Annotated in this window: 57 protein-coding genes and 3 pseudogenes (1 of these 60 running past the window's edge); 36 read left to right on the top strand and 24 right to left on the bottom strand. The window is 66.5% G+C overall.

Features of this window, described 5'->3' with window-relative positions:
- Window positions 1-93: 93 nt before the first annotated feature.
- The 3 genes from NU1_RS30050 to NU1_RS30060 form a co-directional block, all read right to left on the bottom strand.
- On the bottom strand, window positions 94-657 hold the full coding sequence (locus tag NU1_RS30050; protein WP_067526950.1) for a copper chaperone PCu(A)C: 564 nt from the start codon (window positions 655-657) through the stop codon (window positions 94-96).
- 282 nt (window positions 658-939) lie between these two features.
- On the bottom strand, window positions 940-1,485 hold the full coding sequence (locus NU1_RS30055) for a hypothetical protein (protein WP_245720379.1): 546 nt from the start codon (window positions 1,483-1,485) through the stop codon (window positions 940-942).
- A gap of 563 nt (window positions 1,486-2,048) precedes the next feature.
- Complete coding sequence (locus NU1_RS30060; RefSeq protein WP_067526846.1) at window positions 2,049-2,903, bottom strand: SGNH/GDSL hydrolase family protein; 855 nt, start codon at window positions 2,901-2,903, stop codon at window positions 2,049-2,051.
- A 128-nt stretch (window positions 2,904-3,031) separates the two neighbouring features.
- On the opposite strand from NU1_RS30060, the gene NU1_RS30065 reads away from it, so the two are divergent.
- The 4 genes from NU1_RS30065 to NU1_RS42850 all read left to right on the top strand — a co-directional run bounded on the left by NU1_RS30065 (window position 3,032) and on the right by NU1_RS42850 (window position 8,305).
- The gene (locus tag NU1_RS30065) at window positions 3,032-3,718 is read left to right on the top strand and encodes a response regulator (protein WP_157553232.1); all 687 of its coding nucleotides are present in this window, start codon (window positions 3,032-3,034) and stop codon (window positions 3,716-3,718) included.
- Window positions 3,715-4,269, top strand: coding sequence for a hypothetical protein (locus NU1_RS30070; RefSeq protein ID WP_157553234.1), 555 nt, complete (start codon window positions 3,715-3,717; stop codon window positions 4,267-4,269). The genes NU1_RS30065 and NU1_RS30070 overlap by 4 nt, the downstream gene beginning before the upstream one ends.
- A complete protein-coding gene (locus tag NU1_RS30075) occupies window positions 4,269-5,324 on the top strand; it encodes a HAMP domain-containing sensor histidine kinase (RefSeq protein ID WP_067526953.1) in 1,056 nt (351 codons plus the stop codon). Before NU1_RS30070 ends, NU1_RS30075 begins: the two co-directional genes overlap by 1 nt.
- Window positions 5,325-5,920: 596 nt before the next feature.
- Window positions 5,921-8,305, top strand: coding sequence for a DUF4153 domain-containing protein (locus NU1_RS42850; protein WP_245720380.1), 2,385 nt, complete (start codon window positions 5,921-5,923; stop codon window positions 8,303-8,305).
- Window positions 8,306-8,527: 222 nt separating this feature from the next.
- Here NU1_RS42850 and NU1_RS30085 read toward each other — a convergent pair whose 3' ends face one another.
- Window positions 8,528-9,421, bottom strand: coding sequence for a TIGR03619 family F420-dependent LLM class oxidoreductase (locus NU1_RS30085; RefSeq protein ID WP_067526848.1), 894 nt, complete (start codon window positions 9,419-9,421; stop codon window positions 8,528-8,530).
- 150 nt (window positions 9,422-9,571) lie between these two features.
- Window positions 9,572-10,375 (bottom strand): SGNH/GDSL hydrolase family protein, encoded by an 804-nt coding sequence (locus NU1_RS30090; RefSeq protein ID WP_084521936.1) that lies wholly within the window; start codon window positions 10,373-10,375, stop codon window positions 9,572-9,574.
- Between the two features lie 239 nt (window positions 10,376-10,614).
- Between NU1_RS30090 and NU1_RS30095 the strand changes: the two genes are divergently transcribed.
- Entirely contained in the window at window positions 10,615-11,181 is a 567-nt protein-coding gene (locus tag NU1_RS30095) for a sugar O-acetyltransferase (protein WP_249384363.1), read from the top strand.
- 51 nt (window positions 11,182-11,232) lie between these two features.
- On the opposite strand, the gene NU1_RS30100 is transcribed toward NU1_RS30095, so the two are convergent.
- Window positions 11,233-12,069, bottom strand: a complete 837-nt coding sequence (locus NU1_RS30100; RefSeq protein WP_067526850.1) for an SDR family NAD(P)-dependent oxidoreductase — start codon at window positions 12,067-12,069, stop codon at window positions 11,233-11,235.
- 120 nt (window positions 12,070-12,189) lie between these two features.
- On the opposite strand from NU1_RS30100, the gene NU1_RS30105 reads away from it, so the two are divergent.
- The 4 genes from NU1_RS30105 (at window position 12,190) to NU1_RS30120 (ending at window position 15,469) form a co-directional block, all read left to right on the top strand.
- Entirely contained in the window at window positions 12,190-13,059 is an 870-nt protein-coding gene (locus tag NU1_RS30105) for an NAD(P)H-binding protein (RefSeq protein ID WP_067526851.1), read from the top strand.
- 175 nt (window positions 13,060-13,234) lie between these two features.
- A complete protein-coding gene (locus tag NU1_RS30110) occupies window positions 13,235-14,026 on the top strand; it encodes a helix-turn-helix domain-containing protein (protein ID WP_157553236.1) in 792 nt (263 codons plus the stop codon).
- Between the two features lie 377 nt (window positions 14,027-14,403).
- The gene (gene gloA2 / locus NU1_RS30115) at window positions 14,404-14,790 is read left to right on the top strand and encodes an SMU1112c/YaeR family gloxylase I-like metalloprotein (RefSeq protein WP_067526853.1); all 387 of its coding nucleotides are present in this window, start codon (window positions 14,404-14,406) and stop codon (window positions 14,788-14,790) included.
- A 187-nt stretch (window positions 14,791-14,977) separates the two neighbouring features.
- Window positions 14,978-15,469 carry a peptidylprolyl isomerase gene (locus NU1_RS30120; RefSeq protein WP_067526956.1) on the top strand — a complete coding sequence of 164 codons (492 nt, stop codon included), beginning with the start codon at window positions 14,978-14,980 and terminating at the stop codon, window positions 15,467-15,469.
- Window positions 15,470-15,549: 80 nt separating this feature from the next.
- On the opposite strand, the pseudogene NU1_RS30125 reads toward NU1_RS30120, so the two are convergent.
- Together NU1_RS30125 and NU1_RS30130 are read right to left on the bottom strand one after the other, a co-directional pair.
- Window positions 15,550-15,867, bottom strand: a pseudogene (locus NU1_RS30125) (phosphoribosyltransferase); the annotation flags it as partial.
- A 239-nt stretch (window positions 15,868-16,106) separates the two neighbouring features.
- Window positions 16,107-17,321, bottom strand: a complete 1,215-nt coding sequence (locus NU1_RS30130; RefSeq protein WP_067526854.1) for a site-specific integrase — start codon at window positions 17,319-17,321, stop codon at window positions 16,107-16,109.
- A 418-nt stretch (window positions 17,322-17,739) separates the two neighbouring features.
- Between NU1_RS30130 and NU1_RS30135 the strand changes: the two genes are divergently transcribed.
- From NU1_RS30135 to NU1_RS30180, 12 genes are all read left to right on the top strand, one after another.
- Entirely contained in the window at window positions 17,740-17,943 is a 204-nt protein-coding gene (locus tag NU1_RS30135) for a hypothetical protein (RefSeq protein WP_067526855.1), read from the top strand.
- Window positions 17,943-18,329 carry a hypothetical protein gene (locus tag NU1_RS41900; protein WP_157553238.1) on the top strand — a complete coding sequence of 129 codons (387 nt, stop codon included), beginning with the start codon at window positions 17,943-17,945 and terminating at the stop codon, window positions 18,327-18,329. The genes NU1_RS30135 and NU1_RS41900 overlap by 1 nt, the downstream gene beginning before the upstream one ends.
- Window positions 18,330-18,433: 104 nt before the next feature.
- Window positions 18,434-18,922: a hypothetical protein gene (locus NU1_RS41905; RefSeq protein ID WP_157553240.1), complete on the top strand. Its 489-nt coding sequence runs from the start codon at window positions 18,434-18,436 to the stop codon at window positions 18,920-18,922.
- Complete coding sequence (locus tag NU1_RS44390; protein WP_084521937.1) at window positions 18,916-19,341, top strand: HNH endonuclease; 426 nt, start codon at window positions 18,916-18,918, stop codon at window positions 19,339-19,341. Before NU1_RS41905 ends, NU1_RS44390 begins: the two co-directional genes overlap by 7 nt.
- Window positions 19,338-20,810 carry a terminase large subunit domain-containing protein gene (locus NU1_RS30145; RefSeq protein WP_067526857.1) on the top strand — a complete coding sequence of 491 codons (1,473 nt, stop codon included), beginning with the start codon at window positions 19,338-19,340 and terminating at the stop codon, window positions 20,808-20,810. The genes NU1_RS44390 and NU1_RS30145 overlap by 4 nt, the downstream gene beginning before the upstream one ends.
- Window positions 20,803-22,119, top strand: coding sequence for a phage portal protein (locus NU1_RS30150; RefSeq protein ID WP_067526858.1), 1,317 nt, complete (start codon window positions 20,803-20,805; stop codon window positions 22,117-22,119). The genes NU1_RS30145 and NU1_RS30150 overlap by 8 nt, the downstream gene beginning before the upstream one ends.
- The gene (locus NU1_RS30155; protein WP_067526859.1) at window positions 22,116-22,700 is read left to right on the top strand and encodes a hypothetical protein; all 585 of its coding nucleotides are present in this window, start codon (window positions 22,116-22,118) and stop codon (window positions 22,698-22,700) included. The genes NU1_RS30150 and NU1_RS30155 overlap by 4 nt, the downstream gene beginning before the upstream one ends.
- Window positions 22,690-23,148 carry a hypothetical protein gene (locus tag NU1_RS30160; protein ID WP_067526860.1) on the top strand — a complete coding sequence of 153 codons (459 nt, stop codon included), beginning with the start codon at window positions 22,690-22,692 and terminating at the stop codon, window positions 23,146-23,148. The genes NU1_RS30155 and NU1_RS30160 overlap by 11 nt, the downstream gene beginning before the upstream one ends.
- Complete coding sequence (locus NU1_RS30165; protein ID WP_067526861.1) at window positions 23,145-23,348, top strand: hypothetical protein; 204 nt, start codon at window positions 23,145-23,147, stop codon at window positions 23,346-23,348. The genes NU1_RS30160 and NU1_RS30165 overlap by 4 nt, the downstream gene beginning before the upstream one ends.
- A 166-nt stretch (window positions 23,349-23,514) precedes the next feature.
- Window positions 23,515-24,357, top strand: coding sequence for a phage major capsid protein (locus NU1_RS30170; RefSeq protein WP_067526862.1), 843 nt, complete (start codon window positions 23,515-23,517; stop codon window positions 24,355-24,357).
- Window positions 24,358-24,423: 66 nt separating this feature from the next.
- Entirely contained in the window at window positions 24,424-25,416 is a 993-nt protein-coding gene (locus NU1_RS43515) for a hypothetical protein (protein WP_245720381.1), read from the top strand.
- Window positions 25,413-25,769 (top strand): hypothetical protein, encoded by a 357-nt coding sequence (locus NU1_RS30180; RefSeq protein WP_067526863.1) that lies wholly within the window; start codon window positions 25,413-25,415, stop codon window positions 25,767-25,769. Before NU1_RS43515 ends, NU1_RS30180 begins: the two co-directional genes overlap by 4 nt.
- Window positions 25,770-26,070: 301 nt before the next feature.
- On the opposite strand, the pseudogene NU1_RS30185 reads toward NU1_RS30180, so the two are convergent.
- Both NU1_RS30185 and NU1_RS30190 read right to left on the bottom strand, forming a co-directional pair.
- A pseudogene (locus tag NU1_RS30185) lies at window positions 26,071-26,265 on the bottom strand (phosphoribosyltransferase); the annotation flags it as partial.
- Between the two features lie 89 nt (window positions 26,266-26,354).
- The gene (locus tag NU1_RS30190) at window positions 26,355-27,065 is read right to left on the bottom strand and encodes a metal-dependent hydrolase (RefSeq protein WP_067526864.1); all 711 of its coding nucleotides are present in this window, start codon (window positions 27,063-27,065) and stop codon (window positions 26,355-26,357) included.
- A 254-nt stretch (window positions 27,066-27,319) separates the two neighbouring features.
- Between NU1_RS30190 and NU1_RS43875 the strand changes: the two genes are divergently transcribed.
- On the top strand, window positions 27,320-28,066 hold the full coding sequence (locus NU1_RS43875; RefSeq protein WP_067526865.1) for an SCO6745 family protein: 747 nt from the start codon (window positions 27,320-27,322) through the stop codon (window positions 28,064-28,066).
- 44 nt (window positions 28,067-28,110) lie between these two features.
- Here the strand turns inward: NU1_RS43875 and NU1_RS30200 are convergent, their stop codons facing one another.
- Window positions 28,111-30,003, bottom strand: coding sequence for a serine/threonine-protein kinase (locus tag NU1_RS30200; RefSeq protein WP_084521949.1), 1,893 nt, complete (start codon window positions 30,001-30,003; stop codon window positions 28,111-28,113).
- Window positions 30,004-30,074: 71 nt separating this feature from the next.
- On the opposite strand from NU1_RS30200, the gene NU1_RS30205 reads away from it, so the two are divergent.
- Window positions 30,075-30,398 (top strand): RidA family protein, encoded by a 324-nt coding sequence (locus tag NU1_RS30205; RefSeq protein ID WP_245720382.1) that lies wholly within the window; start codon window positions 30,075-30,077, stop codon window positions 30,396-30,398.
- Between the two features lie 152 nt (window positions 30,399-30,550).
- On the opposite strand, the gene NU1_RS30210 is transcribed toward NU1_RS30205, so the two are convergent.
- Window positions 30,551-31,348: a HugZ family pyridoxamine 5'-phosphate oxidase gene (locus NU1_RS30210; RefSeq protein WP_067526867.1), complete on the bottom strand. Its 798-nt coding sequence runs from the start codon at window positions 31,346-31,348 to the stop codon at window positions 30,551-30,553.
- Window positions 31,349-31,426: 78 nt separating this feature from the next.
- On the opposite strand from NU1_RS30210, the gene NU1_RS30215 reads away from it, so the two are divergent.
- Window positions 31,427-31,969, top strand: coding sequence for a hypothetical protein (locus NU1_RS30215; protein ID WP_067526868.1), 543 nt, complete (start codon window positions 31,427-31,429; stop codon window positions 31,967-31,969).
- Between the two features lie 83 nt (window positions 31,970-32,052).
- Here the strand turns inward: NU1_RS30215 and katG are convergent, their stop codons facing one another.
- Both katG and NU1_RS30225 read right to left on the bottom strand, forming a co-directional pair.
- Complete coding sequence (gene katG, locus NU1_RS30220) at window positions 32,053-34,281, bottom strand: catalase/peroxidase HPI (RefSeq protein ID WP_067526869.1); 2,229 nt, start codon at window positions 34,279-34,281, stop codon at window positions 32,053-32,055.
- Window positions 34,282-34,318: 37 nt separating this feature from the next.
- Window positions 34,319-34,735 (bottom strand): Fur family transcriptional regulator, encoded by a 417-nt coding sequence (locus tag NU1_RS30225; protein WP_212761284.1) that lies wholly within the window; start codon window positions 34,733-34,735, stop codon window positions 34,319-34,321.
- A 242-nt stretch (window positions 34,736-34,977) separates the two neighbouring features.
- Here NU1_RS30225 and NU1_RS30230 point away from each other — a divergent pair, with 242 nt between their 5' ends.
- The 4 genes from NU1_RS30230 (at window position 34,978) to NU1_RS30245 (ending at window position 36,741) form a co-directional block, all read left to right on the top strand.
- Window positions 34,978-35,442: an SRPBCC domain-containing protein gene (locus tag NU1_RS30230; RefSeq protein ID WP_067526871.1), complete on the top strand. Its 465-nt coding sequence runs from the start codon at window positions 34,978-34,980 to the stop codon at window positions 35,440-35,442.
- Complete coding sequence (locus tag NU1_RS30235) at window positions 35,439-35,777, top strand: ArsR/SmtB family transcription factor (RefSeq protein WP_067526872.1); 339 nt, start codon at window positions 35,439-35,441, stop codon at window positions 35,775-35,777. Before NU1_RS30230 ends, NU1_RS30235 begins: the two co-directional genes overlap by 4 nt.
- Before the next feature lie 20 nt (window positions 35,778-35,797).
- A complete protein-coding gene (locus NU1_RS30240; protein ID WP_157553242.1) occupies window positions 35,798-36,241 on the top strand; it encodes an SRPBCC family protein in 444 nt (147 codons plus the stop codon).
- A 185-nt stretch (window positions 36,242-36,426) separates the two neighbouring features.
- Window positions 36,427-36,741, top strand: a complete 315-nt coding sequence (locus NU1_RS30245) for a hypothetical protein (RefSeq protein ID WP_307645217.1) — start codon at window positions 36,427-36,429, stop codon at window positions 36,739-36,741.
- A gap of 677 nt (window positions 36,742-37,418) precedes the next feature.
- On the opposite strand, the gene NU1_RS42855 is transcribed toward NU1_RS30245, so the two are convergent.
- Window positions 37,419-37,616, bottom strand: a complete 198-nt coding sequence (locus NU1_RS42855; RefSeq protein ID WP_067526873.1) for a hypothetical protein — start codon at window positions 37,614-37,616, stop codon at window positions 37,419-37,421.
- 220 nt (window positions 37,617-37,836) lie between these two features.
- Here NU1_RS42855 and NU1_RS30255 point away from each other — a divergent pair, with 220 nt between their 5' ends.
- The 4 genes and pseudogenes from NU1_RS30255 (at window position 37,837) to fadD11 (ending at window position 42,314) form a co-directional block, all read left to right on the top strand.
- The gene (locus tag NU1_RS30255; RefSeq protein ID WP_169815171.1) at window positions 37,837-38,397 is read left to right on the top strand and encodes a CGNR zinc finger domain-containing protein; all 561 of its coding nucleotides are present in this window, start codon (window positions 37,837-37,839) and stop codon (window positions 38,395-38,397) included.
- 50 nt (window positions 38,398-38,447) lie between these two features.
- Complete coding sequence (locus tag NU1_RS30260; protein ID WP_067526875.1) at window positions 38,448-38,996, top strand: GNAT family N-acetyltransferase; 549 nt, start codon at window positions 38,448-38,450, stop codon at window positions 38,994-38,996.
- Between the two features lie 783 nt (window positions 38,997-39,779).
- Window positions 39,780-40,286: pseudogene (locus NU1_RS43880) on the top strand (CPBP family glutamic-type intramembrane protease); the annotation flags it as partial.
- 210 nt (window positions 40,287-40,496) lie between these two features.
- Window positions 40,497-42,314 (top strand): fatty acid--CoA ligase FadD11, encoded by a 1,818-nt coding sequence (fadD11, locus tag NU1_RS30270; RefSeq protein WP_067526960.1) that lies wholly within the window; start codon window positions 40,497-40,499, stop codon window positions 42,312-42,314.
- A gap of 202 nt (window positions 42,315-42,516) precedes the next feature.
- On the opposite strand, the gene NU1_RS30275 is transcribed toward fadD11, so the two are convergent.
- Window positions 42,517-43,413 carry an alpha/beta fold hydrolase gene (locus NU1_RS30275; RefSeq protein WP_067526961.1) on the bottom strand — a complete coding sequence of 299 codons (897 nt, stop codon included), beginning with the start codon at window positions 43,411-43,413 and terminating at the stop codon, window positions 42,517-42,519.
- Window positions 43,414-43,486: 73 nt separating this feature from the next.
- Here NU1_RS30275 and NU1_RS41915 point away from each other — a divergent pair, with 73 nt between their 5' ends.
- Complete coding sequence (locus NU1_RS41915) at window positions 43,487-43,897, top strand: hypothetical protein (protein ID WP_157553246.1); 411 nt, start codon at window positions 43,487-43,489, stop codon at window positions 43,895-43,897.
- An 85-nt stretch (window positions 43,898-43,982) separates the two neighbouring features.
- Here the strand turns inward: NU1_RS41915 and NU1_RS30285 are convergent, their stop codons facing one another.
- From NU1_RS30285 to NU1_RS30295, 3 genes are all read right to left on the bottom strand, one after another.
- On the bottom strand, window positions 43,983-46,946 hold the full coding sequence (locus tag NU1_RS30285) for a type II toxin-antitoxin system Rv0910 family toxin (RefSeq protein WP_245720383.1): 2,964 nt from the start codon (window positions 46,944-46,946) through the stop codon (window positions 43,983-43,985).
- 703 nt (window positions 46,947-47,649) lie between these two features.
- Window positions 47,650-48,135 carry an FKBP-type peptidyl-prolyl cis-trans isomerase gene (locus NU1_RS30290; protein WP_067526878.1) on the bottom strand — a complete coding sequence of 162 codons (486 nt, stop codon included), beginning with the start codon at window positions 48,133-48,135 and terminating at the stop codon, window positions 47,650-47,652.
- A 94-nt stretch (window positions 48,136-48,229) separates the two neighbouring features.
- Window positions 48,230-48,790 carry an adenylate kinase family protein gene (locus NU1_RS30295; protein ID WP_067526879.1) on the bottom strand — a complete coding sequence of 187 codons (561 nt, stop codon included), beginning with the start codon at window positions 48,788-48,790 and terminating at the stop codon, window positions 48,230-48,232.
- A gap of 510 nt (window positions 48,791-49,300) precedes the next feature.
- Here NU1_RS30295 and NU1_RS30300 point away from each other — a divergent pair.
- A complete protein-coding gene (locus NU1_RS30300; RefSeq protein WP_067526880.1) occupies window positions 49,301-49,876 on the top strand; it encodes an NADPH-dependent F420 reductase in 576 nt (191 codons plus the stop codon).
- A gap of 18 nt (window positions 49,877-49,894) precedes the next feature.
- On the opposite strand, the gene mshC is transcribed toward NU1_RS30300, so the two are convergent.
- The 5 genes from mshC to NU1_RS30325 form a co-directional block, all read right to left on the bottom strand.
- Window positions 49,895-51,133, bottom strand: a complete 1,239-nt coding sequence (mshC, locus tag NU1_RS30305) for a cysteine--1-D-myo-inosityl 2-amino-2-deoxy-alpha-D-glucopyranoside ligase (protein WP_067526881.1) — start codon at window positions 51,131-51,133, stop codon at window positions 49,895-49,897.
- A 226-nt stretch (window positions 51,134-51,359) separates the two neighbouring features.
- On the bottom strand, window positions 51,360-52,133 hold the full coding sequence (locus NU1_RS30310; RefSeq protein WP_067526882.1) for an SCO1664 family protein: 774 nt from the start codon (window positions 52,131-52,133) through the stop codon (window positions 51,360-51,362).
- Between the two features lie 5 nt (window positions 52,134-52,138).
- Window positions 52,139-52,726: a DUF3090 domain-containing protein gene (locus tag NU1_RS30315; RefSeq protein ID WP_067526883.1), complete on the bottom strand. Its 588-nt coding sequence runs from the start codon at window positions 52,724-52,726 to the stop codon at window positions 52,139-52,141.
- A gap of 35 nt (window positions 52,727-52,761) precedes the next feature.
- Window positions 52,762-53,496, bottom strand: a complete 735-nt coding sequence (locus NU1_RS30320; protein WP_067526884.1) for a histidine phosphatase family protein — start codon at window positions 53,494-53,496, stop codon at window positions 52,762-52,764.
- Between the two features lie 76 nt (window positions 53,497-53,572).
- Window positions 53,573-54,520, bottom strand: coding sequence for an undecaprenyl-diphosphate phosphatase (locus NU1_RS30325; protein ID WP_067526885.1), 948 nt, complete (start codon window positions 54,518-54,520; stop codon window positions 53,573-53,575).
- A gap of 233 nt (window positions 54,521-54,753) precedes the next feature.
- On the opposite strand from NU1_RS30325, the gene NU1_RS30330 reads away from it, so the two are divergent.
- Both NU1_RS30330 and NU1_RS30335 read left to right on the top strand, forming a co-directional pair.
- Window positions 54,754-55,713 carry an aldo/keto reductase gene (locus NU1_RS30330; protein WP_067526886.1) on the top strand — a complete coding sequence of 320 codons (960 nt, stop codon included), beginning with the start codon at window positions 54,754-54,756 and terminating at the stop codon, window positions 55,711-55,713.
- A 20-nt stretch (window positions 55,714-55,733) separates the two neighbouring features.
- Window positions 55,734-56,126: the beginning of a heme/hemin ABC transporter substrate-binding protein gene (locus NU1_RS30335; RefSeq protein WP_067526887.1), read on the top strand. Its footprint extends 648 nt past the window's final position; the window shows 393 of its 1,041 coding nt (coding positions 1-393); it begins with the start codon at window positions 55,734-55,736; the stop codon falls past the right edge of the window.

The following is a 56,126-nucleotide window of genomic DNA, read 5'->3' on the forward strand; positions in this document are numbered from 1 at the left end:
GATCCCGACTCGGCCGCCGGGGCGGGCGACGCACCTGCCGCGGGTCTCGACGGTTCGGCCTCATCGGGTAGCGGCCGCTCGGCCGGGGGCCGCTCAGCCACCGTGCGCCGGGGCCGCGGTGTCGCCGGAGGGTTCGTAGTTCTCCTTGCCGCCGACGAAGTCACGCACCTGCGCGGTGACGGTGGTGCTGGAGCCGTCGGCGAAGGTGAGCGTGATCGGGGTTTCCGCGCCGGTGCGCAGCGGTTCCTTCAGATCGATGAACATCAGGTGCTCGCCACCGGGCTTCAAGACGGCCGACCCGTGCGCCGGAATGGTGAGCCCACCTTCCTTCTCGCGCATGGTCTTATCGCCCGCCGCGTCGGCGACGACCTCGTGGATCTCCACCGTTGTCGAGACCGGGCTGGTCGCGGCGACCAGGGTGACCGGCTGATCACCGGAATTGTTCAGCACACCGAATGCCGCGGACATCCCGGTGTCGGCGGCCTTGATCCATTGATCGCTCATGGCGACCTGAGCGGCGGACTCGACCGGGGTGTCGGAAGCATCCGACGAACAGGCGACCGGCAGTAGCGCGAGTGCCGAGATCGCCGCGACCGCGCCGAGGCGACGGGCCGCGCCGGTGACGCGGATACGGTGGGTGAGGGGGAATGGGGACATGACGGAATCTCCGAACGTCGAAGGAAGAGTGCGGGTATTCGCTCCGGCGAGAATCACGACAGCCACGCCGCCTGCGATGCCCGGCAGCGTATTCGCGGCAACCAGCAACGACCGTTGTTCGATCGACCGTGTCGCGGCGCGGCAGTCGATGCACACCCGCGGCCGACGCCGTCGGACCACCTCGACGGTGGACGCGTGCTCGGCGTGTGGCCCAGCATCATTCGGATGTGCTCACGTGTGCCGTCGCGGCGGGCCGACCCGAGGATTCGAGTCGTGGCGGTGCTACGCGGGAGCGAGAAGAGAAGGATTCTGTGGGCACGGTGGCCCGCGAAGCCCACTCCCGGAACTCACCAGCAACCGCAGTGCTACTGCCCGCTGATGTACCGGAACAGGGGTGGGCCGGTGCGGCGGCAGGGGTTCGAGCCCCAGCACGACCAGGAACCGCCGCACACTCGTGACGGCTCGGCGCACGCCGATCTCCGCCGCGCGAATCAGTACCGCGCCGACCGGGACCGCCACCAGGTGCGCCGCCAGCATGGCGGTACCCACCCCGTGCTGATGGTGCTGCGGACCCATCGACAGCGCCTCGTGCCCGATGCTCTGTCCGACGGCGAGCATCGCCATGGTCGACAGCAGTCCGCCGCGCGGCCGCACCGTCGCGACCACCACGCCGATCAGCGCACAGGTCGCGAGCAACAGCGCCAACGCCGCCCCGGTGGGAGCAACGGCTCCACCCCCGAGCCCATGCGCGGCCACCGCGACCGCCCCCGATGCCGTCCCGACAGCGACGCCTCGCAGGCGCGCAGCTGGATCGGTCGGTGATCGCACCCGACCATGGTACCTACGCCGTGTAGTAGACGGGGCCGCCCAGGTCGCCGAATCGATATCGATCGCACGATGACGTCTCGCGCCCGCCGTGCCGTCCTCGGTCGATCACGGCTGCGGCAGTTGGCCGAGTCTGTGCGATGGTGGATCGCGAACGCTCGCGCGGGGTGAACCCCAGGGCCTCGTACGGACCTCGACGGCGTGTCGCCGTCCCGTGTTCGGCCGCAGGGGGAGAGATGGGGGTTCGCGGCGGAATCAGCGGCGGTGTTCTCCTCCGCCTTGCGCAGCGGCCCGGGCTCCGTCGGCGGGAGCTCGGCTTCACCGCGGGTGGCGAGCGCATAGCGAATGTCTTTGCCCTCCGGAGACTCGCAGGGAGCGCACGGATCAGGAGTGCGGAGCTGCCGCGGCTACGGACCTTCGAGGCCTACTCCTCGGCCTCGAAAGCCGGAAGCGGAAGTTCGAGGACATAAGTGATTGGAGATGCGGGTGATCGCGTCCACGTTATCGGTGGCGGCGGTCCTGATGACAATGTCCTCGGCAGCGCTCCGGTCGGCCGTCGTGGTCTGTCAGCAGTGCGGGGAGTCGCCCGAGTGCTGGCGCTCGCCGCCGTGGCTCGGTGATGGTTGGCGACCCGTGACAACCGGCAGCAGTGTCGGACGCTTGGCCGTGATCCCCGCGCCCGAGGACATACCGCGCAGGCGGCGCACCGCCCATGGCGCGAAATGGCTTGTGGTCCAGTTCAATTCGGCGCGGAAAATGTCCTCGATGGTGCGGTTGTCGACGGGAAGGGGGTCGCGCCAGGTGGCATCGGCCCCGGGGACGGCGAGAGTGTCCGCGACGGCGCGCGCCACCAGGTCGTGGCCGAGCGGACTGAGATGCAGGCGATCGTCGGCCCAGACACGGCGATGGGTGGTGGCGGCGACGGGTTCGAAATCGACCAGGGTGACGCCCAGGCGCGCGGCGAGGGCGCGCATCCGGGCATTCATGGCGCGGATACGGCCCGACAGCGGACGGGCGATGGGGGTGATCGCCCCGATATCGGGATAGGTGAACGTGACCACGTGCGCGCCGGTGGCAGACAGCGAGGTCAGCATGGCCTCGATATCGTCGACGGTGGCCGCCATATCGAAGGTGGGGTGCACCAGGTCGTTCATCCCCGCCATCACGGTCACCAGATCGGGGCGCAACGCGACGGCGGGCGCGAGTTGTTCGGCGCGGATGCGGGCGGTGCGGCGACCGCGAATGGCGAGGTTGGCGTAGCGCACCCGCTCCGGGGCCGCGGCGGCGAGAAGTTCGGCGAGGCGGTCCGCCCATCCGCGATGGCCGCCGCTGCCGTCCGGATCGCCGATACCTTCGGTTTGGCTGTCACCGAGCGCGACATAGCGGGTGAAGGGTTGTGCCACGCGGAGATTCGAATCCATCGTTTGTCCTTCGGCCGGGGATGCGCCGACAGGATACGGCCGCCGGGCGAACAGCGGGTGGCGCGTCTCCACAAGATCTTCACAATCGCCGCGAACCATCTCCACGGCGACTGCATAGGGTCACCTGCATGGAACAGCAGCAGCGGGGCGGACGGCGCATCCTCGTCGTGGAGGACGAGCCGACGATCGCCGAATCCATCGCCGTGCGGTTACGCGCCGAAGGATTCACTGTCGACCTCGCCCACGACGGCCCCGCCGCGGTGACGGCCGCCGAAACCACCGAACCGGATCTGATCGTCCTCGACGTCATGCTCCCCGGCTTCGACGGCCTCGAGGTGTGCCGCCGCGTCCAAGCCCGGCGTCCGGTCCCGGTGCTCATGCTCACCGCCCGCACCGATGAGACCGATATGTTGATCGGCCTCGGTGTGGGCGCGGACGACTATCTGACGAAACCGTTCTCCATGCGGGTCCTCTGCGCCCGCGTCCACGTCCTGCTGCGGCGCGTGGAGCGCACCGCCGACCACGGCGCGACCATCCTCGTCGGGGATCTGCGCATCGATATCGATCAGCGGCGAGTCTGGCGCGCCGACGCCGAAACCCAGCTCACCCCCCTCGAATTCGAACTCCTCGTACACCTGGCCCGCCGCCCCCGCGCCGTCCTGCCCCGCGAACGCCTGCTCAGCGAGGTCTGGGGGTGGGCCGACGCCTCGGGTACCCGCGCCGTCGACAGTCACATCAAGGCGTTGCGCCGCAAACTCGGCGCAGACCTCATTCGCACCGTGCACGGCGTCGGCTACGCATTGGAGGCGCGATGAGTTACCTGGGCGGAAGCTGTGCCGCGGGATGGGGCGTCGACCCGACGCGCCTTCGGATGACGCGCCGCGTGGTCGTGCGGTACCGGGGGGAACTGCCCGATCAGGTCCAAGCGCCGGCCGAGCGGGTCGACGACACCTCCGCCTCGCCACCGGACGATCATTTGGTCGATGTGCCGGACGGCAGGTGCGGGTCGCATCCGGACCGTGATGCGGTCGAGGTGCCGGACGGCATCTCCGAATCGCATCCGGACCGTCATGTGGTCGAGGTGCCGGACAGTCCGTCCGGGTCGGGACTGGACGGTCATGTGGTCGAGGTGCCGGACAGTCCGTCCGGGTCGGGACTGGACGGTCATGTGGTCGAGGTGCCGGACAGTGCGTGCGGGGCGGAACCGGACTGTCATGCGGTCGAGTCGCCCGACGGTATCTGCGGCTCGGAGTGGGACGGTTCTGCGGTCGAGCCGTCGTCAGCGGCTCACGCGCAGCGACCCGACCACCACCGCTCCGGTATCGCGACGGTATGCGCGCGGCCGCGCCGGGGACGGCGGTTGTAATGAGCGTCTGGCCCGAACTGCGTTCCGCCGCCGACCGACTGGCCGACCGGCTACCACGCCCCCTCGACCGGATGCGGTCGATCAAACTGAAGCTCGCCATTGTCATGGTCGGATCCGGCGCGGTGGCATTCGGCTTCTTCGCCACCCGCATCGGCTGGCTACCGCCACGCACCACGGTCACCGCCACCCTGATCGCGCTGGCGCTGTCGCAGATATTGGCGCACGGAATGACACGACCGCTGCGGGAAATGACCACCGCCGCCAAACGGATGGCCCAGGGCGACTATTCACGGCGGGTCCGCGCCACCTCCCGCGACGAGGTGGGACAGCTGGCGGAGGCATTCAATCAGATGGCCGCCGATCTGGCCGCCGCCGACCAGCAGCGCCGCGAATTCATCGCCAATGTCTCCCATGAACTGCGCACCCCGATCACCGCCCTGGGCGCGGTCCTGGAGAACCTCGTCGACGGTGTCGCCCAACCCGATCCGGCGACCCTGCGCACCGCACTCGCCCAAACCGAGCGATTGAGCCTGCTCGTCTCCGAACTGCTCGCCCTCTCCAGTATCGAAGCGGGCGCGGTGCGTCTGGACATCGAGACGGTCACGCTCGCCCCACTGTTGAAAGATGTGGTGGCCGAAGCCGAAGCGGTGGCCGCCGCCCTGGACCGCGACGTCGAATTCAGCATCGCCGCCCCACCCGACCTCACCGTTCCCGCCGACCGCGCCCGCCTGCATCAGGTGCTGATCAACCTGTGCGACAACGCGATTCGCCACGGCCCCGTCGGCGGCACCGTCCATCTCGCGGCCTTCTCCGGTCGCGACCACATCACCATCGAGGTCCACGACGACGGCCCCGGCATCCCACTCGCCGAACGCTCCCGCATTTTCGAACGCTTCACCCGGGGCGGCACCACCACCGGCGGCGGGACAGGGCTCGGCCTGGCCATCGCCCGCTGGATCGTCGACCTGCACGGCGGCACCATTGCCGTCGCCGACCCCGGCTCCCGCATCCGCGTCACCCTCCCCGCCAGCGCGCCCCGCCTCCCCGACTCCTGACAGCGCTACCTGCCCGCGATGCACGACTCCCGGGCGGCGGTGCCTCGAATCGCAGCCTGATCAATTGGCGGCGCTGGTTCCGGCCCACCGTCCCGCCACCGAATTCTCCCACCCCACAACCACATCCCCACCCCATATCACCGCTGCACACCGCCTACCCACCGGATATCTCCAGCGCGGGCCCGATCCGGCTCCGCTTCGCACACCCACCCAGCCTCTGATATCTCCGCTTCGCAAACTCTGAATACCCCAGCCCTCACACCCGGAGCGCCTCGCTCGGAATCCGGCCCTCGGATCGCCCGTCAGCATCGCTCCCGGGCCGATGCCACATACCCCTCGGAGGGATACCCATGCCCAGAACTCAGCCGTCAGGCGATTCACCAACTCAGCCGTCAGGCGATTCACCGGGAACTCCGCTGCCCGTCGAGCTGCCCACGACGCAGCCATCGGTCGACTCGCCCGACGGTCAGCGGCCCGGCAACCCACCCGACACCCCAGCACCGGTGGTCCCACCCGAGAGCTCGTCGACGCACCCGCCGGTCGCCCGGCCGCCCGCCAGCTCCCGGCCATCACCGTCGGTGTCCGGCGTTCCAGGCGTGGGCACTCCACCCGCTGAACGTGCCCCATCCTCGCAGTATCCGATCCGCCCCACTCCGGTCCGCCTACTGCCCGAATCCGCCCGTGTGGCCTTCCCCCGGGGTGCTATCCCCGCCACCGCTCTCACCGGCATCGCGGCGGCGGCTCTCATACCCGTCGACCGCCCGGGCATCGGCTGGCTCCTGACCGGCTCCATCACCGCCGCCGCCATTTACGCCGTGGACCGCACCGCCCGTCGCAACCCGCCCGCATCCTCCGACGCTCAATCTGCGGTCGACCCGCACACACCGCGCACCGAAAGCACCGTAAGCGCTGAAGAGGCAAGCGCGGGAACGGAACTCGCGAAACAGCGCGTGGGCGGCGGCACCAAGAACATCGACGCGAGTACTCCCGCTCGGCCCACAGCCGCCCCCGCCGCAACGGCCGGTTCGTCCGATCTCACTGAGCCAGCCCCCGCCCTCGCAACCGAAACACCCGGTGCGTCAACCGAACAGCAGCCCGTGGTGAACCCGGCCGCGCCGGACGCCGCCGCTGGACCGGCTCGGCCATCCGAGACCGCGCACACGGCGGGGGAGTCGCCCAGCACTCCGGAACAGGCTCTCGTGGAAGGCGCGACCGCCCGCGCGGAAGCAGCGACCAGCGTGGACACCGCACCCACCGGCGGCCCTGATCTACTCGTGGGTTCCGGTGACGTTTCCACACGACCTCACCGCGCGACTACCCAGCCCATCGATGGGCCCGGGACGAAGAATGTCGCCGCGACCGCTACTGGCATTCCGATCGCAGCAGTCGACGGTCCTGCCACCGACGGTCCTGCCGCTGGTGGTCCTGCCACTGAGAATCCCGCCACTGAAGATCCCACTGGACCCGACCCCACTGGAGCAGGAGCGGCTGCGGAAGGGTCCGGCCTCCCCGCCGGCGATCCCGGCTACCCATCGCAGCGGTCAGCGGGTACGCCCGACCCGGCGACACCCAGCGCCGCGGGGGCTCGTCCTGGTGCGTCCGAGTCGGATCGGTCGGAGACCACGCGCACCGACTCGCGGCAGGTGAATTCTGCTGCCGCGGTCGCCCCCGGCACCCGGGGTACCGCTGCGCCAGCGAGTGCTGGTGCAGCCGCATCACTGTCGGCCGCAGCCGCGTTGCCGCCGAGCGATGCGAGCAACTGGGGTCGCGTCTGGTGGTCGGCGCTGGCGTTGGCGCTGCTCGCCGTCGGTACGTTCCGTGCGGCGGAGTGGTTGTTCGTGCTCTGCGCGCTGGCGGCGGCGGTGGTCGGATCGCTGGCGATTGTGCGGCGGTCGATACACGGGGTGCTGTTCGACATGGTGGCGGTGCCGTTGGCGGCGCTGATTCCGGCGGTGCCGTGGCTCTATCGCGGGGTGGAGCGGGTGCGGCGGGCACGGATGCCGTCGAATCAGCGGGTGTGGTGGTCGCTACTGGTGACCGTGCTGCTGCTCTTGGTGCTCGTGCCATTGCTGGCGGGGGCGGACGCGGTATTCGCGCGATTGGTGGACGGGGTGATTCCGGCGCTGGATATGGAGGCGCTGCTGCCCCGGGCGATCGTCTTCGCGATCGCGGCGTCGGGAATCGCGGGGGCGCTGTTTCTGCTGGCCGCGCCGCCCCCAGCGGCACCGGACGCGAATCATGGTGCGGGAAAGCCCGTTCCGCGACGACTGTCGCGGGTGGAGTGGGGACTGCCCGTCGGGGCCGTGACCGTGCTGTTCGCGGTATTCGTGGCCACCCAGCTGGCGGTGCTGTTCGGCGGCCACGGGTATGTGCAACGCACAGCCGAACTCACCTACGCCGAATACGCGCGCAGCGGATTCTGGCAGCTGTCGATCGTCAGCATGCTCACCCTGGCCGTGATCATGGTGGTACAGCGCTGGGCCGCACAGCGATCCCAGCCCGACCGCGTCTGGCTGCGGGCGGCCCTGACCGCGGTGAGCGTGCTGACCCTGGTCATCGTGGCCTCGGCGCTGAGCCGCATGTGGACCTACCAGCAGGCCTACGGATTCACCACGCTGCGGCTCCTGGTGGTCGTGTTCGAACTCTGGATCGGCGCCCTCTACCTGCTGGTATTGGCCAGCCTGATCAGATTGCGCCAGCACTGGCTGCCCCGCGCGGCTATCGGCGCGGCCGCCGCCACCCTGCTCACCTTGTCGCTCCTGAATCCGGAACGCCTTGTCGCCGAACGCAATATCGACCGCTGGGAGGCCGGTAAACGCCTCGACACCAGCTACCTCAGCGAACTGTCCGCCGATGTCGTCCCCGCAGCCGACCGCCTCCCCGAACCCCTGCGCGCGGCGGTGGTGAACCCGATCCGGGCGCGCCTGGACGAGGACCCGTGGCAGGGCTGGAATCTGTCACGCTCCTCGGCCCGCCGCTGATCGTGCCGCTGGATAACAGGCCCGCCAGCGAGACACCGGCCGGTGTCACGAGCCGCAATGGAATCGGAACTGCCCTGACCGGGAATGGCGGCGCTGTTCAGGAGTAGCGCCGCCCACCCGCCCGATCCGTAGAAGCCCCGACAACGGCCAGCTGCCGTCGTCGGGGCACACAGCCCGACGCGCGTCCACGCGTTCGCCGCCTGCCGCAGCCGACGGCGGCCCTCAACCGCGCAACCGCTCCAACAACCCGCCAGCCATATCGACCATCCCCTCCACCGAATCGGCGACCGACATGAGATCGATGAAGAAATCATCGAATCCGGTTGCGGCCGCGACCTCCTCGACGGTCCGCGCGATGCGCTCCGGATCGGTTCCGGCCGCCACATTCACCCGCACAATCGTGTCGATGCCCCCGGGGTCGCGTCCGGCCGCCTCCGCCGCCCGATCGATCACGTCCCGCGACTTCAGCAACCGCTTTCCCCAACCCGGCGGCTCGGGTGCCGGCAGCACCGGCAACCAGCCATCCGCGCGCCGCCCGACCCGCGCCAACCCGGCCGCACCGAACGCCCCCAGATGAATCCGCGGCCGCCGCACCGGCTTCACTTCGCTGTAATGCGACGGCACCGTGACGAACCGCCCCTGATAGCTCGCCGGATTCTCGGTCCAGATGGCATCCAACGCGTCGAGGGTCTCATCCAGTCGTGCCCCGCGATGGGTGAACGGCACCCCCGCCGCCGCGTACTCCTCCGGCGACCACCCGATCCCGAACCCGGGCACCAGTCGCCCACCACTGGCCACATCCAGGGTGGTCAGCGACCGCGCCAGCAGCGTCGGCCGGTACAGCGGCGCGATCAGCACATTCGTGCCCAACCGCACCCGCTCGGTGACCGCCGCCGCGAGCCCCAACACCAGGAACGGATCCAACACCGCATGGAACTCGCGCGGAATGGTGTCCGTACCCGCGTACCCGACCGTCGGATGCGTCGCCGCGATCAACCGCTCACCCACCCACAGACTGTCCGCCCCCGCCCGCTCGACCTCCGCCGCGAACCGCGGCACCCGCGCCGCCTGCCGCGCGTGCGAACCGTACTGGGGGAGCGCGAAGCCGATCTTCATGCCCTCCGTGATAGCAGAATCCCCACCCGATTCCGCGATATCCCATCAACACGGCGCCGAACGTTCACCCGGCCGACCCTCGAAGCACTCGCTCGAGACCCCGATGCCCCCGAGAGCCGATGGTCGTTGACATGCGCACCCGGTGCGGGCTCAGCGCACCGGCGGCACCGTGATCAACCGATCCAGGACCAGCGCCGCACTGGCCGCCATCCCCGCCGCCGTGGGATGACACGGGCTCCCCGGATAGCGACGGCCAGGAATCGGCAGGTAGTAGTCGATAGTCCACGCGTCCGGCGTACCGGGAGCATGCTCCAGACTCGGGGTCCGCACATCGATCAAGCCGGCCCCGGTCCGTTCCGCGGCCGCCGCGGTATGCGCCGCGAGCCCCTCCGCGAGCGTCCGATAATTGCGATCCACCGCGCTGTCACGATCGGAGCCGGGCCCGAGCACCGACAGATAGTTCACCACCATGACCCGCGCCCACGGCGCCCGCGCCTGCACCGCCTCCAACACCTCGACCATCCGGCCCTCGACACCGCCGAGCTGCCGCAACGCTGCCTCGGCATTCGCCGCCCGCGCCACGACGGGCAGCAAACGCAGCGGCGCGGGCACCCGCCGCGCCAAAAGATACGGCGTGAGCGAGACGTCATTGCCGCCGATCGTCACCGTCACCAGATCCGCATCCGGCGCCACCGCCGTCAACTGCGGCGGCAACCCGAACAGCGACTCCCGCAGCACATGCGCACAGGTGGCCCCACTACACGTCGCATCGGTCAACTCCAACCCCGCCGCCGCGGCCACCAGATGCGGATAATTCCCCCGCGACCGCCCCGCCCGCCGCGGCGACCCGGGCACACGCGGCACGATCCCCGGCCCGGCCGCGAACGAACTCCCCAGCGCCACATACTTCTTCCCACGCCAAGCCCCGGTCCTGCGGGCAGCCTCTTCGAACATCGCTCACCTCATCTCACGGCTGGGCACCTCCGGCAAACCCACACCCAACCAACCCGCACTCTGACGGCCGCACCCGTTCCGCGCAAGTGCGAACCCACGACAGCGACCATCGACCCGGTCGGGTTCGGCCACACCCGAAAACACCTTCGCACAGCACCACGACAATGCCGCCGCCCGCGCCCAGCACGGAATCGGCTGCTGCGCAGGCGGTTCTGCGAAAGCCCGGCACATCGCGCAGGATGGACGCCGTGGGTGATCACAAACAGCGCATGCTGCGCGGCGAGCTCTACCGTGACAACGATCCCGATCTCGTCGCCGAACGCCGCCACTGCCAGCAACTCCTGGACAAATTCAATGCCACCGCCGCGGGCGAGGACCAGCAACGCCGCGCACTGCTCGCCGACCTACTCGGCGAAATCGGCCCCGGCTCCTGGATCATGCCGCGCCTGCAATGCGACTACGGCTCACTCATCCGCATCGGCGCGAACAGCTTCCTGAACTACGACGCCATCATCCTGGACTGCGCCCCCGTCACCATCGGCGACGACGTCTCCATCGGCCCCCGCGCCCAACTCCTCACCGCCCTGCACCCCATGGAAGACCACGAACTGCGCCGCCAACGCTGGGAAACCGCCGCCCCCATCACCATCGGCGACAATGTCTGGCTCGGCGGCGGCGTCATCGTCTGCCCGGGTGTCACCATCGGCGCGAATACCGTGATCGGCGCGGGCAGCGTCGTCACCCGCGACGTGCCCGAACGAGTGTTCGCCGCGGGCAACCCATGCCGCGCTATCAGGGAGCTGTGAGCGCCAGCCGTGACGCGTAGGGGGTCCCCGCCCAGGCGGCACCCGACCGACTCATTCCGCGAGCCCGGTCAACTCCTCACACGCCCGCCGCAACCGCCGCGCCGCCGCATCATCGCGCGCGGCGCGCCCCGGCGTCTTCACCCGATCGCGCTGGAAATAACCCCCCGACACCGCCCCCACCTCCGGATCGGTGGCCAGGAAGGTCAACCGCCGCCCACCCTCCTCCGGCGAAATCATGAACACCCGCTTCACGAGCGACAGCGCCGGACGCACCAGCCACGGCGCGGAATCCCAGATATTCGTCGCCACCGCTCCCGGATGGAACGCATTGGCGGTCACCCCGGTCCCCTCCAACCGCCGACCCAAATCCCGGACATAGAGGATATTCGCCAACTTCGAGGCACTGTAGGCCCGCTGCGGCGAATACCCCCGCCGCAGCGACAAATCATCGAAATCCAGGTGCGCGCCGAAATGCATGACCGACGAGGTGAACAGAATGCGCGCGGGGGACGAATGCAGCAGCAGATCCAGCAACAGCTCCGTGAGCAGGAAACCACCGAGATGATTCACCGCGAACGTCGCCTCGATACCGTCCTCGGTCTCGGTGCGCGTCATATGGAAACCGCCCGCGTTATTGGCCAACACGTCGATACGCGAATAGTTGGCCTGCACGGTCTTCGCCAGCTGCCGCACCTGATCCAGCGAACCCATATCGCATTCGAGGGCGTCCACGGCGCCCGCACCGGCCGCACGCACCGCAGCAGCCGTCGTAGCGAGCCTATCCGGACTGCGGCCCACCAACACCAGATGATGCCCCTGCTCACCGAGCTGTAGCGCCGCCGCCCGGCCGACCCCCGAAGTGGCCCCCGTGATCAGAATCATTCTCATACCCGTTCGCCCTTCCGTAACGCCGTCCCTGTCGTCCTACCCAGACAGTGTTCCCGTAACCAACCGGTCCATTGCTCGAATCGCCCTGTACCGCAATACCGGTCGCCGTACCGTAAGACCATGGAGCCAGTCCTCGTCACGGGTGCCGCAGGCGGACGGCAAGGATCCACCGGCCGGCACCTCACCGCGCAACTACTCGGCCGCGGCATCCCCGTCCGCGCCCTCGTCCACACCGACGACGAACGCGCCACCGTCCTGCGCGCCCTCGGCGCCCAGGTCATCGTCGGCGACCTCCGCGACCTCGACGCCACCCGAGCCGCCCTCGACGGCATCCACCGCGCCTACTTCACCTACCCGGTCATCGACGGATTCCTCGACGCCACCGGCACCTTCGCGGTAGCCGCCCACGAAGCCGGAGTCGAACGCGTCGTCGCCGTCTCCCAACTCGCCGCCGGCCCCCAGGCCCTCACCCCACGCATGCGCCAACACTGGGCCGCCGAACAAATCCTCGACTGGGCCGATATCGGCGCCATCCACCTCCGCGCCGCCGTCTTCCACGAAAACCTCGCCCGCATCGCCGACACCGGCGACGGCGACCGCCTCACCCTCCCCATGGGACCCGAACACACCGAACTCCCACTCGTCGCCGCCGCCGACGTCGCCCGCGTCGCCGCCGGACTCCTCGCCGACCCCCACATCGCCACCGAATCCGTCATCCTGCTCACCGGCGACGTCCAACCCATCGGCGCCGCCGCCCGCGCCCTCGGCCGCACCTACCACGACGCCGACCCCACCACCTGGCACCGCTGGGCCCTCGACTTCTACCGCAGTCCGCACGCCGCCGACCACCTCACCAAACTCTGGGAGATCTTCCGCCTCCTCGGCGAGGGCAAAGGCCTCTACCAGATCACCGACAGCATCGAGAAGTACGGCGGCCACCCACCAACCACGCTCGCCGACTACGCCGCGCACCGCACCCGTGCGCACTGAAGGCAGGGGAGTGGTCGGCGCAACCGCCGCGGCTCCGAATCGCGGCGAGCGACGGTGCGACAGAATTCGCCGCCGCACCCTGCTCGGTGACCATTGAGGCCGATCACGAACGAGCTCGTCAACCATTACCTGCCGCGTAATGGCCGCGATGCGCACCCATTCGTACGATCAGGGAATGGCAACGCAGACCGCGGGCGATCTCCTCCGGCATTGGCGCACCACCCGCCGCCTCAGTCAACTGGAACTCGCCGGACGCGCCGAAACCTCCACGCGCCACCTCAGTTTCATCGAAACCGGCCGCGCCACCCCCAGCCGAGCCATGATCGTGCACCTCGCCGACGAACTCGACATCCCCCTGCGCGAACGCAACCGCATGCTCCTGGCCGCCGGCTACGCCCCCGTCTACACCGAACCGGACCTCGAAACACCCGCCATGGCGCCCATCCGCACCGCCATCCGCCAAATCCTCACCGGCCACGAACCCCACCCGGCCCTCGCCGTCGACGCCTCCTGGAACATGGTCGACGCCAATGCCGGCATCGGCCTCTTCCTTGAAGGGGTCGACCCCGGCCTACTCACCGGTCCGGTGAACGCGCTCCGACTGAGCCTGCACCCCCGGGGCCTCGCACCCCGTATTACGAACCTGCCCGAATGGCGCGGCCACATCCTCGAACGCCTACAACGCCAAATCGATGTCAGCGGCTCACCCGAACTCACCGACCTGCGCGACGAACTCCGCGCCTACCCCGGCGGCGAAGAACCCCCCGGCCTGCCGGAACCCGACCAGGCCGTCGTCCCGCTCCGCCTCCACCTCGATGGCCACGACCTCACCTTCATCAGCATTACCACCGTCTTCGGCACCCCCATGAACGTCACCGTCGCCGAACTCGCCATCGAGGCCTTCTTCCCGGCCGATGCCGCCACCGCCACCCTGCTCCGCGAACGAATCGCCGTCTCCGGCAACTGAACCCGGATGAACTAAGCCCCGGTCACGGGGGAGGGCGGATCGATCCGACGTGGCGGGTCCGGGGAAGAGCGGCCGCAAACCGCGGCGAGGCAACAGGATTCGCCAACGCTTCAACTTTGTGACCGCCTGACCCGGGGCCCGGTGCGCAGCGGAGACAGTATCGACAGTCAGACATACCAACATGGAAATATGCGCATCTACGCATGTGCCCCCCTGAGTGTCGTAGGAAACGGCCCGGAAAAACGCCGGGCCCAAAGAAGCCACGACGGGAGAGGCGTGGCGGTCAGTCGGTGAGTTGTGTTGGGTTAGGGCGAATCGCAGTGGGGGAGGGGAGGGGTTCCGGCTGGTCAGCGCGTTCATGGGATAGCGTCGGGGACATGGAACTTCAGCGAATCCATCACGTGGCGATCATCGCCTCGGATTACGAGAAGTCGAAGGCGTTCTATACCGAGACGCTCGGTTTGGTGGTGCTGGCGGAGCATTATCGCGCCGAAAGACGCTCGTACAAGCTGGATTTGGCATTGCCCGATGGTGGTCGGCTGGAGTTGTTCTCCTTTCCGGAACCGCCGCCGCGGCCTTCGCGGCCGGAGGCGGCGGGCCTGCGGCATTTGGCCTTCTTAGTGCCGGACGTGGTTGCGGCACTGGCGGAGTTGGGGGAGCGGGGAGTGGCCGTGGAGGAGCTGCGCGTCGACGAGTACACAGGGAAGCGGTTCGCCTTTTTCGCTGACCCGGATGGCTTGCCATTGGAACTGTATGAGGAGTGAATCGCTGTCGCGATCGCACTGGTCAGGCACGGTTATCCGAGAATCATAAAATGGAAATATGCGCATCTGAACATGTAAAACCCATTGCTGTCTTCCTGCCGCGATCTTCCGGGTTAGCGCACGTCTGCAATCCCTCACCACTCGGCCCGGAGGAAAGGGGAGTCTTGCCTCCCATAGGATGACTGTCATGACCAAAGTGCTCCTGAAGACCTCCGCCGGGGATATCACCCTGGAACTCGATGAGGCCAAGGCGCCCAAGACCGTCGCGAATTTCGTCGACTACGTCAAGGCGGGCCACTACACGGACACGGTGTTCCATCGCGTGATCCGTGGCTTCATGATCCAGGGTGGCGGGATGACCGCCGATATGGCGCAGAAGCCCGCGCCGAATCGGGTCGAGAACGAGGCGAACAACGGTCTCCGCAACGACAAGTACACGGTGGCGATGGCGCGGACCATGGATCCGCATTCGGCCAGCGCCCAGTTCTTCATCAATACCGGTAAGAACGACTTCCTGAACTACCCGGGCCAGGACGGTTTCGGTTACGCGTGCTTCGGCAAGGTGATCGAGGGTGAGTCGGTGGTGGATGCCATCGAGGGTGTGCGCACCGGTTCCAAGGCCGGGCATCAGGATGTGCCGGTCGAGGCCGTGACGATTCTGTCGGCTGAGATCGTCTGATCGTCGGAAAGTAGCTGACCTTCCGCGAAACGCGAGCGGCCCGGAACCTTTCGGTTCCGGGCCGCAGTCGTTTTCGGGTGTCAGGCGTCGAGAACCTGGGCTTCGCGTTGGACCACCGGGGGCAGGACCGACCAGGGGAAGTTGATCCATTTGTCGGTGCGTTTCCATACGTATTCGCAGTCCACTTCCGAGTGTGGCTTCTGGTAGATGACCGCGCAGCGCACCTCGGCGACGTGGGCGTCGCAGAAGTCGCGCACCAGTTTGAGGGTTTTGCCGGTGTCGGCGACGTCGTCGGCGACCAGGACGGTGGCGCCGGCGAGGTCGATGGGTGCGGGTACGGGCGGCAGCATGACGGGCATATCGAGTCGCTGGTCGACGCCGGTGTAGAACTCGACGTTCTAACTGGTCAGTAGGGCTGACCTGGGGATTAGGTGGTTAACGTGCCACCGTCGCACGTCTATCGCACGTTTTCGGTTCATGTTCATCAAGAACACGAAGCCCCAGGTCGGCAAAGCCACGAATAAAGGTTACGGCTTCTGACCTGCACCGTTGTCATATGACCATGGGTCCGTGCTCATATGAACATTCCCCAGGTCAAGCAAGCCCCGTATAAAGTTTGGGGCTTCTGACCTGCGGGTTAGGCGTACAGCGCGTCTGTGAAGTCCGCAGTCTCCCGAACCGTGGGCACGTAGTGCTTCCTGGTCACCCGAGACCCGATCGCATGCCCGCCTTGCTGCTGCGCCGCCTTGTCCCCGTACTTCTCGGAGATCCGAGTCATGCCCGTCTTGCGGAGCGCCTTCGGCGTGGCCCAGTCCAGTTCGGTGCCCTTCAGCACCCGTACCCAGGTCTCACGGAACATGGTTGCGGAGATGGGGTTGCCCAGCTTGTTCGGGAACACCAGGCCGGTTGTCGGTTTTCCGACTGCCAGCCAACGGCGCTTCAGCATGGCCAGCGACTCGGCCGACACCTTGACCGTGCGCACCGATTCGTCTTCCTTCGGCATCGGCTGCCGCCACACCTTCCGCTTGCCGTCTGCACCCACCTGGACGACAGTTCCGGTCACGGCCACGGTTCCCGCTTCAAGGTCTACGTCTTCCCAGATCACGGCTAGCGCTTCGCCTGGTCTGCCGAGCAGGTCATACGTAAGCCGTGTGATGTCCATGAATCGCTTATCAGCGGTGGGGGATAGCTCGAAGTATTTGGCTTCGATCTCCCAGAACCGTTGCGTCTCTTCGGGTGTGAACGGCCGAGGTTCGTCCTTGTGTCCGCGTTCGATCGTTTCGGACTCCCGTGCAGGGTTGCCGGTGATCGCATCATCACGGGCAGCCAGTGCGAACGCTTCCACGAGTATGAGGCGCTGTCGGTATGCCTTCTCGCTCATGTGCCGGATCGGGTCTAGGTGCCGCTCCACGTGCGAGGTGCGCACTTCACCGATAGCCATCTTGCCCAGCTCGGAACCTTCAATCTTGACGGTGCCTTTCTTGCCGCCAGGGCGCTTCACAATCTCCGTGTAGAAGGCTGCGATGGACTGGCCCCGGTTGCCGTCTGGGGTGTTGCATTCCCGCTCGTACCAGGAAAGGCACAGTTCTAGGACTGTGGTCTTGCTGCTGTACTTCTGCCCGTATTCGGGCTTCCGGGTCTTCAGGGCCTTGTCTGCGGCTTCGGCTGCGTCACGCTTGGCCTTGGCCTCCGAAGTGCGGTACGCCTGCGCTGTGCGGGGCTTGCGTTCCCCGGTGAGTCTGTACCGGCAGATTCCCCGCCAATAGTCCTTCTTGCCGGTGGCCTGCCGTTCCTTGTCTATGGAGGCGTGCGCCTCTCCGCGCTTGCCTTCGGGGATGGGTGGCCTAGGCATGGGCTTCCTGAATGTGTGCCATGTTCTAGACGGTAGGTCAACTGTCCAGTAGCGGGCAAGTAGCTGTGAGCTGGGACACCGACCACACCACGGTCATGTACGCCAAGAAGAAGCTGATCATTAGCAACAAGGCGTTCATGGTTCTTACATGAGTTCACCGGCCAGAACACGGGCCTTGTACTGCACGAATGCGCGCAATCTCAAACGCACTAGGGGCTGAGACGTGTGAATGTGTCACCCCCATGCCTTTAGTGTTCTCCAGGTACCTCGAACGTTGACAACTCCACAGCAGAGACATTGAAAGAAGTAAAGCAAAAGGGCGCGCACACACAACCCGCGTAGCCCTAATTTTTCATGTCCAAAACCTGAGTTTCGAGTCAAACGACTCAGGTTCTAACTACTGAGGAGGTTAAGCCTCATGACCGACAGAAGCAAACTCGCAACCCCCGAGGAGTACGCCGAATACCGGCGAACAACCGTCCGCACGCTAGCGAACGAACGCTACAACGGCAATGGCTGCCCATTCGTCCGCTACGGCCGCGCTATCCGCTACCGGTGGTCCGATATCCACGCCTTCGAAGAGGTCAACACCTTCACCCGAAGCGACCAAGAGGCCGCCTAGTGGCCCAGGTGAACCAATGGGCGAAGCACTTCCAAGGCGTATGGGAAGAACGAGCGGCCAACCGTGGCCTGCCCGCATGGTTCCGAGTAACCGCACTCGCCTACGGACTCCACGGAGCAAATGGGCACGCATGCTTCGAGCCGGGAGATATCTCGATAACGCTCGGCAAGCCGTCCAGCCAAGGCGGATGGGAACCAATGCACAAAGCCCAAGTGCACAACGCCATCAAGACGGCAATCAAGTTCCAGCTCCTTGCCGACGACTCCGGGAGTACATGCCTGGTTGTTCCCGGCCATGCAATCCAGAAGGACTACGGCACCCGCAAGCCCTGCCCAGTCCACGAGGCGAAACACATCAAGCGTCGTCAGGTCAGTAAATGCAACTGACCCGGTAAGTAAATGCTACTTACCCATATCTCTCTGACCTGGGGATTTCATCACGCTCTCTTTGATCTGTTCTTAAGGAGGTCAAGCCTATGCACCAACCAGAAATGAGCGAAGGACTCAAAGCCCTCATGGCCATGGTCGAAACCATGCCAGACCCCGAACCCCAACCCGAAAGGGAACTGAAGAACCGAAGGGAACGGGAACTACACCGATACCTAGACCGGTCCATCCCGGACGTATGGCTGGACAAGTGGGATGCCATGGCAATGACCGGAGTAAACAACCGGTCCCTACAACGATGGCGACGCGCCTACCGGCTCAAAGGTGGCAAGCGCACCGCAGCAAGTAAGCACCCCGAACAGGTCTATTCCCGCAGGAGCCTGGCCCGATGCTACTTCGCAGCCAAGGACGCCCTAGCGGCTACCGCATTCAATGGCCGCCCCGGACCAGGTAGACCAAGCACGCTGGGCAAGGTCCGGGACCTACTCGCCGTATACCCCGGCATGACACCGGCCGAGGTAGCCCATGGCCTATCCATCAACCCGAGCACAGCGCGTAAGCACATGCGAACAATCAAGGCCGAGCAATGCTGAAGCCTTGCCTTGAATGCGGGGAGCCATCGGAGGCGACCAGGTGCAGTGAGTGCAGGCTACCGAGTGCGCCGAAGGAACGAGCTGTTGCAACCAGTTCGTACAAATGGAAGAAGCTAAGCGTTCAATTGCGCAAGCAACAGCCTTGGTGCACCGAGTGCAGTGCTACCGAGGATCTAACGGTGGACCATATCAAGCCATTGATAGAGGCTCCTGAGCTTGCTTTTAAGCGCAGTAATCTTCAGGTCCTTTGTCGTGTATGCAACTCCCGAAAGAGTGCGGGAGAACGGCGTACAGGGGCAACCAGGGGGGTAGGGCCGGGGGGCGACCAAGAGCACCCCTCAGGCAAGGCAGAGTTTGCGTTACACTACACCTGTAGTGGTATGGCTATTGACCCAAACGGGTCAGTAGGTGCCCGATGAAGGCCGGACCGAAGGGTGCAATCAAGGCTGCACCCCTGGACTTCACCGGATGGCCCAAGGATCGCGCCGCAAGGCGAATACGGTTCATCAAGGAGTACATCATCACGCCTTCGGGCGTTGGTGAGGCCAAGCCTATGGTGCTCCGGGAATTCCAAAAGGAGATCATTCGGGGCTCATTCGCCACCGGTGTACGTGACTCCCTGATCTCCATTCCCCGAGGCAATGGCAAGACGGCGCTTGCTGCCGCTCTAGCGGTTGCTGAGTTGTTCGTTGGCCCCAGGTCTGCCGAAGCGCTCATTGTTGCTTCAGATCAGCGGCAGGCGAACATTACGCTCCGCTTCGCGAAGCAAATGATCCAGCTGCACCCGGAGCTTGCCGAACGAGCCCACGTGTACGGAGACAGGATCGTTGTTCCCGAGAACGGTGATGCGCTCCTTCAGCCGCTGCCTGCCGATCCGGATGCACTCCACGGCTGGAACCCGTCACTCATGGTCATTGATGAGTTGCACGTGGTTACCGAGCTGGTGTGGGAAGCGGTCACGTCGGTATCCGGCAAGCGGCCCGAGTCGCTCACGCTGGCCATTTCGACGCCGGGCCACAACTCCGATTCGGTCATGTGGCGAATGGTCGTGGAGGGACGCAAGGGCGGAGACCCTATGTCGTACTTCAAGGAGTACGCGGCCCCGGCGGGATGCGACCTGGACGACCGGGAAGCGTGGCGTATCGCTAACCCGGCGATGTCGTGCAAGAACCCGTTCCTTACGGAGGACGGTCTTGCCTCGAACCTGAAGAAGCTCCGTGAACCGGTCTTCAGGCAGCTACGCCTTGGCCAGTGGGTAGAGGGCACCAACTCTTGGTTGCCTTGGGGCGCTTGGGATTCCGTCACCGCGGCTTCAGCCGGCTCGGGCATATCCGCCGGTCAGAGAGTGGTTTTCGCATTCGATGGTTCGGTGTCCCGCGACTCCACGGCCTTGATCGGCTGCACCCTGGACGGCCACCTGTTCGTAGAGGGCCTATGGGAGCGACCGGCCAACGTCCCGGACTGGCGCGTTCCCCGTGAAGAGGTCAACAACGCGGTAGATGCCGCATTCGACCGCTACGACGTGATCGAGCTGGCCTGTGACCCGTGGGCATGGCAGACCGACATTGAGCAGTGGGCGAAGAAGCACGGCGAGAAGCGCGTACTTCATTGGGACACATCGCAAGCCGTGCGCATGGCACCCGCGACGGACCGCATGTATCAGGCCGTGATGGAGAAGGCCATTACGCATGACGGCAACCCGCGCCTAGCCGCTCACATCTCCAATTGTGTTGCGGAGCAAACCAATAAGGGGACTGTCGTCCGCAAGGACAAGAAGAACAGTCCCAAGAAGATCGACGCCGCAGTAGCAGCGATTGCGGCTTACGACCGGGCCAAGTGGCACGAGTCGAAATCCAAGAAGAAGAGGGTGTATTACTCCAATGACTGATGACGCTCTGATCATTGATCTGATGCAGCGGCTTGATGAGCCGTCCGGCTGGTTCGCCGAGCTTGACCGGTACTACGAGGGCAGGCAGGCGCTTGCGTTCATGGCCCCCGAGTCGGCGAAGGCCCTGCGCATGTCCCGCATGGTCTCCAACATTCCCCGCCTTGCTGTGGAGTCGCTGGCGGAACGCCTCCGCGTGACCGGCTTCAGTGGCGCGAATGTGTGGCCGGACTGGATTCGGAACGACTTGGACCAGACCTCGCACATGGTGCACCGTGAGGCGCTGTTGCTGGGCAAGTCCTATGTGTCGGTGTGGGCGGACAAGTTCGGGCGTCCTACCGCTTCGGTGGAGTCGGCTTCCCAGGTTGCCGTCCAGACCGATCCGGGCACGCGGGAGGTTACGGCCGCTGTGAAGCGCTGGAGCACTCGGACCACTACGGAAGCGTGCTTGTACCTTCCGGACCGGATTGTTCGTCTCCGGGCTAACCAGACGGGTGCGACGACTCAGGGTTACAAGGTTGTCGGGGAGCAGGTGAACCCGATGGGTGTTGTTCCGGTGGTGCCGTTCATCAACACCGATCGTGTGATGACGTTCGGGACCGATGGCCGTGCGCTGGTCGGTGGTGGCCGGTCGGAGATTCAGGACCTTATGCCGCTGGTTGATGGCCTCAACAAGGTTCTGGCCGACATGATGACCACTAGCGAGATGACGGGGCGTCCGCGCCGTTGGGCTACCGGCCTGGAGTTGCAGGAGGACGAAGAGGGCAACGTTATTGCTCCCATCCCCGAGGGCTCCCGAGTCATGGTCTCCGAGGACGAGAGCACCAAGTTCGGGCAGCTGCCGCCGGGCGAATTGTCCAGCTACGAAGCGGCGGTGCGCGTGCTCCTTGGTCAGATCATGGCCGTGTCCGCGCTGCCCGCTCACTACGTGGGCGTGTTCACCGACAACCCGGCTTCGGCCGATGCGTTGCGTGCTTCGGAGTCCAGTCTTACCGCCCGCACTGAGTCCCGGCAGGCTGCCTTTGGTCGCTCCTGGGAGCAGGTGGCCCGCCTCATGGTCGCTGCCCGCGACGGTGTGGACCCGGCGCGTGTAGACGTTCGGGTGCAGTGGGCAGACGCTTCCACGCGTTCCGTGGCGCAGGAGGCGGACGCCATGGTGAAGCTCCACGCCGAGCGCATTTACCCCACGTCGTACGTGCTGAAGAAGATGGGTCACACGGACGACGAGATTGCCGAGATTCGGGCCGCTAAGCGCCTGGACAGTGTGGACGAGTCGGCGGGCTGGGCTGACCGGCTGGAGCTACCTGCGTGAGCTACCGAGACGAGCTGAAGGCACTCGGTAAGGCGGCCGGTGAAGCGGCGGTAAACATCTACTCCCGCTTCACCGCTGGGCAACTGTCCCGTGACGAGACAGTGGAAGCGCTGGCCCGGTTGATTGCTTCGGCGAACTCCCGAGCCGCCACCCTGGCGGACACTGCGCTTGCCGTGGACCTCATGAAGCAACTGGGCACAGCTGTTCCGACGCAGGGCATTACCCGGCCGGAAGGCGACATTGCCCGGCTGCGCAAGGCATCAAGCACGGTGCTGGAGAAGGCGAACGCTTCCCCAGTGCCGGAGGCGATCATTGCCCGCCTTGCCCGCTCCGAGGCGCTCACGGCTGCCGCTGAAGCGTTCTCCGAGGCCATGCGGAAGAACCGGAAGGTGAAGGGCTGGGTACGGGGTGTGTCCCCGAACGGCTGCCAGCTGTGCGAATGGTGGTGGCGTGAAGGCCGTGTGTGGCCTGCCAATCACCCAATGCCGACACATAAGGGGTGCACGTGCGCACCGAAACCTGTTGTGCGGAAGTCGATTGCATCAACTATCAAAACACGAAGGATGAATAATGCTGGATGACAACATGATTGAAGAAACCGCGGGAATGCCGGCTGCGGAAGATCCCCAGGTCAACGAAGGGATTTCCGAAACGCCTGAAGCGGTAGCGGAGGAGGCTCCGGCCGAGCAGGCAGAGCAGGAGCCGGACACCTTCCCCCGGTCCGTCGTGGAGAAGCTCCGCAAGGAGAACGCCACCATGCGTGACCGCGCCAAGCAGGCCGATGCACTGGCCGAGCGCCTGCACTCTGCCTTGGTGTCCAGCACCGGGAAGCTTGCCGACCCGACAGACCTGCCGTACGACCCGGAGCACCTGGACAACCCGGAAGCCCTGGACGCAGCCGTTGAGGCCCTGCTAGCCCGGAAGCCTCACCTTGCTTCGCGTAAGCCGGTGGGAGACATCAACCAGGGTGCCCGGCCTTCCGCTTCGGGTGACGTTGACCTTCTCGGCATGATGCGGGGTGCGCTGTGAGCTTCACGCCGATCACTTCGCAAGAGGACTTCGAAAAGCTCCTGCACAAGCGCATGAACCGGCCGGTGGAGAAGGCCCAGGTGGCTGCCTCTATCGCTCTACTTGATGCGATCCGGTCGAAGGCAATCCCGGAGACCTCCATTGCCACGGTGGAATCCCTGTCCCGCGCCTACGCACTGGTGGTTCACGGGCTCGCCTAAAACCGGCTTTCATGCCTGGTAGGCAACATCTGAAGACAAATGGGTAGGGGTGCGCCTGGCGCGGCCCCTGCCCTTTCTTCTTCGCCCTGGCGGCGAGTGGAGACCTTCCGACCCTCACGCAATCGCGTGGGGGTCTTTCCATTCAATCCCCCAGGGAGACAAGAACATGACCGTCAATACCACGTCCGCTAAGTCGCTCATTGCCGAGCAGGTTTCGACCGTTCTCATTCAGCCACTGGAAGCCGCTTCCGTCGTGCTGTCCAATGGCCCGACCGTGTACCAGAGCGCCGAGCCGCTGCGACTCCCGACCCTCACCGGCGGCGAGACTGCTTCGTTCGTCGGCGAAGGCGAAGACATCCCGGAGACCTCCACCGGCTTCAACCACATCGACCTCATGCCTTCGGACCGCAAGTCCATCAAGACGCTGGAGACCCTGACCAAGGAGACCATTCGCCAGTCTGCCGTTGGTGTGGAAGCGGCCCTGCGTGCTCGCCTGGTGAAGATCGTTGCCGACAAGCTGGACAGTGCCCTTCTGGGTGGCGACGGTGCCGACAAGAGCATCACCGGCATCATCAACCAGGCCAAGGTCCAGAAGATGCCGGACGCCGATCTGACCAAGCCGGACACCTACCTGGACGCCATCGCGAAGTGCATCGCGAACGAGGTCACTCCTAATCGCTGGTTTATCAACGGCGAGGACTTCATTGCACTGCGCAAGGTGAAGGACAAGCAGGACCGTTACCTTCTGGAGGCGGACCTTACGAAGGACGCCACCTACCGCCTGTTCGGCATCCCGGTGGTTGTCACCAACAAGATTGCCAAGGGCAAGGTTGTGCTGGCTGACATGTCCCAGGTCGCTGTTGTGCGTGACATCGCGCCGGAAATCCAGATCCTTACTGAGGCGTTCGCGACCAAGGGCAAGGTTGGCATCATCGTTGATACCCGCTTTGACCTGGGCCTGCTGCACCCGGAGGGCGTTGTTGTGCTGACCGCGAAGACCACTCGCTAAGTAGCTCGCCAAATTGGAGGGGTGCCCTACGGGGTGCCCCTCCTTTTCGTGTATCAGGAGGAAAATATGGCGAATACTGCGACCCTTCAGCGGGGCTTGCCCGAGTTCTGGGCGCTTGGCCCGAACAAGGACACCGTTAAGGCATGGTTCAAACTGTCGGAGCCCTACAAGGGCAGCGACGAGGACGGCAACCCGACCAATCATTTCGGGGTAGTGGTTCGCCACACTCCAAGCGGGGAAGACCCCAACGGGAACCCGATCAAGGGCAAGGCCACCCTGTACGACGAAGCAGCCGACACGCTTGTTGCGAAATACGGCAATCCCTTCGAGGTAGAGCTACCCGGCGACTGGCCTGCCGATCCGTTCCCCGTCTACACCGCACTGTTCGAGAAGATCGAATACACGGTGCCGGTGCCTGATCCGCTGACCGCGACACTTCGGGACGGGCTGCCTGAGTTCTGGCAGGACAAGCCGAACGTTAAGGCGTGGCTGAAATTGTCGGAGCCGTTCGAGTGGTACCGCAGCCAGGGCGCGCCCATCACGATGACGGGCGTTGTCGTGCAGTACCAGGACGAAGAAGCGACACTGCACCCCGATAACGCAGACGACAAACTTACCGGTCTACGCGGTATCCCACAGTGGCCCAACCCTGGCACGGAGGACCTGAAGGTGATCTTCACGGACCTTCTGAAGGACATCGGATACGACTACGTGGAACGAGAAGACCCCAAGCCGGGCCAGGACGATTGGGGCAAGGTGATTGCCGCATTCATGGGTGACCCGGCCGCAGAGGCGCTGGCCAGTCAGGTTGCGCCGGTGATCATGACGCTTGCTCGCTCGTACACACGGAACGGGTTCAAGGGCGATACACCGGAGAACGTTCCGGGGGACATTGGGGCCGTGATCATTGCGGCGTCTGCGCGTATGGCCGCCAACCCGACTCAGACCGAGCAGTATCAGGCTGTTGGTTCGATGATTGGCCGGGTTGGTGCAGGGTTCCAGGGCTGGTCTCTGGTTGAGCGGGCGGTATTGCACCGCTACCGAAAGAGGGCGCTGTGAGGTTCCCTCGGTTCAAGTTCCAGTTCGATGCGCCGCACACGGTCGGCTGGTCGGTGCTGGTGGCGGATGGCAAGTGGTCGGACCCTGAACCTCACAAGGTGATGGGTTGGGGTGCCCCTCAATCGAGGGACCAGAAGTACGTAGAGCTGCCTGGTTCCCGGATCGTTGTGGAGCTGGAGTTGTATGTGCCTCCGGGCTTCCCGGAGTTCACGGCGGCATTGAAGCCACGGGTTACGTTGCCCGATGGGCGTGTGTTCGAAGTTATCGGTTTCAAGGAGGAGGCTCAGTCTCCCGGCGGTTGGAACCCCGGCGCTGTGGTCAACCTGAAGGCTGATCCGGCGCACATGGTGTAGTAGAGACAGAAGGCCCCCGGCTTGTCCCTCGCGGGATGGGTTGGGGGCCTTTTCGTGTATCTGCAACCGTAGTCATTTCAACCATGGTTGCCGTTGACCAGGCTGGTTCCAACTTGTCCTTTTGGACAGGTTCCCGCCCACTGGCGTAGCACGTTTCAGAGCACGAATTGAGCGTGATCGGGCATGTTTTCCGGTGATCCCCAGTGATCAATAAGTTGGGGCGTGTCTGCCGCACATCCCTTGTCCGACAACAGAAAACACCCCCTGACCGGGTATCCGATCGGAGGGTGTTTCACGCAGCCGTCTGAAACTCGACGTTCATGACGTGGAGGTTCTTGACGTCGAGGGCGTAGCCGAGGGCTCCGGCGACGAAGAGGCCGCCGCGGGCGATGGAGAGGATGAGGTCGGGTTCGAAGCCGTCATCGGCGATGGTGCCGGCCAGGTCGCGGCCGGCTCGGCCGAACAGCTCCCAGGTGAGTTCTTCGCGCTCGGCCATTCGTGTGTCGCCTTCTCTCGTCGCTGTTTTGTTGCGCTCCCACGATATGGCACGGGGGGTGCGGTAGCGGTTGTTATGGTGCGGTCTTCTTATGGCTGGTGGGTGATGGTGTACCAGAGCAGTGCGACGGTGGCGAGGGCGAAGATCGGTACCAGGACAAGGGTTTCCATTTTGTTGCCGGTGCGGTCGATGATCGGGAACCTGGTTCGGGTTTTGAGGGGCCAGAGCAGGGGGCAGCCGCGTTCGGTGAGGCAGTCGCCGATGAGGTGGGCGAGTGCGCCGAGGCCGACGGAGAAGGGGAGCCAGGCGGGTTTGTCGCTGATCCAGTGGTCGATGGCGAAGGTGCCGCTGGCGGCGAGGATGACGACGGTGCCCCAGGCTTTGACGCTGTCGCCGGTGGGGGCGAGGTTGAGGGCGCGGACGGCGAGGGCGAGGAGGAAGAAGACGAGGGCGAGGGTGAAGTTGCGGCCGATCCAGTGTTCGCCGGCCCAGGTGCCGTAGGTGACGAGGGCGACGAACAGGAGTGAGTGGGTGCCCTGTCGGTGGCCGCCGGAGATCCGGGAGATGAAGCGGCAGGCGTAGTGCGATATGGGGCCGAGGACGTGGGAGATGGTGCCCTTGGGGTGGTCGGCGTCGGGAAGCAGTGCGGCTCCGGCGGTGAGGAAGGTTCCCATGACCAGGTCGACGGCGGCGATGTCGCCGACATGCATGTCGGGGTAGGTGAGGAGGGTGAGGGGGAGCGCCGCGGCGGCGGCCGACCAGGCTAGTGCGCCGCTGGTCGCGTGTGAATGTCCTAGCACCGCGAGAAGGTTAGCCGATCTAAGTTGTAACGTGTTCGTGCTGTCGTGTGAGGGCAGGCACGTTGGGCGGCAGGCGATTCCGGCCGCTGGTTCAGCATATGGGTGCTGTTGGTTTCGTGAAAGGTGCTGGCGCAGTGTTTCTTTCGCGGTGTCGATGTGGGGGTTTCGGTGCTGTTCGCGGGCCTGGGCGCGGTGGCGGGGTGGTGGTGAAATAGTCTCCGGCGGTATGGGTTTTCGCTCGGAAGGGTACGGATATGTCGGTCGCGGCCGCGGTGAGTTCTGAGATTCAGCGCATCGGTGGAGGTTTCATGTTCTCCCGAGAGGCGCGCGAGTTCTCGGCGAGTACCGGCGTGGAGGGCTTCATGGGTGGGTATACGCGGGGTCGGGGTGGTGTGCTGGGTGAGGTGGACGCGGATGTGGTGAGTGCGGCGTTCGGGTTCTTCAATCCGGTGACGATTCGGGCGGCGTGGGAGGCGTCGGCGGCGGTGCCCGCGGCGACGGCGGCCGAGGGTTATCTGTTGGCGTGTCAGGATTTCGGGCGTCGCAAGCTGGCGTCGTTCGAGAGTGCGGATCGGTTGGCGGAGCTGTTGGAGGCGGTGGTGGTGGCGGCGGATCCGGCGGGGGTGGCGTTGTTCGCCGGGTGGCGGGCGATGCCGTTGGCGGCCGATGGGCCCGGGCGAGTGTTGCAGTTGGTGCATGTGCTGCGGGAGCTGCGTGGCGGGGTGCATTTGATGGCGGTGCGCAGTGCCGGTTTGACGCCGTTGCAGGCGGTGTTGGTGAAGGGGTCGCCGTTGAATCCCGGTCCGAAGCAGGCGGTGTGGTTCGGGTGGCCGGAGCCGTATGAGGAGGTCACGGCGGAATTGACGGGGCGTTGGGAGCGGGCGGAGGCGATCACCGATGAGCTCTGTGATCCGGTGTTCGCGGTGCTCGGTGCCGACGATGGTGCGGAGTTGGTGTCGCTGGTGAAGGCTTGTGACGCCGCGATTTTCGCGCGTAGTTGAGCGTTGTGCGCGTGCTGCCTCGCGTGAGGCAGCACGCGTGGGGGTTACCGCTCGGTGGAGGGTGTGAGTAGTCGTTCGAAGGCGGCGAGGTCGTCGGCGAGCGCGTGGAAGATGTACAGCGATACCGTGACTCCGCAGAGGCCGCCGACGCACAGGGCTATGACCGATCCGATGGCGGCGTGTTGTTGGGCTGCTGGCAGGAAGGCCAGTCCGGCGGCGGCGCCGAGGAGTGGGACGGTGGCCGCGGCGGTGAGGTAGGTGCGGTTGCGGCGGGCGAGGCGGTGTAGTCGGGTGCGGTCGTCGGGTGCGGTGTGGCCGCGTTCGAGCAGTCCGGGGTAGTACCAGCGCAGGACGTAGAAGGTGACGGGAAAGTAGGTGTAGGACACGGCGATCGCGGCGGCGACGAGGGTGGAGGCGATGAGGTTGGCCAGGACGCCGGGGGAGAGTTCGGCGAGGGTCAGGAGGCGGGCGAGGAGCAGGGTGAAGGTGGCCATCCAGCCGACGAAGGCGACCACGGCGATGCGGTCGCCGCAGGCGAGGGTGTCGGCGCGGGCTCGGGCGAGGGTGTCGTCGTCGTAGTGGCGGCCGCGGCGCAGTCCGTAGGGGATGTGGATGACGCGGCGACACCAGTAGAGCAGGACGGCGATTCCGGTGGGGTAGGCGATGAGGGCGAGTAGGTAGGCGAGGTCGACGAGCTGTTCGCGTTGGGTCGCGGTGAGGTCGTGGGCGAGGACGGTGGTGCTGTGGGCGTAGAAGTAGTAGGCGGCGAGCATTTGCCCGAGTGCGCTCGACAGTGTCACGACCGGCATGGGTTTCATGCGGAAGCGGGCGCGGAGGCTGCTGTCGGGGGGATCGACGAGGTCGCGGGCGGTGCGGTCGCGGGCGGTGTCGAGTTGGTGGGCGAATTCGTTGCCGGAGCGGAAGCGGGTGGCGGGGTCGGGGGATAGGCAGGTGAGTAGGGCATGGCGTAGTACGGGTGGGCAGTCGTGGGGTAGGTCGGCTTGGAAGCGGGCGTTGATGGGGTGGCGGCGTCGGGCGATCATGCGGTCGAGGGCGGTGCCGGTTTCGCCGTAGTGGGGTTCGTCGTCGAAGGGTGGTCGGCCGGTGAGGAGTTCCCACAGCACGACGGCGAGGGCGTAGAGGTCGCTGCGGGTGTCGAGGTCGGCGGGGTCGGCGCGGAGGTCGGGGTGGCAGGCCTGGAGCTGTTCGGGGGACATGTAGCGCAGGGAGCCGCCGAAGTAGGCGACGGGGCTGTGGCCGGGGAGTAGGCGGTTGAAGCTGATGCCGAAGTCGGCGAGTTTGGGTTGGCCGTCGGCGGTGAGCAGGATATTGGCGGGTTTGATGTCGCGGTGCAGGATGCCGGATTGGTCGGCGTGGTCGAGGGCGCGGGCGAGGCGGCTGCCGAGCCATGCGACGGTTTCGGGCCAGGTGAGGTTCTCGAGTTCGTCGCGGGTGGTCGATTCGTGCGGTTCGATGCGTCCGCCGAGGGCGGCGGCGGTGTCGACGGCGTCGAGGAGGAGTGCGCCGGAGCGGTTGTCGACGGGGACGCGGCGGACGAGGGCGAGGACGTTGTCGAGGGTGCCGCCGGGGATGTACTGCATGTACATCAGCCGCAGTCCGGTGTCGGCGAGTTGGCGTTGGTCGAAGATGCGCACGATGTGGTCGTGGTCGAGTTGGGCGAGGGTTTGGGATTCGCTGCTGTTGTCGCGGGAGACCTTGACCGCGACGTAGCGTTGCATGGCGTGTTGGCGGGCGAGGAAGACTTTGCCGAAGGCGCCTTCGCCGAGGGGGATGAGGAGATCGAATTCGTCGAGGGTGGTGCCGGCGGTGATGTCGTCGAGGGGGTCGCCGCCGCCGGGTTGGGTGAATACGGTGGTGGGGTCGTCGCTGCCCGCGACTTGTGTTGAGTCACTGGCTAGTTGATCGTTCGCGAGCATGTAGGTCACATCACGAATCGGTCGGGTTCGTTACAGATGGGGGTGGTGTGGTGTCAGCGGGGGAGGATGGCGTGCCAGCCGTTTCGGACGGAGGTGTGGCAGCGGTCGGGTGTGTCGCCGGCGCTGACGTAGCGCAGGTGGAACAGGCGTACTTGAATATCGCTACCGCGCTGGCCGGGATCGGCGGCTCGTTCGACGACGTCGCGAAACTGACCATCTATGTGGTGGATTGGACTCCGGACAAGATGGCACTGCTCGGTGAGGGCGTCACCCGGGCCGTCGCCAAGCTGGGTGTCGACCCGGTCAAGCCGATCACCCTGCTCGGTGTCGCGGCACTGGGTGAACCCGATCTGCTCGTCGAGGTCGAAGCCACCGCGGTCCTCGACGCCGCCTGATCGGTCGCCGGACGCGAGAGGTCGGTCGGGTTCGGATCTCGGTATGTGCGGGGTCGGATGCACGGCGGTGTCAGCGGCGGACCTGTCCCGCGGTCGCTCAGCCACGATTGCCGACGGCACCCCGCCGACAGCAATCGCGATCCTCACGTGCGTCAGCTCTGTCGGGCGCGTGTGGTCAATTCGACTGTCGCGGCGCGCAGTTCACCGATCGAATCGATGGGTGCGGCGTAGCCGACGCGGGTGACGGCCATCCCACGCGGGGTGGTGACCTTCAGGTCCAGGCCGTAGCGGTCGGCGCGTTCGCACAGGGCGCTGGTGGCGTCGGGGTATCCGCCGAACGCGTGCGCCATCGCCAGCAGGGCGTCGGCGTGATCGTCATTGAGGTGGCCGATCGCGCGCTGGGCGTTCGGGATCACCGGATCGGGTGCGGCAGCGCCGTATTCTGCGGCGGATGCCGAATCCATGCGTCCGTAGCCGCCGACCCAGCGCACCCGCTGTACCCGCAGCACCCACACGGTGAAGTCGCTGTAGTCGATGTAGTACTTCGCCGCCGGTACCGCCGCCAGATGCGCTTCCCGCGCGGCCGCGATCTCCGCGCCGCCGGGCTGTTCCGCGATCCCCGCGAGCGTCACCCGAGCGCCCGCCAGGGGATCGGCGGGTGCGTCCGGGGAGACAATGGCCAGGCTCGCGCGCGGATCGGTGAAAAGGTTGCGGCCGTGCTCGGCCATCCGCGACACGCACAGCACCGGTTGCCCGTCGAGCAACCCGTAGGTGACGAACGACGCCCACGGCGCACCATCACCGGTCAAGGTCGCCAGGGTGCCTGTATTCGTGGCGGCGGCAACGGTTCTGGCTTCCTCGGCCGCCGAGGGGCGCACCGCGTCGAGCACCGGAGTCAACGGCGGAGGAATCGAGGGCGCGTCACCGGGATCACCGTGATCGAGAGTCATGGGTGCAGGTTACCCGCGCCGAAGTCGTGGGACTGTCGGTCGTACGCGGGCAGCGGAGGGCGCGATAGTGTGCCGAGGGTGGGAACAAATGCGAGTGTGCGGATCTCTCGGCTACGGAGCCTGATCGAGCATCCGCGTACCGGGGACAGTGAACGGGCCGCGGCGCAACGCATGCTGGAGCGGCTGCTGGAGAAAATCTCCTACGCCGATCCGGTGGGGGACAGATCCTACGGTTCGCGCTACAGCCGCGTTGGCCGGCACGCGAGCCTCGACAGTGTCGCGGAAATGGTGCGCGCCGATATCGCGTTGGCGCGGGTGGTGTTCGCCAGTGCCGGGGCACCCGGTGAGGTGGCGTTGAGCAGTCCGATCGCCGACGCTCCGGCCGACATCACCTACACGGTCGAAACCCCGTACTTCGGCACCATTGTCATCAGTATCGACGGGATCCCCGAGGATTGGGGGTGGGTGTCGGAGTACGGTATCGAAACCGTCAGCCCGGCACTGCGTGCCCTGGTCGATGAGCTGACCGACATCATGAACGCCTACAACCACGACGGCTCCGATATCGACAAACGGTTCTTCGGGAAAGTCCGTGCCCGCGGTGAAACGCTGGTCTGGTAGCCGAGAACGGCACTCCGCGAACCAGCTCGCGGAGTGCCGTCAGCCTGTGATGACCGATCCGGGGACCGGTCATCTGTTCGGGATCAGGCCAGATCGAACCGATCGAGGGTCATCACCTTGGTCCAGGCAGCAACGAAATCGGTGACGAACTTGCCCTTGTTGTCGTCCTGGGCGTACACCTCGGCCAGTGCCCGCAGCTGCGAGTTCGAACCGAACACCAGATCGACCCGGCTGCCGGTCCACACCACCTCACCGGTGCGGCGGTCCTTGGCCTCGTAAATACCGTCATCGGTGGCCGACGGCACCCACTCGGTGCCCATATCGAGGAGGTTCACGAAGAAGTCGTTGGTCAGCGCCCCCGGGGTGGAGGTGAACACGCCGTGCCGGGACTGCTGATAGTTCGCACCGAGTACGCGCAGGCCACCCACCAGCACCGTCATCTCCGGGCCGGTCAGGGTCAGCAGGTTGGCGCGGTCGATCAGCTGGTACTCGGCGGGCAGCCGCTGACCCTTGCCGACATAGTTGCGGAAACCGTCGGCCCGCGGCTCGAGCGCGGCGAAGGACTCCACATCGGTCTGCTCCGCGGTGGCGTCGGTGCGACCGGGCACGAACGGCACCTCGACCTCGAAACCGGCGTCCGCGGCGGCCTTCTCGACCGCGAAGGACCCGGCCAGCACCACCAGATCGGCGAAGGACACCCTCTTGTTGCCCGACTGCGCGGAGTTGAACGACTCGGCGATACCTTCCAGGACGCGGATCACCTGCGCGAGCTCGTCGGGCTCATTGACCTCCCACCCGGCCTGGGGCTGCAACCGGATACGGCCACCATTGGCGCCACCGCGCTTATCGGAGCCACGGAACGACGACGCCGCCGCCCACGCGGTCGAGACCAGCTGCGCGACAGACAGATTCGAGTTCAGCAGGCGCGCCTTCAGGTCCGCGATATCGGCGGCGTCGATCAGCTCGTGATCGACGGCGGGCACCGGGTCCTGCCACAGCAGCACCTCGCTGGGGACCTCCGGGCCGAGATAGCGCACGATCGGACCCATATCGCGGTGGGTCAGCTTGTACCAGGCCTTGGCGAACTCGCGCGCCAACTCCTGCGGGTGGTCGAGCCAGCGGCGGGTGATCTCGGCGTAGATCGGATCGACCCGCATCGACAGGTCGGTGGTCAACATGACCGGGGTGTGGGTCTTGCCCGGTACATGCGCGTCCGGGACCGTCGCCGCGCCGTTCTTCGGAATGTACTGGTGGGCGCCGGCGGGAGACTTCGACAGCTCCCACTCGTGGCCGTACAGGGTTTCCAGGAAGCTGTTGTCCCAGGTGGTCGGCGTGGGCGTCCACGCACCCTCCAGACCGGAGGTGATGGCGTCCTTGCCGACGCCGGTACCGAAGCTGGACTTCCAGCCCAGGCCCTGCTCCTCGAGCGGGGCCGCCTCGGGTTCGGGGCCGACATGATCGGCCGGGCCCGCGCCGTGGGTCTTGCCGAAGGTGTGGCCGCCGACGATCAGCGCCGCGGTCTCCACGTCGTTCATCGCCATCCGGGCGAAGGTCTCGCGGATATCGGCGGCCGCGAGCTGCGGATCCGGATTACCGTTGGGGCCTTCGGGATTGACGTAGATCAGACCCATCTGCACCGCCGCGAGGGGGTTCTCCAGGTCGCGCACACCGCTGTAGCGTTCATCGCCGCCGAGCCAGGTCTGTTCCGGACCCCAGTAGACGTCCTCCTCCGGCTCCCACTGGTCGACGCGGCCGCCACCGAAACCGAAGGTCTCGAAGCCCATATCCTCGAGCGCCACATTGCCGGCGTAGACGATCAGGTCCGCCCACGACAGCTTGTTGCCGTACTTCGCCTTGACCGGCCACAGCAGGCGGCGCGCCTTGTCGAGGCTGGCATTGTCGGGCCAGCTGTTGAGGGGAGCGAAACGCTGCATACCCGCACCGGCGCCGCCACGACCGTCGCTGACACGGTAGGTGCCGGCCGCATGCCAGGCCATCCGGATGAAGAAGGGGCCGTAGTGGCCGTAGTCGGCGGGCCACCACTCCTGCGAGGTGGTCATCACCTCGGTGATATCGCGTTTGACCGCGGCCAGGTCGAGGGTCTTGAACTCCGCCGCGTAGTCGAAGTCCGGGCCGAAGGGGTTGGTCTCGGCCGGATTCTTCTGCAGGATCTTCAGATTGAGCTGGTTCGGCCACCAGTCGCGGTTGCTGCCGCCCTCGGTCGGGTGCTTGAGGCGACCGTGGGCGACGGGGCAGCCACCTGCGGCGGGTTCGGTATTGGCTTCACCGATCGGCGGATGTTCAACAGACACGGGGCAATTCCTTTCGGGGGAGTGAACGGGGCTGTGATCACGGCTGTGATCGTGAGGGTTCTGCTGTCGAGCACGCGGGGCACTGGCCCCAATAGATGACTTCGGCCTCGTCGAGCACGAATCCGTTGTCGTTGGACGCGATCAAGCACGGTGCGTCACCGACCGCGCAGTCGACATCGGTGATCACGCCACAGGAGCGGCACACGAGGTGGTGATGGTTGTCGCCGACCCGCGTCTCATACCGCGCCACCGACCCCATCGGTTGGATCCGTCGCAGCAGACCGGCTGCGGTGAGTACCCGCAGCACGTCGTATATGGCCTGATGGGAGACGGTGCCGAGGTTTTCGCGCACGCGAGTGAGGATGGTGTCGGTATCGGCGTGGGGCTGGTTGTGCACGACGGCCAAGACGGCCACCCGCGGAGCGGTCACACGCAGCGCCACCCCGCGCAGCATGCGCTCGAACTCGGCAGTAGTGGACACGTTCCGAAGTATGACTTATTCAAGTCTTTGGGCGACATACTTTGGGTAAACCTCTGTGGAACCCTCCGATTCGCGGCGCGCATGCATGACCGATCGGTTGGCGATTCACACAGGGGAGTGGCGGATTCACCCCCAACGCGCAACAAGCGGTTGCGCGTTTCGTATGCGTTGACTACCGTCACGTGCAACAAAACGTTGCGAATCAAGGAGTCGATATGGAACACGGCAGCATCGAACGCACCCTCTACATCGACGCCACCCCCGAGGTGGTCTACGAAGTCATCAGCAACCCCACCCACGTGAAGCAATGGTGGCCCGACGACGCCGACTTCGCATCCACGCCCGGCGCGGTCGGCGAACTCATCTGGGGGGACCGGACCACACCCGACGCCCAAATCGTCCCCCTCACCGTGGTCGACGCCCAACCACACACCCTGTTCTCCTTCCGCTGGATCCACCCCGCCGACGAACCCGCCGCCGCAGGCAACTCCCTGTTCGTCACCTTCGAACTCACCCCCTCCGGGGCAGGCACCACGGTCCGCATGACCGAAACCGGATTCCGCGAAATGGGTTGGGAAATCGCCGTTCTCGACAAGGAATACCACGAGCACATCGAAGGATGGGACCACTTCCTGCCGCAGCTGGGGGAGTACGCGCAGCGACTGGTCGCGCGCCGATGAACGGCCTAGTCGACGACGACCTCTGGTCCGCCATCGGCGACCCCACCCGCCGCCGCATGCTCGACCTCCTCCTCGCCGACGGTGCGGCCACCGCGACCAGCCTCAGTGATCGGCTACCGGTCACCCGGCAGGCCGTCTCCCGACACCTCGGCGTCCTGGACCGCGTCGGCCTGGTCCATGGCACCCCCGAGGGCCGCGAACGCCGCTACCGCGTCGACGACGCCCAACTCGCCCGCGCCGTCGCCCAACTCAACGCCGTCGGCTCCACCTGGGATGCCCGACTGCAGCGCATCAAGCGCATCGCCGAAGCCATCCAACGCGGCACCCAGCAGTAGCGACCGAAAGGACCACGACCATGGTGGACATCCTGCACAGAGTCGGCGTCGAATCCGCGACCGTCGACGACATCTACGCGGCCCTGACCACAATCGACGGCCTGGCCGGTTGGTGGGCCAGCAACACCACCGGCGACACCGATATCGGGGGAGTTATCCAATTCCGGTTCACCGCCGGCGGATTCGATATGAAGGTCACCGACCTGCGACCCGGACAGCGAGTGCGGTGGGAAGTGGTCGACGGACCCGAGGAATGGATCGGCACCGACGTGGTGTGGGACCTGAAACAGCAGGATGATTACGCGATCATCCTGTTCCAGCATCGCGGCTGGAAGGAGCCCGGCGAGTTCATGCACCACTGCAGCACCAAATGGGCGATCTACCTGATGAGCCTCAAGCAACTGGTCGAAACCGGAACGGGCGCACCGGACCCGCGTGACATCCAGATCAGCGATTGGCACTAGAGCGCCGGGGAGGGTGCGTCCGTGAGCCGTAGGGGCGTCCTCACCCCGAGGCTGGTAACCCGGCATCGTCGATTCGTGCGAATTCGGCCGATCGGCCGGAGTTGGCAGGCGTAGAGTTGGCAACCCCAGGGCGACAGGAGTTGACGATGTCCATACACGCCAGAGCTGCGATAGTCCGGACCGCTGTGATCTCTGTGGCCGTGGGTGCCGCCACGCTCTTCGGCGCGGCCGGTCAAGCATTCGCCGACGTCGAACCCGGCGCCTACACGTCCACGACGTGGTCGTCGGGCATCGTGCTCCTGCAACGCGACGCGCGCGTCGAGGGCGGGGAACTGGTCTTGATCGGGCGTTACCCCATTCATTCGACGCCCGACGGTGGTTACGTGGACCTATTTCCGGGCCACCGAGTGGTACTGATCAGCGACGGACAAGGCGGGTACCACGGCCCGGCGTTCTTCGGTGACGTGGTGATCGGCTCCATCACGCTGACGCCCCGCTGACCGATCGACCACCGATCTCTGTCTGATGGGGGGCGCGCTGATTATCCGATGCTGCCTCGCAGGTGCTGCCCGCAAGGTTTACTTGACATAGTGTAGATTATCGGCGGAATTACGGCGTGGGCTTTTCGGCGTTAATGTGTTGCGTGACATGCGCATTCGTGTGCATTCAGGCAATTCGCCCCGCCTGGATCCGGCTCGGCCGCACCCCTCGCCGTGACTGTTGTGTGTGCGCAATGTGACGTCGCCGCTGCTGCTGACGAAAGTTTTCGTGTAACCCTGGATTGATCGGAAAATTTCCGGATTTGGCGGATGGGTGGATCGGGGTCGATTCGGTGCCGCGTCGGCGGTTCCGGAATCGGGCATCCCACTCCCCTCGTCGCCCCGTTTCCCCACCTCATTTCGTCACAGTGACGTATTGAGGTGGGGTCGTTTGTCCTGGGAAATGCGCGCTGTGTGGCAGTCAGACGCTGAATCCGCGATTCGGTGCAGCGAATCGTCGTGCTCATTGGGGGTACCGGTAAGCAACTGTGCGAAAAACAACGAATATGGCGAAGGCGCAGTTCAGGCGGCGTCGTCGGGCTCGGGCGGGCGGCGATAGACCCCGGGCTTGATGAGGGCCGGTTGGGAGCGCGCGGTCCAGTAGCCGAGGATGCCGGTGACCTTGCCTGGTGTCATCGCTATGCCCAGGCGCGCGAGCCGGGCGAGCAGATCGTCGACCTCGAAGACCTCACCGGGTTCGATGACCTGACGTACTTGCTCGCGCGCAGGTGCAGCGCCATCGCGAGCATGGTCTCATCGACCACGGAGAACCCGCCGGTGGACTTGCCGCGCCCGCGGGCTGATTCGTGGCCTTCGAGGGTGCGGTCGATGATCACCTATGAAACATTGGCTACCCCGCACCCTCCCGCCGCCACGAGCGCGCTCGATAAGCGGCGTGACAGTGCGATTCCTGGCGTTCGACGCGGTCGCTTGGTCCGTCCTTTGCGGCGGCGAGCACCCGGGGTCAGCGCCGGTTCGAATCCCGAGGCCCCAGGGCATCTCTCCTTCTTCTGACGGAAATATTTCTCTTGTATCGTCAGGCGTATGGAATATCCCGTGCTCGGCACCGAACCGTTGGCGGTCGAATTGGCCAACACTCGCTACGAAGACGGCGGCGAGGTCGTGGACTTCCTGGCCTCGCCGGAGTCGATGACGGGGTGGTTCGCCGAACTGGACGCGGCGAGCTCGGCACGGGTTGTTCCGGCCCGTGATCTGAGCCGGTTGCGGGAGCTGCGCGATCACATCCACGCGGTGCTGGCCGCGCTCGCCGATGGCACGCATCCGGGTCAGGAATCCATCGAGGCGGTCAATGACTGTGCGGCTCAGGCGCATTCCTCGGTGCGGATGGACTGGCCTGCGGCCGGCGCACCGCGCTCGGTGAGCGATTCGTCGAGCACCGGCACAACCAGGCTGCTGGCCGAGTTGGCGTCGGAGACGATCACGCTCGCGACCGACGGCTCGTTACTGTCCAGATGCGCCGGCACCGATTGCCGGATGCTGTTCGTCCGCCAACACGGTCGGCGACGCTTCTGTCATTCCTCCTGCAGCCAGCGTGCCCGGCAAGCGCGTTATCAGCAGCGCCTCGCATCCCAATGGGTTGACGGCAAATTAGTTTGACGGCAAATATAGACTCTTAGCGTCACCATAATCGCAAGCCTGGGGAACCCATGACTTTCACCTTTCAGCGCCTGACACGGGCCGAATTTCCCCTGCTCGCCGGATGGCTGACCAATCCGCACGTCGCACGCTGGTGGAACCACGAAACGTCCCTGGAAGCCCTCGAACGCGATTTCGGCGCCGCCGCCGACGGCGCGGAACCCGCCGAGGATCTCCTGGCATTCCGAAACGGCAACCCGCTAGGCCTGATCCAGCGGTGCCGTCTGGTCGACTATCCGGAGTACCTGACCGAATTACAGACCCTCACAGAGGTGCCGCCCGAGGCGATGACGATCGATTACCTGATCGGCGAGCCCAGCGACACCAACCGCGGCGCGGGCACGGCGATGATTCGCGCCATGGTAGCCCAGACGTGGACCGACCACCGCGACACCGACACGATCGTGGTCGCCGTCAGCGCGGGCAACACAGCGTCCTGGCGGGCACTGGAACGCGCTGGATTCCAGCGGGTTTCGGCGGGATCGATGGATCCGGACAACCCCATCGACGACCCTCTGCATTACGTCTACCGGATCGACCGCCCGCAGCCGGCCCGGTAACGCACGACAGCATCAGGCCGCCACGGATTTCACGGCGAGCCAAGCGCTCAGCGGATGCAGTGCGTTTGTTGGCGGAAGGGACGACCCGGCCGGTCGTGGGTAATGCTCAGGGCTTGTAGTGCACATTCCATTCGACAGCCAGGGTGTGGCTATCGATTGCTCCGACAAACTCATCGATCGAGTTCGCTTGCAACAACGACGTTTCCCACCCTCCGTCGGCAGGCTGTGCCATGAGCGGGACCGGTGTGGAGTCTCCACGCCGAAGATCGAGCTCGTAGCTCGGCATGCTGCCAGTACTCGCGATGAGTGCGTTCCCGGGATGTAGGTCTCCGCCGTCCTTGCTCGCCTGCCCGGTGCGCGCTGTTGTTGTGCGGGGAATCCCACGTCGGTCTCCGCTACTGGGCCGGTTTGCTCGTCCGGAGCTTCCGGTGGCGTGGTGTTTGGCAGGCGTGTCGGTAGACGCCGGTGTGGTCGGCCGCCGCTCCCCCTGTTCGTGGCTCCCCCGCGCGCTCGATACGTCACAGTGACGTATGCCGGTGGAGCCCCTTGGACCCGGTGGCATCCGATGTGGATGCGGATCGGCGGTGACAGCACCGGTCTGATAGGTGTGGTCGATCAGTGCACGAGAGCGGGGAGTCAGTGAGTTCTGAGGTTTCGGTACGCGCTGGGCGGCCGGTGGCGTTTCTGGTGGTGGTGACGGTGTTGTCGCTGCCGTTCTATGTACTTGGCGCGTTCGCGCCGACAGTGCGGGTCGGTGCGGTAGCGGTGCCCGCGAGCGCGTTGATGTTCGTGGTGCCGGTGGGGGCGGCCGCGCTGCTGGTATACCGCGCGTGTGGGTGGGCCGCGGTCGCGGCGCTGCTGCGGCGGGCGGTGGATCGTCCGGCGGGGCGGGCGCGCTGGTATGTGATCGCGGCGCTGCTGCCGGTGGGTATCGGTGTGCTGGCGGTGTCGATCGCGGCGTTGTTCGAGCCGGTCGAGTTCGCGTCGGCGCTGCCGCTGTTGGCGCTGCCGGTGGTATTGGTGGCGATGCTGATTGCCGGGGCGGCCGAGGAACTGGGATGGACCGCCTACGCCACTGATCCGCTGCACCATCGATTCGGGGCGGTCGGTGCCGGGTTGATTCTCGGAATCTATTGGGGTGCATGGCATGTGATTCCGCTGCTGCAAGCCGGGCGGGAGTGGGGGTGGATCGCGGGCTGGTTCGTGGCGACGGTGGCCGCGCGGGTGGTCATCGTCGGATTGCACACTGTCACCGGCGGGGTGAGTGCGGCGATCATTGTGCACGCCATGATGAATGTGGTCGCCGGTGCTACTCCCGATAATGATCGGCCCGTTGTGCAGACCGTGACCGGGTTGCTGTTCACCGCGGTAGCGGTCGGGGGCGCGGTGTGGGGGCGGCGGATCCGCACCGCGCCGGACCAACTCCGCGAAACGGGCACGCGGGGTGGGGTCGAGGTTCTACCGTCGGGAAAAGTCCGGCGGAGTGGATCGAGAACTGTGATGGATCAACCCAGAACTTCCTGTGCGGCGTTTCAGCGGGTGGCCGGCATCGACCCGGATGCGGTGGCGGTGCGGTCGATCGGTGGGGCGCAGAGTTTGACGTGGCGGCAGTACGCCGATCAGGTGCGCGCGGTAGCGGGCGGATTGGCGGGGTTGGGGGTGGGGCGCGGGGATACGGTGGCGTTGATGATGGCCAATCGGGTCGAGTTCTATCCCCTCGAAGTGGGAGCCCAGCACACGGGAGCGACCTCGTTCTCGGTGTACAACACGCTGTCGGCCGAACAGTTGAACTATGTGTTCACCAATGCCGGGAATCGGGTGGTGATCTGCGAGGAACAGTATGTGGAGCGGGTGCGTGCGTCGGGGGTGCCGATCGACACCATCGTGTGCGTGGACGGGGCACCGGAGGGCACCATCGGCGTGCCGGAACTGACGGCGTCGGTGCGTGCGGACTTCGATTTCGACGCCACCTGGCGGGCCGTCGGTCCCGAGGACATCGTGACGTTGTGCTACACCTCTGGCACCACCGGCAATCCGAAGGGGGTCGAGATCACCCATGCCAGTCTCACTTTCGAATGTGAGGCCTACGAGTCGGTGATGTCGATCGAGTTCGGGGACCGCATCACCTCCTATCTGCCGACCGCGCATATGGCCGACCGGGTGACGGCGCTGTACCTGCAGCAGTACTTCGGTACCCAGATCACGGTGGTGCCCGATCGCACGTTGCTGCCGGCGGCGTTGGCCGATGTGCATCCCACCATTTGGGGTGCGGTGCCACGGGTGTGGGAGAAACTCAAAGCGGCGGTGGAGTTCTCGGTCGCCAACGAACCCGATGAGACCCGCAAGGCGGCGCTGACGTGGGCGTTGGGGGTGGCGGCGCGCAAGTCCGACGCGCAGTTGGCCGGTGTGCCGCTCGATGAGACCCAGGCGGCGGAATGGGTGAAAGCCGATGAGTTGGTGCTGTCGAAGCTGCGGGCGAAACTCGGGTTGGACCAATTGAAGTGGGCGTTGTCGGGGGCCGCGCCGATCCCGCCGGAGACTCTCGGGTTCTTCTTCGGGCTCGGGATCCCCATCTCCGAGGTGTGGGGTATGTCGGAATTGACCTGTGTTGCGTCGGTGAGCCCACCGCGGCAGGCGCGCTTGGGGACGGTCGGGAAATTGTTGCCCGGGTTGGAAGGTCGTGTCGCCGACGACGGTGAATTCCTGGTGCGTGGTCCCCTGGTGATGCGTGAATACCGGCAGGAGCCGGAGAAGACCGCCGATGCGCTCGACGGCGACGGATGGTTGCACACCGGCGATATCATCACCGTCGACGACGAGGGTTATCTGCGGGTGGTCGACCGTAAGAAGGAACTCATTATCAATGCCGACGGCAAGAATATGTCGCCGGCCAATATCGAGAACACCATCAAAGCCGCCACCCCGCTCATCGGTGCGTTGGCTGTGATCGGTGACAATCGTGCCTACACCACCGCCCTCATCGTTCTCGATGCCGAATCGGCGGGACCCTATGCGGCGCAACGTGGTTTGACCGATGCCTCGGCCGCGGCGCTCGCGACCGACAAGACGGTGATCGAGGACATCGCGCGCGGTGTCGCGGCGGGCAACACGAAACTGTCGCGAGTCGAGCAGGTCAAACGGTTCACCATTGTGCCGTCGTTCTGGGAACCCGGCGGCGACGAGATCACCTTGACCATGAAATTGCGGCGTAAGCCGATCGCGGAGAAGTACGCCGACGCCATCGAGGCCCTGTACTCCCCCACTCTTCCCGTGAATGTGCACGAGCCTGCCGCCGCGTCGGGGCCCGGTGTGGGGTAGGCCGAGGCGGGCTGCGCCGAGTGTGTGGGCCCCGCTCACCGCGAAGGATCAGAGCACCCTCGCCGCCATCAAGAACGTCATGTTCGCCGACGCGGTCACCGCCCTCACCAACCCCTGAGCGGGCGATGTCGGGAGCGGTGACGCGCCCCTACCGTGACGGTCGCGCCGACACCTGCCGTGTGGAGACGTGGTGGTCGCGCCGTCAGGCGGGGCTGGCGGCGCGTAGATGCGGCAGCAGGTGTTCGGCGACGGCGGCGGGTTGTTCCGCGTGCAGGAAGTGGCCGCAGTCGGGCAGTTGCGCGTGCGCTGCGCCCGCACGCTCGGACAGCACACGCTGCAAGGTCGCCGACATACAGCCATCACGCAGCCCGGCCACCGCCAGGGTCGGCAGCGGCGATTGCGGCGCGAGCAGGACGCGCAGGAAATCGCGGGTGGTGCGGCGGTGCACCGTGAACAGCGACCGGTAGTAGCGGGTCGCCGCCCACGCCATCATCGGATCGGTGAAAACGCGTGCGGTGGGCGCGAATTCGGTGTCGGTGAACTGCCAGCCGGGCGACCACCGCCGCCACAGCCGACGCACGAACGCGGCATCCTCGCGCACCAGCAGCCGCGGTGAGGCCCCCGACTGCATGACCGGAATGTAGGACGACATCAGTGTTTGGCGTGGTAGCAGCGGCAGCGACCGTGCCGCGAAGCCGCCACCGAAGGGTGGGATGGCCAGCAGTGTGAGTGAAAGCCACTGTCGCTGCTGCTGTTTCGCCAACACCATCGCGGCGAACGCACCCCAGTCGTGACCGACCAGGTGGGTGGGTGGGGCCCCGAGCTCGTCATGCCAGGCGGCGATATCGTCGCTGACCGCCAGCAGGTCGTAGCGTGCCGACCGGGCCGCCGACCCCGGGGTGTAGCCGCGCAACCACGGCGCGAGCACCTGATACCCGGCGTCGAGGAGCAGTGGCACCAGACCGTCCCAGCTGTGCGGGGTGTCGGGAAACCCGTGCAACAGCAGCACCAGCGGATTCTCCGGCGACCCGAACCGTCGCGCGGACAGTTCCAGCCCGTCGCGCCGCAGTGTGAGGGTTTCCTCCGGTGGGGATGTCATGAGCAGGCCTCTCGTAGTGCTATCGGCCGAGACAGCCACGGCCGGAGTATGTTTCGGCTGATACGTTCCAGGCATGCGATGTCGAGTGCAATACCTGTCCGTGATCGCGACCGCCGCGCTGTCGTGGGCGCTGGCGGGATGTAGTGGTGACGTGGACGGCACACCGTCGGCGGCGACGTCATCAGCGGCGGTGACGTCATCAGCGGCGGTGACGTCGGTGGCAGATGTCACCTCCCCCGCGGCAACCCCCACGCGGACAACAACTGCGACGTCCTCCGCCGCGCCGGTGGCCGGGGATCTGACCGCCACGACCTGCGCGCGATTCCTCGATCTCGATGAGGCGACCGGGAAGTCGACGCTGAAAGCCCTCGCTGGACAGCTCGGCTACCCGACCAAGGTCAACCCGAACAACTACTTCATCGTCCAAGCCCTGTGCAAGAACGATACGACCACGCTGGTCAAGGACTGGCTCGGCCGCGCCTAGGAAATCGCGGTCAGTGCCGTGCCGCCGAGGCACCGCCAGCACCCCCGCGGCACGTCCGTGACCCGCGGCCGCGGGGTGCTGGCGATCAGCGGCCGCGCCACACCGGTGGGCGCTTCTCGATGAATGCCCGCATCCCTTCCCCGGCGTCGGAGGAGGACAGGGCAGGTGCGGCGAGTTGGCCTTGGCGGGTGAAGGCTTCGGTGGTGGACCAGTCCGGGCTCTGGTCGATGATCTGTTTGGACGCCTGAATACTCAAGGGGGCGTTGACCGCGATGCGTTCGGCCAGCGCCAGTGCGGCGTCGAGGACGTGGCCGGGGGCGGCGACGTGGTTGACCAGGCCGAACTCGGCGGCGCGGGCGGCGGTGACGGGGTCGCCGGTCAATGCCATTTCCATGGCGATGGCGCGTGGGAGGCGTTGGGGCAGCCGCAGCACACCGCCGCCGACCGCGACCAGGCCGCGTTTGACCTCGGGGATGCCGAAGGTCGAATTCTCGGCGGCGACAATGAGATCGGCGCACAAGGCCAGTTCGCAACCGCCCGCCAGCGCGGGACCCTCGACGGCGGCGATCAACGGTTTGGTCGGGGGTTGGGCGACGATGCCGAGGATGCCGCGTTTCTCGGTGATGGGGACCTCGCCGCGCGCGGCGGCCTTGAGATCCATTCCGGCGCTGAAATAGCCGCCCGCGCCGGTGAGGATGGCGATGCGGGCATTGGTGTCGGCCTCGTAGGCGTCGAGGGCGCGTTCGATTCCCAGCGCGGTCGCCAGGTCGATGGCATTGCGGGCGTGCGGGCGGTTGATGGTGATGATGGTGATGTGGCCGCGCCGTTCCACCAGTACCGGTGCCGGTGGCGGGGTGGGCAGTGCGACAGGGGTGGTGTCGTCGACGGTGAAGCTGTCGCCGGAGACGGTGACCGGCAGGCCCAGCAGGTCACGGTCGGTCAACTCGGCGAGCAGGGCGGAGTCGGTGGCGCGCACCAGCACACGCGCGCCCTTGTCGGTGATCACACTGACGATCGCCGCCTCGGGCGCACCGCTGCGGTCATAGGGCAGGGTGTAGGCCTCCACCACCGCGGGACCGTCGTAGCCGGTGCGGGCCGGTCGTGCCGGCGGCAGGTCGATCACCGGTGTCAGATGCCGATAGCCGGTCTTCGGTGGGGTGGTCGAGTACACGCCGAGCGCGTGTTTGGTCAGGTACCAGCCCAAAGAGGTTGCCAGGCCATAGGTTCCGGGTTCGGCCCGCAATTTCTCCACCAGTGTGGCGACCGCGTGCCCGCCGTAATTGTTGCCGGGTCCGCCACCGAAGGTGAGGCCGCCGGTCACCGACAGCGGACGCTTCGGGTCATCGATCGGCAGGCCGAGTTCGCGGGCGGCGATCTGCACCGCCACCGGGAAGCACGCGTACAGGTCGACGTGGGTGAGCTCGTCCGCGCCGATCCCGGCGTGGTCGAGGGCCGCGGCACCGAGGGCGCGGATCGCCGGGGAGGCGGCCAGTTCGGCGCGTTCGCTGACGAACCATTCGTCGTGCCCGGACGCGCCCGTGTGCAGGAACACCCACTTCTCTTGGGGGATTCCGGCGGCCTGGGCGGTAGCGGCACTGCACATGATGATGCCGCTGGCCATATCGACCTGTAGGTTCGCGCATTCGAGTTTGGTGTACGGCGCGGAGATCATCCGATTGGTGTCGGTGACGGTCGCGATGTCCTCGGCGCTGAATTCCTGTCGCTGCCAGGCGTTCGGGTTGCGGGCGGCCACCGCCGACAGTCGCGACCACAGGGCCGCGACCGCGTGCGCGTGCTCGGTGACGGTGCGGCCCAGAGCGTGTCGGTTCGCCGATTCCAGCAGTGCGTACATATTGATCGGTGCGAGCAGCCCCGCCGTCGTCTCCGGCGTGTTGTTGGCGGCCCGGTCCACCCCGACCGTGCGGGTGGGCCGCACCCCGTCGCCCTGCACCGGCCAATCCACCTCGACCCCGGCTCGCTGGGCGGCCGCCTGGGTCGCGCCCGCTTCCGCGCCGGTCACCAACACCACGTCGTATTCGCCGGCGGCGATGGCCGCGGCGGCCTCATTGAGCACCAATTGTCCGCCGTCGCCACCGAAGGGGCTCGACTGCACCGTATCCACCTCGCCCGCACCGACCGCGGCGGCGACCAGCGCACCCAGATCCCGGTACTGCCACGAGGTGGACGCCACCGCGAACACCGCGTCCGCCCGCGCCAACAGCGTTTGCCCCGCACCGGTGTCGGCGGCGGCATCGCGCAGCGCCCGCACCGCCAGCTGCGCGGGATCGCGGAACTCCTGATCGGGGGTGCGTGCCACCACCTGACCCACACCCACCAGCACCGGTGTCGACCCGGCGACCATGACATCGGAGGCTTCATGGCGCACCGCCGCGCGCGGCGCCCGTGACCGATCCGGGGCCGCCGATGCCACCGCGGCGGGCAGCCCGGCCAACGACTCACTCAACGCCTCACCCAGGCTGCGTGCCACCGAACCGCCGAGGGGGCCCTCGATCGGTGACCCCGCCAGCCCGGCGTCGACGTACACCGTCGACCCGGACCCGGTGGGTGAGACGGTGATCCAGAACGCCAACCGCAATCCCTGCGGTCCGGTGCCGTGCATGTCGACACCGTCGGCGCGTACCTCGGTGACCGTCCACCGCAGATCCGCCGGGATACCCATGAACTCGGCCTGCTGGGTGTATTCGAGGCCCGGTTCGGCGCGGCCGGGGGCCTCGCCGCGCCAGCCCGCGTGGAACGACAACCAGTCCGGCATCCGACCCAGGTCGAGCAGATACGCCACCACCGTCTCGGCGGTCGCGTCCACGGTCTGCTGTGCGTGCGCGGTCCGCGCGAACGCCGCCAGACCCTCCGGTGGGGTGTGCTCCCCGAATTCGGGCACCGGTGCGGTCTGGGTGGACTTTCCGGTGAATCCGGCGATCAGCTCACGCACGATTCGCGGATCCTTGCGCACCGCGCCGAGTAAGTCACCTCCGGCACGAATCTGCTTGCGCACCATACGGAAACGGTCGAATCCGGGCACAGCCGTCACCGTCTACCTCCTCATCGAGGGTGAGAGAATCAGAGGCTCACCGTATCGCTATCTACGGTCCCGTGGGAGGGGGCGTCTGCAACAGGTTCTCCCGCACCTGGTCCGAGAGGTCCGATACCGCCACGCGACGGCAGCATTCGCCGCCCCACCCACGTGTCCGAATCGACCGACGGTGCCATGAGGTCCAAGACAGCGCCGCCTGGACAGCGTCGCGCGGTCCGAGCGGCAGCGCGAAATCGCGGCCGCGCACCCGAATGCCGAGCGCGCCTTGCGATATGTGACCCGCCGGACCGGCCTGCCGAGGCCGCACCTCGCTCCTGAGGCGGGCTGAGCGGTCGAGGTGCCGAGATTCGACGAGGGTTGCGCATGCCACAGAGAACGCGGCATCGAAGGCACGTGCCCTAAGGGATGCGGCCTCCGGGGCACAGGAACGCGCGAAACGTGCCAACGAGAGGTACCGAGGGTGGTGTCGCCGCGGCGGAACGTTTCGCGAATATCGCTGGCCGTGGCGAGACACTCCGCATTGTCGTCGCTGCGGCGCGCTCACTGTCAGGCACACAGCCCCGTGCACACTCCACCGACGATCGTTGGTGGGGCACCGAGTGGCGCGCAGGGCGCTGCGGGCGACGAACCGGGGCGGTGCGGCGAACCGGTGGCGGTCGGCTCACGCGCCGCGCCGTCACCGGTTCCCCCGCACGGCCGATCAGTGCTGGTGGTCGCCATCCTCATGCGGGTGGCCGTGGACGAGCTCTTCGGCGCTGGCGTCACGGATATCGACAACCTTGATCGCGAAGGTCAACCGCTGCCCGGCGAGTTCGTGATTGGCGTCGATGGTCACCTCGTCGCCGTCGACACCGGCGACGGTAATGATCTGCACGTCGCCGTCGGGAGCCTCGGCCTGTAACTGCATGCCCACCGTGAGGTCGTCGACGCCTTGAATGACCTCGCGGCTCACCGTGGTGAGCAGTTCGGGCAGGTATTCGCCGTACCCGTCCTCCGGCTCGACGACCACGCTGAGCTGGTCTCCGGCGGCCTTGCCCTCGAGGGCGTTCTCCAGGCCGGGAATGATGTTGCCCGCGCCGTGCAGGTAGACGAGCGGGTCGCCGGGGGCGGACTCGTCGAGCACCTCACCGGCGTCGTTGGTCAGGGTGTAGTCGATGGAGACGACCTCGTTGGCGGCGATCAGCATAGGCGCAACCCTTTCTCACAGGAATTCGGAAGATCTCGCGGCCGCCGTCACGGTAGGCGACACCCAGGACCCTAGTTCGATCGGCGCGCCCACGTTAGCGGAGGGCCGCCACGATCCGGGTGAACACCGCATCGACCGATCCCGTGCCGGAAACCAGACGCAGGCGTACCCGGCCCTGCGCGGCCCGGTCACGGTAGTGATCGAGCACCGGTGCGTGGAGCGATTCCAGCCGCTCGATACGCAGACGAAGGGTGTGGGGGTCTCCGGGATAGCCGGAGGTGACCAGCCGTTCGACGATCACGTCCACGGGTAGAGCCAACCCGACGATGGCGTCGAGTCGGGTATCGGACTCCGCCAGTCGCTGATCGAGCAGTACCGCCTGCTCGACGGTCGACGGCAGACCACCGAGGAGAAAACCCGCCGTCGTATCCGCCCGGGCGAGGCGGGCGGCGAGAATATCGGCCAACAGTGTGTCGTCGAGGGGTTCGCCCCGGTCGGCGGCCGCGGTGAACCGGCGGCCATGGGCGGTATCGGCGTCGACCTCCGCGCGGACCGCGTCACCGATGGTGATCACCGGCAGGCCCAGCTGCCGCGACAGCAGCCGCTGCTGGGTGGCGATCCCGCTCTGCGGGTGCCCGGACACGATTGCGCGCATAGTCGGCTCCAGCGATCGGTCCGGTGCGTCACGCACCGGCATGAGGAAAGCGTGGCACGGTGACCGCGCTCGCGTCGCGCCTCGGCGAAACTCGGTACCCCCGGGCACGGCACGATCGGTACCCCCGGACGCGGCGCGCAGGCGGTTCTCGGCGACTCGCCCCGACGCACCTGGACACCGACGCACCTGGACACCGACGCACCTGGACACCGAGGGTGCGAGATCCAGCCGCGGTGACTCGCCGACCGTGCCGGTGGGCCGCGACCCGCGGTGCGTGGCTGACCGGCGGGCCCGATATCCGCGCCGGCGACCTGCGGCGACCTGCGGCGACCTGCGGCGACCTGCGGCGACGTTCCCTCAACAGAAGCAACCGTTCGGTTACTATCGGGGTGCTCGACTCCGCGCGACCCTGCGCCGCGCCCGCATATGTCTCGAATCAGACTGCGGCACAGCGATATTCGTTCTCCCCTGCTCCGTTCATGAGGTACGACCGCGAAAGCGAGGCCCGTCATGCGTGTGGGATTCATCGGTACCGGCCGCATCGGCGGCAATCTGGCCCGGCTGCTGGTCGCGGGCGGCGATCACGTACTGCTCAGCGCCAGCCGCCTCGACGGGCCCAAACGGCTGGCCGACGAACTGGGCGACCACGCCACCGCCCTGTCGACCACCGATGTACTGGCCGCCACCAATGTGGTGGTGATCGCGGTGTGGTGGGAGGCCTTCCACGAGATCGCCCGCGATTACGGCCCCGCATTGCAGGGCAAGATCGTCATCGACCCCAGCAACCCGCTCACCGAACAGGGCGGTACGCCGGTGCCGTTGCCGGTGCCCGACGGTCTCACCAGCCCGCAGTATCAGTTGAGGCGGCTCGGGGACGTTCGCCTGGTGCGCACCTTCGGTGACCGCCTCGCCGCCGACCTGCTCGCCGACGGTCTGCGTGGCCAGGACAGCGGCGAGCACCCGGATATGCGCTATTGGAGCGACGACCCGGAAGCCGCCGCCACCGTCGTGCCCCTCATTCGCGACGCCGGTTTCCATCCTGTCGACGGCGGCGGCCTCGCGCAGTCGAAGAACGCCGGACAGTGATCGCGTGCGTGGCCAGTTCTAGAGGTTGATACCCAGCAGTGCGTCGACCGCGTCGCGGATCAGCCCCGACGCGGCACTGTCCGGGCCACCGTAGTTCATTGCCTGCTCCGCCCAACTATCCACGGCGGCAAGGGCTTTCGGGGTGTCGAGGTCGTCGGCGAGGTGTTGGCGCAGCCGGGCGACGGTATCGGTGGCGGCGGGACCGGACGTCAGCGCGGCCGCGGCCCGCCAGCGGTCGAGGCGGGCGAGGGCGTCGGCGAGTACCTGATCGGACCATTCGCGGTCCTGGCGGTAGTGCCCGGCGAACAGGCCCAGCCGGATCGCCGCCGGATCGGTGCCCGAGCGGCGCAGCGTGGAGACGAAAACCAGATTGCCGCGCGATTTCGACATCTTCTCGCCGTCGAGGCCGATCAGTCCGGCGTGCACGTAGTGCCGCGCGAAACGGCGTCCCGCGACCAGGGCTTCGGCGTGCGCGGCGGAGTATTCGTGGTGCGGGTAGATGAGGTCGGAGCCGCCGCCCTGGATATCGAATTCGCTGCCGATGCGGTTGAGTGCGATCGCCGCGCACTCGATATGCCAGCCGGGCCGCCCCGCGCCGAAGGGCGCGGGCCACGACGGCTCGTCCGCGCGTGCGGCCCGCCAGATCAGCGGATCGATCGGGTCGCGTTTCCCGGGCCGGTCGGGATCGCCGCCGCGTTCGGCGAAGAACCGCTCCATGGTGGCGCGGTCGTAGCCGGATTCGTAGCCGAACTGCTCGGTGGCGTCGTGGCGGAAGTAGATATCGGGGTACTGCCGATCGTCGACGGTATAGGCCGCGCCGGAGGCGAGGAGTTTGTCGACCATCTCCACGACCTCCTGCACCGATTCGATGGCGCCGATGTAGTGGGCGGGCGGTACCACCCGCAGCGCCGCCATATCCTCGCGGAACAGGTCGATCTCGCGGGTGCCCAGCTCCTGCCAGTCGATTCCGTCGCGGCGGGCGCGTTCGAAGAGCGGATCGTCGACATCGGTGACGTTCTGCACGAAGCGCACGTCGTGGCCCGCGTCGCGCAAGAGCCGGTTCACCAGATCGAAGGTGAGGTAGGTGGCGGCGTGCCCGAGGTGGGTGGCGTCGTAGGGGGTGATGCCGCAGACGTACATGGTGGCGGTTTTCCCGGGGGTGACCGGGCGCACCTGCCGGTCGGCGGTATCGAACAAACGCAACGCCGGTCCGGATCCGGGAACGGTCGGGACAGCGATATCGGACCAGGACTGCATGATTCGAGGGTAAAGGGACGACCGGCCCCCGCCCGCGCCGCCCCCGCTCAGTGAGAGCGGCGACACGCGTGGTGACGTGCGCCGACCTGCGACGTGGCCGCCATCGCGCACACGTCAACCATTGCAATCATGATTCTTGCAACGTTTTCACCCCGCGGCACGGCCCCCCCGCACCGGGTGGTAGCGGCCGGTCCCGGAATTCGGGCCCCGCGAACGGATCGAGCGGTCAGAACGCGGGCCACGGAATCGGGCGCGTGGAGTGCGGCATCGGCAGCACCGGATCGGCCAGCAACTCCCGCGCGCGGGCCTCGAGGGCCTCGATCTCGGTATCGGTGATCAACTCCGCGAGCCGATCGCCCAGCTCCCCGGGCAGCGCCTTCACGAAAAGGGTGATGTCGGTGAGTAGTTCCTCCTCGATCGGTTCCCCCGCCCACCCCCACAGCACGGTCCGCAATTTGGGTTCGCTGTGCAGGCAGATCCCGTGATCGACCCCGTAGACCCGGCCATCGACCCCGTCGAGGGCGTGCCCGCCCTTGCGGTCGGCATTGTTGAGCAGCACATCGAGCACCGCCATGCGGCGCAGTCGCGGATCGTCGGCGTGGATCAGTGACACCCGCCGCCCCGACCCGTCGAGTGCGCGCAGCACCTCACGGAAGCCGTCGGGTATCGCGCCGACCGCGCACAGATCCACCAGATCCGGGCGACCACCCGCGGGTTCGATAGTGTCGATCCACCGCTGCACCATGCCCGGCCCCAGCGGGCCGTCCCGCAGCACGGTTTCCGGGATCAGCCCCCACCCCAATGCCTGCGATACCTGATAGGACGCGACTTCCCGGCCCGCGAGGGTGCCGTCCGGGAAATCCCACAGCGGCCGTTCCCCGCGCACCGGTTTGTAGACCACGCGCACCCCGTCGCCCTCGCACACCAGCGTCACATTGCTGGCCGTGGTCACCTGCCCGACCACCTCGAGGTCGGCGGTGCGCAGCGGGTCGCGCGACATGGGGCTCAGTCCTCGATCTCGGTGGCGCCGAAGATCTCGCCGCGTTTGTAGCCGTTGGTGCGCACACACATATGCCCGGTGGGTGAGAGCGGTTCCCCGCACAGTGGGCACGGCGGGCGGCCCGCCGCGATCACCCGGGTGGTGCGTAGCGCGAATTCGCGTGCCTGGATGGGGGTGAGGAAGACCCGCACCGCGTCGGGCCCCTCCTCGGTGTCATCGGCCAACACCACCGATTCGTCGACCTCGGTTTCGGTGATGGCCAACAGTTCCACCACCACCGCGCCCGCGTCGGCGTCCCAGCCCAAACCCATGGTGCCGACCCGGAATTCGGCGTCGATGGGTGTGACCAGGGGTGCCGTATCGGCGACATCGTCGGCCTGCGGTGGCACCGGCGTGCCGAAGCGGCGCGCGACTTCGTCCAACAGCAGACCCATCCGATCGGCCAACACCTTCACCTGCTGCTTTTCCAGCAGCACGCTGACGACCCGCGGTTCCTGCACGGCTTGCAGGTAGAAGGCGCGGTCGCCCGGCTCGCCGACAGTGCCGGCGACGAATCGATCGGGGGTGCGGAAAATATGGATTGCTCGGGACAATCTGCACCTCCTGACTGCACTACCCGGAATGAGAACTACTCAGTATGAGAATCGGGGTGTTCGACACCCTCATTATCCGTACTCACGGTGTTGCCCGTTTCCCCGCCGGGAACCGGCCCCGATCTGGCGGCCGGGTCGCGGGGTGGGGCGAGGGTGGACAGGTCCGACCCCGTGTCGTTGACCCGCCAGACGAACGGTGCGGTCGGGGTGTAGCGGACCACGCTGATCGACGCGGGTTCGACGACGATGCGCTGGAACAGGTCCAGATGCATGCCGTAGGCGTCGGCGATGACGGATTTGATGATGTCGCCGTGGGTGCACGCCACCCACAACACCTCGCCGCCGTGTTTGCGTGCCAGCGCGGCGTCGTGTTCGCGCAGAGCGGACACGACACGGAATTGCACCTGCGCCAAGCCTTCTCCGCCCGGGAACACCGCCGCCGAGGCGTGCCGCTGCACGACCTTCCACAGCGGTTCGCTGATCAGTTCACCCAGGGGTCGTCCGGTCCAGTCGCCGTAATCGACTTCCAGGAGCCGTTCATCGGGTTCGACGTCGATACCGAGCTTGTCTGCCAGCGGGGCGACCGTGCGTTGGCAGCGCAGCAGCGGTGAGCACACGATGTGCTCGATGGGCAGTGAACCCAATCGCTGTACGAGGGCCTGGGCCTGTTCGCGGCCGCGGTCGGTCAGATCGATACCCGCGCTGCGGCCGGCCAGCGTATGGGCGACATTCGACGTGGACACGCCGTGCCGCAACAGGATCACTGTCACCGGGCCAGCCTACTGGCTGGCCGGTATTCGCAACGGCAGTGTGGATTCGCGTGCGTGGCCGATACCCTCGACACGATCATGTCGCCGAGATGACGCCGCCGGCCAGCAACCCCATCACGGTGAGACCGAGAATGATGCGGTAGCCGACGAACCAGTTGAGGGAGTGGTTGGTGACGAAGCGCAGCAGCCATGCCACCGAGGCGTATCCCGCGCCGAAGGCGATAAGGGTCGCGACCAGCAATTGCGGTCCCGACGCGTTGAGGCCCGCGCCCGCCGGTTCGAACGCGTCGGGCAGGCTGAACAGCCCCGAGGCCAGCACCGCGGGGATCGCGAGCAGGAACGAGAACCGCACGGCCGCCTCCCGGGTCAATCCGAGGAACAGGCCGGCGGTGGAGGTGGCACCCGAGCGCGACACGCCCGGAATCAGCGCCAGGCATTGCGCGAAACCCATGATCAGACCGTCGCGGGTGGTCAACTGCTCGATGGGACGTTGTTTCTTGCCGTAGTACTCACCGGCGGCGATCACGAACGCGAACGCGATCAACATGAACGACACCAGCCACAGATTCCGCGCGCCCGTACGGATCTCATCCCGGAAAAGGAATCCGATGGCACCGATGGGGATGGTGGCGATGATCACGTACCAGCCGATGCGGTAATCGAGGTCGCGCTGCGCATCGGGGTCCAGGCCGTAGCGGGGATGTTCGACCTCGCTGTAGACGGGCAACTGGGTGGTGGGCTGATCGTGCAGTGGCACCGTTTGGCGCTGCTTCTGGGTGAGCTGGGCCCACACGGTGGTGAACCAGGCCACCAGGATCCGCCCGATGTCCTTGGCGAAATAGACGAGAACCGCGGCCTCGGTACCCAACTGGGTGACCGCGGTGAACGACGCGCCCGCGTCGTCACCGAAGAAGACCGACGACACGATCCGCAGATGCCCCGACGACGAGATCGGCAGAAACTCCGTCACGCCCTGCACGAGTCCCAGCACCACCGCCTGCAGCCACGTCATCGACTCGCCCACGCACCACTCCTGTCCACATCGAATCGTCTGCTCGCGGTGGACAATTCACCCACCGACGGCGGTCGTCGCCGGTGGGCGCGCCGCGATACCGCAGCGACCCTACCCGCACGTCGCCGGAGCCGACCACCGGTGCGGCCCAACGGTGCGTGCGGCGGTTCGACGGCGCGGCCTATCCGGGTGCAAAGCATATGTGCGCCTAGGCTGACCCCTGTGACAGAGGGGTTTGTACGGTGATGGAACAGCGCACGGTCGGGCGCAGCGGACTGCGGGTCTCGCGGCTGGGTTTGGCCACCCACACCTGGGGGCGGGAGACCGATCCCGACGACGCGGCGGCGCAGCTGTTCGCGTTCATGGAGGCCGGCGGCACACTCGTCGACACCAGCCCGTCCTATGCCGATGGTGCCGCGCAACGCATTCTGGGGGAATCGCTGCGCGAACTCGGGCGTGAGGAGCTGGTGCTGTCGGGCAGTGCCGGGCGCACACCGGTTCTCGGTGATCCGGCCGCGCCCGCTCCCGCGCCGACGCGATGGGCGGTGGACGCGTCGCGGCGCACCATGATGCGCCAACTCGATCACACGCTGTCGCTGTTGGGTACCGATCACCTCGATATCTGGACCGTCGATGCCTGGGATCCGCACACTCCCCTCGAGGAGATCGCGGCCACGCTCGAATACGCGGTGCGGACCGGGCGGGTGCGCTACGCCGGGGCGCGCGGCTATGACGCCTGGCAGTTGGCGACCCTGGCCGCGGGCGCGCCGCTGACCACCGCGTACTCGCCGTACTCGCTGCTCGCGCGTGGCGCCGAACACGAATTCGTGCCCGCCGCACAGCATCACGGCATCGGTGTGATCGCCACCGCGCCGCTGGCCGGGGGGATTCTCACCGGCAAATACCGGGACGGGGTGCCCGCCGATTCGCGTGGCGCCGATGAGGCGACCGCCGCCGAGATCGTCGCCAGCCTCGACGACCGGGCGGTGCGGGTCGTCGACGCCATCGTCACCGCCGCCGACGGGCTCGGTGTCTCACCGCTGGCGGTGGCCCTGGCGTGGATTCGTGATCAGCCCGGAGTGGCGAGCATGATCGTCGGGGCCCGCGATATCGGGCAGCTCACCGGCGTGCTGGCCGCCGAAACCCTCGAATTGCCGCGCGCTATCGCGGCCGCTCTCGGAGATGTGAGCGCACGCACAGAATGAGCCAGGCTAGCCTTACCTGCATGAGGAGTCTCGTGCGTGCCCGAACGGTAACCGCCCGGCGCATGCTGCTCATGCTCGCCGGTATCACCCTGGTCGTGGGTCTGACCGCCTGCGCCGGTACCGATCCGGGCGGCACCGGACCGCACGGGCCGTCCACGGCCACCGTGGACGATCTCGACCCGGTGCCGATCGGACCCGCACCGACCTCGGTGTTGCCGGCGACGGTGCGTTCCTTCGACGGCAGCGAGGTCACCGTCACCGACGTCGGCCGCATTGTCGCCGCCGACCGTTACGGCACCCTCGCCCAAACGGTCGTCGCTCTCGGACTGGGCGCGAATCTGGTGGGCCGCTCCAACTCCGCTGCCTTCCCGGCCGTGCAGGAGCTGCCCACCGTCAGTGGTGGCGCGGGCACC

It is taken from the genome of Nocardia uniformis NBRC 13702 (assembly GCF_001613345.1).
Taxonomy (GTDB): Bacteria; Actinomycetota; Actinomycetes; order Mycobacteriales; family Mycobacteriaceae; genus Nocardia; species Nocardia uniformis.

Excerpts from the sequence above, each read along its gene's own strand:
- NU1_RS30050 (WP_067526950.1), bottom strand. The coding sequence starts at position 657 with ATGTCCCCATTCCCCCTCACCCACCGTATCCGCGTCACCGGCGCGGCC.
- NU1_RS30060 (WP_067526846.1), bottom strand. The coding sequence starts at position 2,903 with ATGGATTCGAATCTCCGCGTGGCACAACCCTTCACCCGCTATGTCGCG.
- NU1_RS30065 (WP_157553232.1), top strand. The coding sequence starts at position 3,032 with ATGGAACAGCAGCAGCGGGGCGGACGGCGCATCCTCGTCGTGGAGGAC.
- NU1_RS30070 (WP_157553234.1), top strand. The coding sequence starts at position 3,715 with ATGAGTTACCTGGGCGGAAGCTGTGCCGCGGGATGGGGCGTCGACCCG.
- NU1_RS30075 (WP_067526953.1), top strand. The coding sequence starts at position 4,269 with ATGAGCGTCTGGCCCGAACTGCGTTCCGCCGCCGACCGACTGGCCGAC.
- NU1_RS30085 (WP_067526848.1), bottom strand. The coding sequence starts at position 9,421 with ATGAAGATCGGCTTCGCGCTCCCCCAGTACGGTTCGCACGCGCGGCAG.
- NU1_RS30090 (WP_084521936.1), bottom strand. The coding sequence starts at position 10,375 with ATGTTCGAAGAGGCTGCCCGCAGGACCGGGGCTTGGCGTGGGAAGAAG.
- NU1_RS30095 (WP_249384363.1), top strand. The coding sequence starts at position 10,615 with ATGGACGCCGTGGGTGATCACAAACAGCGCATGCTGCGCGGCGAGCTC.
- NU1_RS30100 (WP_067526850.1), bottom strand. The coding sequence starts at position 12,069 with ATGAGAATGATTCTGATCACGGGGGCCACTTCGGGGGTCGGCCGGGCG.
- NU1_RS30105 (WP_067526851.1), top strand. The coding sequence starts at position 12,190 with ATGGAGCCAGTCCTCGTCACGGGTGCCGCAGGCGGACGGCAAGGATCC.
- NU1_RS30110 (WP_157553236.1), top strand. The coding sequence starts at position 13,235 with ATGGCAACGCAGACCGCGGGCGATCTCCTCCGGCATTGGCGCACCACC.
- gloA2 (WP_067526853.1), top strand. The coding sequence starts at position 14,404 with ATGGAACTTCAGCGAATCCATCACGTGGCGATCATCGCCTCGGATTAC.
- NU1_RS30120 (WP_067526956.1), top strand. The coding sequence starts at position 14,978 with ATGACCAAAGTGCTCCTGAAGACCTCCGCCGGGGATATCACCCTGGAA.
- NU1_RS30130 (WP_067526854.1), bottom strand. The coding sequence starts at position 17,321 with ATGCCTAGGCCACCCATCCCCGAAGGCAAGCGCGGAGAGGCGCACGCC.
- NU1_RS30135 (WP_067526855.1), top strand. The coding sequence starts at position 17,740 with ATGACCGACAGAAGCAAACTCGCAACCCCCGAGGAGTACGCCGAATAC.
- NU1_RS41905 (WP_157553240.1), top strand. The coding sequence starts at position 18,434 with ATGAGCGAAGGACTCAAAGCCCTCATGGCCATGGTCGAAACCATGCCA.
- NU1_RS44390 (WP_084521937.1), top strand. The coding sequence starts at position 18,916 with ATGCTGAAGCCTTGCCTTGAATGCGGGGAGCCATCGGAGGCGACCAGG.
- NU1_RS30145 (WP_067526857.1), top strand. The coding sequence starts at position 19,338 with ATGAAGGCCGGACCGAAGGGTGCAATCAAGGCTGCACCCCTGGACTTC.
- NU1_RS30150 (WP_067526858.1), top strand. The coding sequence starts at position 20,803 with ATGACTGATGACGCTCTGATCATTGATCTGATGCAGCGGCTTGATGAG.
- NU1_RS30160 (WP_067526860.1), top strand. The coding sequence starts at position 22,690 with ATGCTGGATGACAACATGATTGAAGAAACCGCGGGAATGCCGGCTGCG.
- NU1_RS30170 (WP_067526862.1), top strand. The coding sequence starts at position 23,515 with ATGACCGTCAATACCACGTCCGCTAAGTCGCTCATTGCCGAGCAGGTT.
- NU1_RS43515 (WP_245720381.1), top strand. The coding sequence starts at position 24,424 with ATGGCGAATACTGCGACCCTTCAGCGGGGCTTGCCCGAGTTCTGGGCG.
- NU1_RS43875 (WP_067526865.1), top strand. The coding sequence starts at position 27,320 with ATGTCGGTCGCGGCCGCGGTGAGTTCTGAGATTCAGCGCATCGGTGGA.
- NU1_RS30200 (WP_084521949.1), bottom strand. The coding sequence starts at position 30,003 with ATGCTCGCGAACGATCAACTAGCCAGTGACTCAACACAAGTCGCGGGC.
- NU1_RS30210 (WP_067526867.1), bottom strand. The coding sequence starts at position 31,348 with ATGACTCTCGATCACGGTGATCCCGGTGACGCGCCCTCGATTCCTCCG.
- NU1_RS30225 (WP_212761284.1), bottom strand. The coding sequence starts at position 34,735 with ATGCTGCGCGGGGTGGCGCTGCGTGTGACCGCTCCGCGGGTGGCCGTC.
- NU1_RS30230 (WP_067526871.1), top strand. The coding sequence starts at position 34,978 with ATGGAACACGGCAGCATCGAACGCACCCTCTACATCGACGCCACCCCC.
- NU1_RS30235 (WP_067526872.1), top strand. The coding sequence starts at position 35,439 with ATGAACGGCCTAGTCGACGACGACCTCTGGTCCGCCATCGGCGACCCC.
- NU1_RS30240 (WP_157553242.1), top strand. The coding sequence starts at position 35,798 with ATGGTGGACATCCTGCACAGAGTCGGCGTCGAATCCGCGACCGTCGAC.
- NU1_RS30260 (WP_067526875.1), top strand. The coding sequence starts at position 38,448 with ATGACTTTCACCTTTCAGCGCCTGACACGGGCCGAATTTCCCCTGCTC.
- fadD11 (WP_067526960.1), top strand. The coding sequence starts at position 40,497 with ATGGATCAACCCAGAACTTCCTGTGCGGCGTTTCAGCGGGTGGCCGGC.
- NU1_RS30275 (WP_067526961.1), bottom strand. The coding sequence starts at position 43,413 with ATGACATCCCCACCGGAGGAAACCCTCACACTGCGGCGCGACGGGCTG.
- NU1_RS41915 (WP_157553246.1), top strand. The coding sequence starts at position 43,487 with ATGCGATGTCGAGTGCAATACCTGTCCGTGATCGCGACCGCCGCGCTG.
- NU1_RS30290 (WP_067526878.1), bottom strand. The coding sequence starts at position 48,135 with ATGCTGATCGCCGCCAACGAGGTCGTCTCCATCGACTACACCCTGACC.
- NU1_RS30295 (WP_067526879.1), bottom strand. The coding sequence starts at position 48,790 with ATGCGCGCAATCGTGTCCGGGCACCCGCAGAGCGGGATCGCCACCCAG.
- NU1_RS30300 (WP_067526880.1), top strand. The coding sequence starts at position 49,301 with ATGCGTGTGGGATTCATCGGTACCGGCCGCATCGGCGGCAATCTGGCC.
- mshC (WP_067526881.1), bottom strand. The coding sequence starts at position 51,133 with ATGCAGTCCTGGTCCGATATCGCTGTCCCGACCGTTCCCGGATCCGGA.
- NU1_RS30310 (WP_067526882.1), bottom strand. The coding sequence starts at position 52,133 with ATGTCGCGCGACCCGCTGCGCACCGCCGACCTCGAGGTGGTCGGGCAG.
- NU1_RS30330 (WP_067526886.1), top strand. The coding sequence starts at position 54,754 with ATGGAACAGCGCACGGTCGGGCGCAGCGGACTGCGGGTCTCGCGGCTG.